The organism is Paenibacillus sp. FSL R7-0026, from assembly GCF_038004485.1.
Lineage (GTDB): Bacteria > Bacillota > Bacilli > Paenibacillales > Paenibacillaceae > Paenibacillus > Paenibacillus xylanexedens_A.
The window spans coordinates 115,344-173,014 of record NZ_JBBORG010000001.1; the positions used below are offsets into that span (position 1 = coordinate 115,344).

General features: G+C 47.2%; 47 protein-coding genes, 10 tRNA genes, 3 rRNA genes and 1 other RNA gene (2 of these 61 cut by a window edge). 57 read left to right on the forward strand and 4 right to left on the reverse strand.

The genetic code is table 11. The features are described 5' to 3' along the window. On the reverse strand, window positions 1–1,012 hold the start of the coding sequence (locus tag MKY44_RS00545) for a transglycosylase domain-containing protein (RefSeq protein WP_341005702.1). The gene continues 1,067 nt to the left of window position 1, outside the view; only the first 1,012 of its 2,079 coding nucleotides appear in the window; it begins with the start codon at window positions 1,010–1,012; its stop codon lies beyond the left edge, outside the window. A 402-nt stretch (window positions 1,013–1,414) separates the two neighbouring features. Between MKY44_RS00545 and speE the strand changes: the two genes are divergently transcribed. Beyond that, window positions 1,415–2,242 (forward strand): polyamine aminopropyltransferase, encoded by an 828-nt coding sequence (speE, locus tag MKY44_RS00550; protein WP_017691306.1) that lies wholly within the window; start codon window positions 1,415–1,417, stop codon window positions 2,240–2,242. Window positions 2,243–2,257: 15 nt separating this feature from the next. Then, on the forward strand, window positions 2,258–3,127 hold the full coding sequence (gene speB, locus MKY44_RS00555) for an agmatinase (RefSeq protein ID WP_341005703.1): 870 nt from the start codon (window positions 2,258–2,260) through the stop codon (window positions 3,125–3,127). A 308-nt stretch (window positions 3,128–3,435) separates the two neighbouring features. Here the strand turns inward: speB and MKY44_RS00560 are convergent, their stop codons facing one another. Then, window positions 3,436–3,567: a hypothetical protein gene (locus tag MKY44_RS00560; RefSeq protein WP_341005704.1), complete on the reverse strand. Its 132-nt coding sequence runs from the start codon at window positions 3,565–3,567 to the stop codon at window positions 3,436–3,438. 628 nt (window positions 3,568–4,195) lie between these two features. Between MKY44_RS00560 and MKY44_RS00565 the strand changes: the two genes are divergently transcribed. From MKY44_RS00565 to argS, 5 genes are all read left to right on the forward strand, one after another. Continuing rightward, the gene (locus MKY44_RS00565) at window positions 4,196–5,383 is read left to right on the forward strand and encodes a WD40/YVTN/BNR-like repeat-containing protein (RefSeq protein ID WP_341005705.1); all 1,188 of its coding nucleotides are present in this window, start codon (window positions 4,196–4,198) and stop codon (window positions 5,381–5,383) included. A 218-nt stretch (window positions 5,384–5,601) separates the two neighbouring features. Continuing rightward, on the forward strand, window positions 5,602–7,083 hold the full coding sequence (locus tag MKY44_RS00570; RefSeq protein ID WP_341005706.1) for an alpha-N-arabinofuranosidase: 1,482 nt from the start codon (window positions 5,602–5,604) through the stop codon (window positions 7,081–7,083). 3 nt (window positions 7,084–7,086) lie between these two features. After that, window positions 7,087–7,353 (forward strand): DUF6171 family protein, encoded by a 267-nt coding sequence (locus MKY44_RS00575; RefSeq protein ID WP_036667692.1) that lies wholly within the window; start codon window positions 7,087–7,089, stop codon window positions 7,351–7,353. A gap of 265 nt (window positions 7,354–7,618) precedes the next feature. Then, window positions 7,619–8,044, forward strand: a complete 426-nt coding sequence (locus MKY44_RS00580; RefSeq protein ID WP_017691299.1) for a DUF1934 domain-containing protein — start codon at window positions 7,619–7,621, stop codon at window positions 8,042–8,044. Next, window positions 8,041–9,720: an arginine--tRNA ligase gene (gene argS / locus MKY44_RS00585; RefSeq protein ID WP_341005707.1), complete on the forward strand. Its 1,680-nt coding sequence runs from the start codon at window positions 8,041–8,043 to the stop codon at window positions 9,718–9,720. Before MKY44_RS00580 ends, argS begins: the two co-directional genes overlap by 4 nt. A gap of 290 nt (window positions 9,721–10,010) precedes the next feature. On the opposite strand, the gene MKY44_RS00590 is transcribed toward argS, so the two are convergent. Further along, window positions 10,011–11,165, reverse strand: coding sequence for a S8 family peptidase (locus MKY44_RS00590; RefSeq protein ID WP_341005708.1), 1,155 nt, complete (start codon window positions 11,163–11,165; stop codon window positions 10,011–10,013). Between the two features lie 462 nt (window positions 11,166–11,627). Here MKY44_RS00590 and rpoE point away from each other — a divergent pair, with 462 nt between their 5' ends. The 49 genes from rpoE to MKY44_RS00835 all read left to right on the forward strand — a co-directional run bounded on the left by rpoE (window position 11,628) and on the right by MKY44_RS00835 (window position 56,377). After that, on the forward strand, window positions 11,628–12,197 hold the full coding sequence (gene rpoE, locus MKY44_RS00595) for a DNA-directed RNA polymerase subunit delta (protein WP_341005709.1): 570 nt from the start codon (window positions 11,628–11,630) through the stop codon (window positions 12,195–12,197). Window positions 12,198–12,648: 451 nt separating this feature from the next. Further along, window positions 12,649–14,253, forward strand: coding sequence for a CTP synthase (locus MKY44_RS00600; protein WP_076217010.1), 1,605 nt, complete (start codon window positions 12,649–12,651; stop codon window positions 14,251–14,253). 230 nt (window positions 14,254–14,483) lie between these two features. Continuing rightward, window positions 14,484–14,870, forward strand: a complete 387-nt coding sequence (locus MKY44_RS00605) for a response regulator (RefSeq protein WP_017691292.1) — start codon at window positions 14,484–14,486, stop codon at window positions 14,868–14,870. 261 nt (window positions 14,871–15,131) lie between these two features. Continuing rightward, complete coding sequence (gene fba, locus MKY44_RS00610) at window positions 15,132–15,986, forward strand: class II fructose-1,6-bisphosphate aldolase (RefSeq protein ID WP_036607263.1); 855 nt, start codon at window positions 15,132–15,134, stop codon at window positions 15,984–15,986. 147 nt (window positions 15,987–16,133) lie between these two features. Then, the gene (locus MKY44_RS00615) at window positions 16,134–17,387 is read left to right on the forward strand and encodes a UDP-N-acetylglucosamine 1-carboxyvinyltransferase (protein WP_036607261.1); all 1,254 of its coding nucleotides are present in this window, start codon (window positions 16,134–16,136) and stop codon (window positions 17,385–17,387) included. Window positions 17,388–17,852: 465 nt separating this feature from the next. Beyond that, entirely contained in the window at window positions 17,853–19,178 is a 1,326-nt protein-coding gene (rho, locus tag MKY44_RS00620; protein ID WP_036607258.1) for a transcription termination factor Rho, read from the forward strand. Window positions 19,179–19,274: 96 nt separating this feature from the next. Continuing rightward, complete coding sequence (locus MKY44_RS00625; protein WP_074092949.1) at window positions 19,275–20,549, forward strand: radical SAM protein; 1,275 nt, start codon at window positions 19,275–19,277, stop codon at window positions 20,547–20,549. A 102-nt stretch (window positions 20,550–20,651) separates the two neighbouring features. After that, complete coding sequence (gene rpmE, locus MKY44_RS00630) at window positions 20,652–20,849, forward strand: 50S ribosomal protein L31 (protein WP_036607255.1); 198 nt, start codon at window positions 20,652–20,654, stop codon at window positions 20,847–20,849. 146 nt (window positions 20,850–20,995) lie between these two features. Further along, window positions 20,996–21,263: signal recognition particle sRNA large type (ffs, locus tag MKY44_RS00635), an RNA gene on the forward strand. Window positions 21,264–21,437: 174 nt separating this feature from the next. Continuing rightward, window positions 21,438–23,183, forward strand: a complete 1,746-nt coding sequence (gene dnaX, locus MKY44_RS00640; RefSeq protein ID WP_341005710.1) for a DNA polymerase III subunit gamma/tau — start codon at window positions 21,438–21,440, stop codon at window positions 23,181–23,183. A 41-nt stretch (window positions 23,184–23,224) separates the two neighbouring features. Next, window positions 23,225–23,536, forward strand: a complete 312-nt coding sequence (locus MKY44_RS00645) for a YbaB/EbfC family nucleoid-associated protein (RefSeq protein WP_036607248.1) — start codon at window positions 23,225–23,227, stop codon at window positions 23,534–23,536. A 36-nt stretch (window positions 23,537–23,572) separates the two neighbouring features. After that, the gene (gene recR / locus MKY44_RS00650) at window positions 23,573–24,172 is read left to right on the forward strand and encodes a recombination mediator RecR (RefSeq protein WP_036607246.1); all 600 of its coding nucleotides are present in this window, start codon (window positions 23,573–23,575) and stop codon (window positions 24,170–24,172) included. 233 nt (window positions 24,173–24,405) lie between these two features. Continuing rightward, entirely contained in the window at window positions 24,406–24,633 is a 228-nt protein-coding gene (locus MKY44_RS00655; protein ID WP_051447031.1) for a DUF2508 family protein, read from the forward strand. Window positions 24,634–24,668: 35 nt separating this feature from the next. Then, the gene (locus MKY44_RS00660) at window positions 24,669–24,938 is read left to right on the forward strand and encodes a pro-sigmaK processing inhibitor BofA family protein (protein WP_036607241.1); all 270 of its coding nucleotides are present in this window, start codon (window positions 24,669–24,671) and stop codon (window positions 24,936–24,938) included. A 349-nt stretch (window positions 24,939–25,287) separates the two neighbouring features. After that, window positions 25,288–26,840: ribosomal RNA gene (locus MKY44_RS00665) — 16S ribosomal RNA — on the forward strand. A 106-nt stretch (window positions 26,841–26,946) separates the two neighbouring features. Then, window positions 26,947–27,063 (forward strand): 5S ribosomal RNA (gene rrf, locus MKY44_RS00670). A gap of 36 nt (window positions 27,064–27,099) precedes the next feature. After that, window positions 27,100–27,176 (forward strand) — tRNA-Ile (locus tag MKY44_RS00675). Between the two features lie 22 nt (window positions 27,177–27,198). Then, window positions 27,199–27,274, forward strand: a tRNA-Ala gene (locus MKY44_RS00680). Between the two features lie 211 nt (window positions 27,275–27,485). After that, a 23S ribosomal RNA gene (locus tag MKY44_RS00685) occupies window positions 27,486–30,411 on the forward strand. The 16S, 23S and 5S rRNA genes sit together here with 10 tRNA genes alongside, the layout of an rRNA operon. 81 nt (window positions 30,412–30,492) lie before the next feature. Continuing rightward, a tRNA-Ser gene (locus MKY44_RS00690) sits at window positions 30,493–30,584 on the forward strand. A 43-nt stretch (window positions 30,585–30,627) separates the two neighbouring features. Continuing rightward, window positions 30,628–30,704 (forward strand) — tRNA-Met (locus MKY44_RS00695). A gap of 9 nt (window positions 30,705–30,713) precedes the next feature. After that, a tRNA-Val gene (locus MKY44_RS00700) sits at window positions 30,714–30,789 on the forward strand. A gap of 5 nt (window positions 30,790–30,794) precedes the next feature. Further along, window positions 30,795–30,870 (forward strand) — tRNA-Thr (locus MKY44_RS00705). Between the two features lie 9 nt (window positions 30,871–30,879). After that, window positions 30,880–30,957 (forward strand) — tRNA-Asp (locus MKY44_RS00710). A gap of 21 nt (window positions 30,958–30,978) precedes the next feature. Beyond that, window positions 30,979–31,051, forward strand: a tRNA-Phe gene (locus tag MKY44_RS00715). A gap of 12 nt (window positions 31,052–31,063) precedes the next feature. Next, a tRNA-Tyr gene (locus tag MKY44_RS00720) sits at window positions 31,064–31,149 on the forward strand. 7 nt (window positions 31,150–31,156) lie between these two features. Next, window positions 31,157–31,229 (forward strand) — tRNA-Lys (locus MKY44_RS00725). A gap of 143 nt (window positions 31,230–31,372) precedes the next feature. Then, window positions 31,373–32,566 (forward strand): PucR family transcriptional regulator, encoded by a 1,194-nt coding sequence (locus MKY44_RS00730; RefSeq protein WP_341005711.1) that lies wholly within the window; start codon window positions 31,373–31,375, stop codon window positions 32,564–32,566. Between the two features lie 103 nt (window positions 32,567–32,669). After that, a complete protein-coding gene (locus tag MKY44_RS00735; RefSeq protein ID WP_124118337.1) occupies window positions 32,670–33,794 on the forward strand; it encodes an ABC transporter ATP-binding protein in 1,125 nt (374 codons plus the stop codon). A 420-nt stretch (window positions 33,795–34,214) separates the two neighbouring features. Next, window positions 34,215–35,153: an HPr(Ser) kinase/phosphatase gene (gene hprK, locus MKY44_RS00740; RefSeq protein WP_017691278.1), complete on the forward strand. Its 939-nt coding sequence runs from the start codon at window positions 34,215–34,217 to the stop codon at window positions 35,151–35,153. A 121-nt stretch (window positions 35,154–35,274) separates the two neighbouring features. Continuing rightward, entirely contained in the window at window positions 35,275–36,300 is a 1,026-nt protein-coding gene (gene lgt / locus MKY44_RS00745; RefSeq protein WP_339787408.1) for a prolipoprotein diacylglyceryl transferase, read from the forward strand. Window positions 36,301–36,306: 6 nt separating this feature from the next. Next, a complete protein-coding gene (gene ppaX, locus MKY44_RS00750) occupies window positions 36,307–36,969 on the forward strand; it encodes a pyrophosphatase PpaX (RefSeq protein WP_341005712.1) in 663 nt (220 codons plus the stop codon). Continuing rightward, the gene (locus tag MKY44_RS00755; protein ID WP_036616162.1) at window positions 36,966–37,508 is read left to right on the forward strand and encodes an acyltransferase; all 543 of its coding nucleotides are present in this window, start codon (window positions 36,966–36,968) and stop codon (window positions 37,506–37,508) included. The genes ppaX and MKY44_RS00755 overlap by 4 nt, the downstream gene beginning before the upstream one ends. A 389-nt stretch (window positions 37,509–37,897) precedes the next feature. After that, complete coding sequence (locus tag MKY44_RS00760; RefSeq protein ID WP_341005713.1) at window positions 37,898–39,097, forward strand: ATP phosphoribosyltransferase regulatory subunit; 1,200 nt, start codon at window positions 37,898–37,900, stop codon at window positions 39,095–39,097. Between the two features lies 1 nt (window position 39,098). Beyond that, complete coding sequence (gene hisG, locus MKY44_RS00765; protein ID WP_091012003.1) at window positions 39,099–39,758, forward strand: ATP phosphoribosyltransferase; 660 nt, start codon at window positions 39,099–39,101, stop codon at window positions 39,756–39,758. Window positions 39,759–39,885: 127 nt separating this feature from the next. Then, window positions 39,886–41,190, forward strand: a complete 1,305-nt coding sequence (gene hisD / locus MKY44_RS00770; protein WP_036674768.1) for a histidinol dehydrogenase — start codon at window positions 39,886–39,888, stop codon at window positions 41,188–41,190. Further along, window positions 41,183–41,812, forward strand: coding sequence for an imidazoleglycerol-phosphate dehydratase HisB (gene hisB / locus MKY44_RS00775; RefSeq protein ID WP_339298766.1), 630 nt, complete (start codon window positions 41,183–41,185; stop codon window positions 41,810–41,812). The genes hisD and hisB overlap by 8 nt, the downstream gene beginning before the upstream one ends. A 3-nt stretch (window positions 41,813–41,815) precedes the next feature. Then, the gene (gene hisH / locus MKY44_RS00780; protein ID WP_341005714.1) at window positions 41,816–42,442 is read left to right on the forward strand and encodes an imidazole glycerol phosphate synthase subunit HisH; all 627 of its coding nucleotides are present in this window, start codon (window positions 41,816–41,818) and stop codon (window positions 42,440–42,442) included. Window positions 42,443–42,504: 62 nt separating this feature from the next. Continuing rightward, the gene (hisA, locus tag MKY44_RS00785; protein ID WP_047841450.1) at window positions 42,505–43,239 is read left to right on the forward strand and encodes a 1-(5-phosphoribosyl)-5-[(5-phosphoribosylamino)methylideneamino]imidazole-4-carboxamide isomerase; all 735 of its coding nucleotides are present in this window, start codon (window positions 42,505–42,507) and stop codon (window positions 43,237–43,239) included. A 30-nt stretch (window positions 43,240–43,269) separates the two neighbouring features. Beyond that, window positions 43,270–44,031: an imidazole glycerol phosphate synthase subunit HisF gene (gene hisF, locus MKY44_RS00790; protein WP_017691268.1), complete on the forward strand. Its 762-nt coding sequence runs from the start codon at window positions 43,270–43,272 to the stop codon at window positions 44,029–44,031. Further along, on the forward strand, window positions 44,024–44,758 hold the full coding sequence (gene hisIE, locus MKY44_RS00795; protein ID WP_445670628.1) for a bifunctional phosphoribosyl-AMP cyclohydrolase/phosphoribosyl-ATP diphosphatase HisIE: 735 nt from the start codon (window positions 44,024–44,026) through the stop codon (window positions 44,756–44,758). Before hisF ends, hisIE begins: the two co-directional genes overlap by 8 nt. Before the next feature lie 12 nt (window positions 44,759–44,770). Continuing rightward, window positions 44,771–45,595, forward strand: coding sequence for a histidinol-phosphatase HisJ (hisJ, locus tag MKY44_RS00800; RefSeq protein ID WP_341005715.1), 825 nt, complete (start codon window positions 44,771–44,773; stop codon window positions 45,593–45,595). A gap of 302 nt (window positions 45,596–45,897) precedes the next feature. Next, window positions 45,898–46,845 (forward strand): ribose-phosphate diphosphokinase, encoded by a 948-nt coding sequence (locus tag MKY44_RS00805; RefSeq protein WP_036616184.1) that lies wholly within the window; start codon window positions 45,898–45,900, stop codon window positions 46,843–46,845. 254 nt (window positions 46,846–47,099) lie between these two features. Further along, window positions 47,100–49,361: a helix-turn-helix domain-containing protein gene (locus tag MKY44_RS00810; RefSeq protein ID WP_341005716.1), complete on the forward strand. Its 2,262-nt coding sequence runs from the start codon at window positions 47,100–47,102 to the stop codon at window positions 49,359–49,361. A gap of 447 nt (window positions 49,362–49,808) precedes the next feature. Then, window positions 49,809–51,410, forward strand: coding sequence for an extracellular solute-binding protein (locus MKY44_RS00815; RefSeq protein WP_307415423.1), 1,602 nt, complete (start codon window positions 49,809–49,811; stop codon window positions 51,408–51,410). 116 nt (window positions 51,411–51,526) lie between these two features. Beyond that, complete coding sequence (locus MKY44_RS00820; protein ID WP_036616191.1) at window positions 51,527–52,426, forward strand: ABC transporter permease; 900 nt, start codon at window positions 51,527–51,529, stop codon at window positions 52,424–52,426. 70 nt (window positions 52,427–52,496) lie between these two features. Then, on the forward strand, window positions 52,497–53,369 hold the full coding sequence (locus tag MKY44_RS00825) for a carbohydrate ABC transporter permease (protein ID WP_036616194.1): 873 nt from the start codon (window positions 52,497–52,499) through the stop codon (window positions 53,367–53,369). A 49-nt stretch (window positions 53,370–53,418) separates the two neighbouring features. Next, the gene (locus MKY44_RS00830; RefSeq protein WP_036674754.1) at window positions 53,419–54,369 is read left to right on the forward strand and encodes a sugar phosphate isomerase/epimerase family protein; all 951 of its coding nucleotides are present in this window, start codon (window positions 53,419–53,421) and stop codon (window positions 54,367–54,369) included. A 256-nt stretch (window positions 54,370–54,625) separates the two neighbouring features. Beyond that, the gene (locus MKY44_RS00835) at window positions 54,626–56,377 is read left to right on the forward strand and encodes a hypothetical protein (protein WP_341005717.1); all 1,752 of its coding nucleotides are present in this window, start codon (window positions 54,626–54,628) and stop codon (window positions 56,375–56,377) included. A gap of 146 nt (window positions 56,378–56,523) precedes the next feature. Here MKY44_RS00835 and MKY44_RS00840 read toward each other — a convergent pair whose 3' ends face one another. Then, entirely contained in the window at window positions 56,524–56,976 is a 453-nt protein-coding gene (locus MKY44_RS00840; protein WP_341005719.1) for a hypothetical protein, read from the reverse strand. A 448-nt stretch (window positions 56,977–57,424) separates the two neighbouring features. Between MKY44_RS00840 and MKY44_RS00845 the strand changes: the two genes are divergently transcribed. Beyond that, on the forward strand, window positions 57,425–57,671 hold the 5' portion of the coding sequence (locus MKY44_RS00845) for a tetratricopeptide repeat protein (RefSeq protein WP_341005720.1). 1,487 nt of this gene lie beyond the right edge of the window; the window shows 247 of its 1,734 coding nt (coding positions 1–247); it begins with the start codon at window positions 57,425–57,427; its stop codon lies off the right edge, out of view.

Below are 57,671 nucleotides of genomic sequence, written 5' to 3' on the forward strand. Positions count from 1 at the left end.
AGCCCGTACGAGGGTCGATGGACACGAGGGCCGTCTCCAGCTCACTTTTGGCATCCATACCCTTCGCTATGGCATCTTCAGCTGCTTTTTGTACACGCAGATCCAGGGTGGTGTAGATATTCAATCCCCCATGATCCAGCATCGCTTCACTGATTCCCAGCTCTTTGATGGCCAGATTCCGGATATAGTCACGGAAATACGGAGCGCTTTCCACCGTTTTACGCTCACTTTCCGGTTTGAACGAAAGCATTTTCTCATACGCCTTATCCGCTTCGGCCTGGGTGATCTTGCCGATATCAGCCATGGCATTCAGCACAATCTTCTGTCGGTCTTTGGCATTCTTCATATGGTTATAGGGTGAATAGTAGGTAGGTCCTTTCGGGATTCCTGCCAGCATGGCACTCTCTGCAAGATCCAGCTGTTTGGCTGATTTGCCAAAATACATTCGTGAAGCCGCTTCGATTCCGTAAGCACCATGCCCATAATAGATTTCGTTCAGATACATCTGCAAAATTTCATCCTTGCTGTATTTCATCTCCAATTGTGCCGTGTACATGGCTTCCTTGGCTTTGCGAGTCCATGTTTTCTCATGAGATAGATACAGGTTACGCGCCAGCTGTTGAGTCAATGTACTCGCACCTTGCGACATCTGCATATGTTCGAGGTTAACGAGCACAGCCCGTCCCATCCCTTGCACGTCGAACCCGTAATGATTATAGAATTTGCGATCCTCTACAGCCAGAGTGGCATTGACCAGATCTGGCGCGATATCCTCCAGTTGAACGGGTACAGAGTCTTTGCCACCTGCGGAGAAGGTAGCGATGACTTCACCCTGACTGTCCAGTAATCTGGAATTCCGATCAGAGTCTGCGAGAGGCAGGCTGGTTGCGTATAGATAGACCAATCCTGCAGCGGTAGCAAGTATGGCGAGCACGGCGAGCAGAGACAGGTTTTTAATGAATTTTCGTACAGGGAACCCGCGTTTGCGGGTCTTTTGATTTGGCTTGGTCATGGAACGGGCTCCTCTCTTTTCTTCCAGTATGGGACTTGATTGGCAGGGATATTCAATTGGGTGCATAAGCAAACAAAATGTAGCATTTTCGCCTTAAAAACCGTTTTGCAGTATAAACGTCAATCGCGTATAATGCAAAAGGGTAATGAAAAGGTAAGATTCGGCACAAGATACTAAAGCGCGTAAGGACGAATAGACGAATGGTCATTAATTCATTGATTAGTCAGACGCTCTGCTCAATTTAATCTATATAATGAAGTGAACCGCGGACTTTCCCGCAGGCCAGCAATGATAACGCGATATGGCGCCGAACGCTGGACGTGCTTGGGCGAACCGATTATAGTGCACAGCACTTGGTCGGGTATGGCTGATCATTAACTTTACGGAAAGAAGGTAGAGATTATGGAATTGTGGTTTACGGAGAAACAGACCCCGGTATTCGGGATCACCGCGAAGATTAAGCAGACCTATGTTACAGAGAAAACGGATTTTCAAGATTTGGCCATGGTAGAAACCGAAGAATTCGGTAACATGTTGCTTCTTGATGGCATGGTGATGACGACTGTAAAAGACGAATTCGTATATCACGAAATGGCGGCACACCCTGCGTTGAACACTCACCCGAATCCGAAAAAAGTTCTGGTTGTCGGTGGCGGCGATGGCGGAGTCATTCGTGAAGTCATTAAACATGCTGCTGTAGAAAAAGCAGTTCTCGTCGAAATTGACGGTAAAGTTATTGAATACTCCAAAAAATATTTGCCTGAAATCGCCGGCAAGTTGGACGAGCCTAATGTTGAAGTGCTCGTGAACGACGGCTACATGCATATTATTGAACATAAAAATGAATACGATGTGATCATCGTAGACTCCACGGAGCCTGTAGGCCCGGCTGCGCCATTGTTTGAGCGTGGGTTCTACCAAGGCATCTACGAAGCATTGAAAGAAGACGGAATCTTTGTTGCCCAAACGGACAACCCTTGGTTCAAGGCGGATCTGATCCAGAAGGTGAACAAAGACGTCAAAGAAATCTTCCCGATCGTACATGTGTACGGCTGTAATATTCCAACCTATCCAAGTGGTTTGTGGACATTCACCATGGGTAGCAAGAAACATGACCCACTTGAAGTGGATGAGACTCAAATCCCGGAGATGGATACCAAGTATTACTCTCCGCGTCTGCACAAAGCAGCATTTGTACTTCCTAAATTCGTGGAAGATTTAACGAAATAAAAGGGGAAATCATTAATGAAACTGGATCAAGCTTATTCAGGAAACGTATTTATTTGCAGCTCTGAGGATTATGAGAACTCCAAAGCGGTTATCTATGGCATGCCGATGGATTACACCGTCAGCTTCCGTCCGGGTTCCCGTTTCGGCCCATCTCATATCCGTCAGGCATCGGTTGGACTTGAAGAGTACAGCCCATATCTCGACAAAAGCATTGTAGACATGACATACTTTGACGCTGGAGACCTGCTTTTGCCTTTCGGTAACGCGGGACGCAGCCTTGAGGTAATTCATGAATACATCGGAAGTCTGCTCGCTGACGACAAATTCCCAGTTGGTCTCGGTGGCGAGCATCTGGTTACTTGGCCAGTCATCCAACAGATGTACAAGAAATACCCGGATCTTATCCTGATTCATATTGATGCACACGCTGACCTTCGTGAAAACTATGAAGGCGAGCCATTGTCCCACTCCACACCAGTGCGTAAAGCAGCTGAGTTGATGGGTGGCAAAAATATCTATCAGTTCGGTATCCGTTCCGGTTCCCGTGAGGAGTTCCAGTATGGTCGCGAGAACATCAACTTCTATCCATTTGAAGTGGCAGCTCCGATGAAGGAAGCTCTTCCGAAGATGGGCAACCGTCCGGTGTATGTGACCATCGACATCGATGTGCTTGATCCGTCAGCAGCACCAGGAACAGGTACAGCAGAAGCGGGCGGCATTACGTCTAAGGAACTGCTGGAAGCCATTTATATGATCGCAGGATCTGATGTAAATGTAGTTGGTTGTGACTTGGTTGAAGTTGCACCAATCTATGATCCAACACAACAGACACAGATTGTAGCTGCGAAGCTGATCCGTGAAATGCTGCTTGGATTCGTGAAATAATCACAGAATAATCGATAAGTATAACGCTCTCTGTCTGCGCGGGTTCAACTTTGCGTAGAGGAGGGCGTTTTGTATTGTTAACTTTTGTACAGAGCTGTGCTATACTGACTACATAAGTATTCAGTAGTATATTAATTGATATATTACATTCGTGAAGTATATGGTGATCGGGTTAGGTCATATACTAAAAAGAGCCTTTACCGCTGCCAACGGTAAAGACTCTTAGGACCCGAAAGGCTGTGGATTGCCACGGCGTGCATGAACTAAATAATGCTATTCAAGCGAAACCCACCGTCAGGCTTCCGACCTTATGAGGTGGGTTTTCGCTTGCTACGAAACTTTTTGCGCAACCAACGGTAAAGCTTTCGCCCACTCAGTACAATACTGAGGATCGCAGCAATCAATCGGATTACATCAAGTAACGCCACAAGTTTGACCATCGACGTCACCCCCTTTCGGGAAGCTGCGCCGTGGTCTGGAAAACATCCACCGATATTCAAAAGTCCATAACATTAATTATAGCACGTATGTTCCCTTGCCTCTACCATTTATTTCATGTGTTAGTATAGACTCTCCTCTAACGCAGATATCGTGCCTTGGTATGACTCTATCTTAATATTTGTGTATAATATGGAAATAGAGGAAGGGAAAGGTGGATGTGAATGCGTGTGATTCGGACTCAATTGAGTATGTATCCCAAGTGGCTGACTGCAGTTTTTATAGTGTTTGTCATCAATTTTGTATTAGCAGTGACGATATTTCTCAACTTTACGTTGATGGTGGCTGATCTGGCCATGCTTTTTGCTGCATATAGTATTCGGGAATATAAATACAACAAAATATATTTTAGTTTATGCCTTTTATTAAGTATCAGTTTTGTTATCCTTGCTGTGGTGACGTATCCCATTTAATTTAGTGTACACAATGTTTGGTGATGAACCACCCTTGCCTACATGATCCATTCATGGGTAAAGGTGGTTTTTTTCTTGCAAAATTGTCATCAGGGTTAATCAGATTGTTACGTTAGAACCATCATATTTGGGTAAAACCATAGAAGGAGGTGTTACGATGACAACCAAGAGTACAATGACATGGAAACGGATTGGTGCACTCGCATTATCGTTAACGCTGGCTTGGGGGATGGGTCCGGTACATACGCTATCAGGTGCTAACGCTGCATCTTCACAGGCATGTGGAAAGGGAGATCATGGACTATCTGCTACATTGAAAAAGGGCAGCGGTGTGGAAGAGCAACACCTGCAATTTACGGACATTGATTTTCTTAATGATACGACTGGACGAGCTGGGGGTGAAGGTTTCCTGATCGGTACCTCGAATGCAGGATGTACGTGGCAGTCCATATATACCGGGCAGTGGCAATTCACTCAGCTTGATTTTCCGAATAATGTGAACGGATATGCGCTGGCGCGAGTGAAGGATTCACCTGCAACCTATCTAATCCGTACCCATGATGGGGGATCGCACTGGACGCGGCTCGATACGCCGGGCATTCAATTCAAACGAATCGATTTTCGCAATAAAGATGTAGGTTATGGTTACACCTATAATGGTGCATATCAGACGAAGGATGGCGGGGTAACCTGGAGTAAAATGAATACACCTGCCAACACGCGTGCAGCTGCCTTTGCAACAGAGAAACAAGGGTATGCCGTCGTGGTTGTACCTGGATCGGGATATCATCTGAAGCAAACGAGTGATGGCGGCAAGAACTGGACAACCTCTCTTCGAGTTGTCTCAGACACATGGAGCGGAGGGGATCTGTATGCACATGGCCAGCAAGTATGGGCCCTTCTGTATGGTGATGCAGGCATGTCCCAACAATCGTACTCCCTCTATGCGAGCGGTAATCAAGGCAAGAACTGGACCCAAGTATTTGCGCAATCCACAGCAGGGGGAGGTCCTGCACCGGGTACAAACAGTACGGGCAAAGGAAACGGACCAGCCAACCCGGGTGGTCATCCCGGCAACATGGCGTTGATTGGTAATCAGACGGCGTATCTGTCTGCAGGTTCACCCGCAGCTGGCAAAGTGGGTATTGGACGTTCTTATGATAAAGGTTCCACGTGGAAAAATATTGACCTGAAAGATCCGGGATACAGTTCCCGTATCTCGTTCCCATCGGCCAAGACGGGTTGGCTCGTAGTCACAAGTGATAACTCTCCTGCGATCTATCAGACTACGGATGGTGGAACGACGTGGACACAAAAAATGTTGTTGCCTTCAGAGCAGGATTAAGTAGCCTGTTATTCTGAAATAACAATGGAGCAAATCCAAATTAGAAATGAATAAAAATCAATTTGGTATGCCTCTGCATGAATATCTATAACAAACAGGCCTTTTCCTAATCAATTACACAGGAAGAGGCTTGTTTGTGTAGAAATAAAAACGGTTGAAACCTACTCGAAAACGAGTTATTGTAAGCGATAACAATACAATTTATGGGGGTTGAAATCATGGTTGATGTTATTCTAAAGGCGGATTCAGATCAAGGATTAATAAATCGCAATATATATGGTCACTTTTCCGAACACTTGGGACGTTGTATTTATGAGGGGCTGTGGGTAGGAGAAGATTCACCCATTCCGAATACAGATGGGATTCGAAATGATGTATTGACAGCCTTGCAGAAGCTTAATATTCCAGTACTTCGCTGGCCAGGCGGTTGTTTTGCCGATGAATATCACTGGAAAGATGGTGTAGGTCCGAAGAGTGAGCGTGCTCGTATGATCAATACACACTGGGGCGGTGTGGAAGAGAACAACCACTTTGGTACACATGAATTCTTGAGATTATGTGAACTGCTCGGCACGGAGCCATATATTAGTGGCAATCTGGGTAGTGGTACAGTTCAGGAGATGCAGGAATGGGTGGAGTACATCACGTTTGACGGCGAATCCCCGATGGCGAACTGGCGTAAGAGTAACGGTAGGGAAGAACCGTGGAAAATGAAGTATTTTGGCGTGGGAAATGAGAACTGGGGATGCGGCGGAAATATGCGTCCTGAATATTATGCGGATGAATATCGCCGGTATGCTACATATGTACGTAACTATTCCGGGAACGAGATTTATAAAATCGCTTGTGGACCGAACGAAGGTAACTATGAATGGATGGAAGTCCTGATGCGGGAAGCTGCTCGCTTTATGGATGGAATCAGTCTTCATTATTACACCATCCCTACAGGAGAGTGGAATGATAAAGGCGCAGCTACAGGATTTGGCGAGGCTGAATGGTTCACTACCTTGAAAAAGACGCTCCATATGGATGAATTACTGGTGAAGCACTCCGAGATTATGGACAAATATGATCCAGAGGGCAGAGTCGGCATTATTGTGGATGAATGGGGCACGTGGTATAACGTTGAGCCGGGAACCAATCCAGGGTTTCTGTATCAACAGAATACGATGCGGGACGCTGTGCTTGCAGGTGTTAACCTGAATATTTTCAACCAACATAATAAACGGGTACACATGGCAAATCTTGCGCAGATCGTCAATGTGCTTCAATCGCTTGTGCTCACGGAAGGGGACAAAATGCTCCTGACCCCTACGTATCATGTATTTGATATGTATCAGGTTCATATGGATGCACAACGACTGGAATTGAATTATGATAGCCCAGGATACACATTCGGAGAAGGGACCATTCCGCAGCTCAGCTTATCAGCTTCCCGCAACAAGGATGGGGTCATTCATGTGACAGCTTGTAATCTGAGTCACACGGATGAGTTGGAAGTTTTGTGTCAGCTGGACGCAGCTCAAGTGGCTAAAGTAACCGGGCAGATTCTGCACCATACTGATTTTGGTGCATTTAATACCTTTGAACAGCCGAATCATGTTCAGCCTGTGGCGTGGGATGGAATCACACTGGAGAATAACACACTGCGCTTTGTCCTTCCACCAGCATCGGTTGGGGTGCTCGCTGTAGAGGGTTAATGAATGAAAAGGCAGGAACCTTGCAAGGGCTGTAATGATCAGTACGATGTGAAGATTAGCGATGCCAAAATGGCCAGACTTGTGGAGATTGCCTCGCGTTCGCGTCCGACGGTACAGGATGAGGAATATGAACGTCGGCTATCCATCTGCTCTGCTTGTCCGGGATTGCAATATGGCACAACTTGTCGGCATTGTGGTTGTCTCGTACAGGTGCGAGCGAAGCTGAGTGAGTCGACATGTCCTTTTCCTTATGAATCGCAATGGGCCTGATCGGATGAACGAATCTTATTATAATGAAGCAAAAGGGAGTTGCACTTTACAGGTGCGGCTCTTCTTTTTTGGCTTGATGAGGAAAAAACTCTGAATTTGGATTTGAATTGAGCGAGGGAACTGGATATAGTTATACAGTAGAGTGTAGGATAGCGAGCTATCCGGGAATATGAGCGCGTATAGCGACACAACAATACGGGAAGGGCTGTTCTCACCAGCCGTGCCTGATTTTGCGTCGCCTCGAATATAATGGAGGTTAACATTCATGTCGAACATGCGACCGGTACACATCCGGCTGCACAGCCGTTATGAAGGTGAAGATGTGCTGCAGGAAATGCAGGGTGAAGCCGTGTTAAAAGGGTCTGTTCTTTATGTTCGTTATGAAGAACCGCAGGTTGGACCTGAGGGAGGTACAACCCGTACAACATTGAAGCTGGGCGGACAATCCATCAAGATTATACGTCATGGTGAGGTGGAATCGGAGCAGACTTTTGAATTGAATCGGAAGCTTCCTGGTTTCTACCGATCACCATACATGTCGTTTGCCCTGTCCACGCATACACAGAAGCTGGAGCTTTCCATTCAGGGATTGAGCGCACGCGCAGCGTGGAGCTACGACTTTTACCGCTTTGATGAAGAATCCGGACATTTCGCGATTAGTTTGCATATACAGGAGGAACCAATTTCATGACACGTAATCCACTAGATACGATTAACGAACGGGTAAGCACGGCCATCGGTAACGCCATTGTGGCTGCCGGAATTGTTACGCAGGAAGAATTGCCAGCTATCACATTGGAAGTGCCGCGTGAGAAGACACACGGAGACTTGGCGACCAATGCTGCCATGCAGCTGACCAAGATTGCCAAGCGCAATCCGCGTCAGATTGCTGAAGAGATCATTGCCAATCTGAATCTGGCTGAAGCCGGAATCGAGAAGGCTGAGATTGCGGGCCCAGGGTTCATTAACTTCAAATTGGACAAGAGTTACCTTTATCCAGTACTTGCGCTTGTGCAGGAGCAGGGTAAAGATTACGGAAGAATTAACATCGGAGAAGGACGTAAAGTCGAGATGGAGTTTGTTAGTGCCAACCCGACAGGCAGCCTGCATCTGGGCCATGCCCGTGGAGCAGCTGTAGGTGATGCACTATGTAACATCCTTGACTACGCAGGATATGATGTAACCCGTGAATACTACATTAATGATGCAGGTAATCAGGTGTTTAATCTGGCTCGTTCCATTGAAGCTCGTTATCTGCAAGAGCTGGGTCAGGATGCAGAGATGCCTGAAGACGGTTATCACGGTGAAGATATTAAAGGATTCGCCAAGCAGCTTGTTGCTGAAAAGGGTGACGAATTGCTGTCCATGCATCCGGGTGACCGTGCGGCTTATTTCCGTGACTTTGGTCTGGAGAAGGAACTGGACAAGATCAAACGTGACTTGAATCGCTTCCGTGTTAACTTTGACATCTGGTTCAGCGAAACTTCCCTGTACGACAACGGAGAAGTGCTACGAGTGCTTGATGAATTGCGTGACCGCAATGAGATCTATGAGCAAGACGGAGCAACTTGGTTGAAAACGATGCAGTACGGTGACGACAAAGAACGTGTATTGATCAAGAACGATGGCACGTATACTTACCTGACGCCAGATATTGCTTATCACCGCGACAAATATGCTCGTGGATACGACACGATGATCAACATCTGGGGTGCCGATCACCATGGATATATTCCACGGATGAAAGCGGCGATGCAAGCACTGGGTAATGACCCTGAGAAACTGGTGGTCTTGATTGCACAGATGGTGAGCTTATTCCAGAACGGTGAAAAAGTGAAGATGTCCAAGCGTACAGGTAAAGCTGTAACGATGGAAGACCTGATGGATGAAGTCGGCATTGATGCGATCCGTTACTTCTTCACAATGCGCAGCATGGACTCCCATCTGGACTTTGACATGGACCTTGCGATTTCGACATCCAATGAGAATCCGGTATTCTACGTACAATACGCGCATGCACGTGTATGCAGCGTATACCGTCAGGCTGAAGAACAAGGTATTGAACTGCTGCCACTGGCACAGATTGACCTGTCCAAGCTGACAACAGAGCACGAGTATGACCTTCTCCGCAAAATGGGAGAGCTGCCTGAGGAAATCTCGGCAGCAGCAACAGGATATGCGCCTCATCGTATCATCCGTTATGTATACGAGCTGGCATCCCTGTTCCACAGCTACTACCGTGCAGAACGTGTCATTACGGAAGACGCGCAGCAAACTCAAGCACGTCTGGCACTGATCGGTGCTGTACGTACCGTTATCGCAACAGCGCTTCGTCTGGTAGGCGTAACCGCTCCTGACAAAATGTAAATTCCAGGCTCGCGGCCTATCCGCCGCTCTGCCTAAGGCAAAAAGTCTCCATGTCCACGTTGAGTGCCTTCAACGTGGTACATGGAGACTTTTTTTTGTTGTGTACCCTGAGTTGAAGAAAACGAAATGCCTGACCCATCCAAGGCACACTAGCCTGCTCTGACATCACAGTGGACGTAACCTAGGGTCTCAGTCGCTACGTAATACTCCCTCGTGCGTACTGCCTGGGCCGAGCTACTGCGTTTCGCCACGAGCCTCAATCAAGTTCTGCTGACGGCTGACCGACTGGTTCACTCCCCGCCCTCCTGCATTAGCTTCAGGGCATCAATCTCACCACCACGCACCTTGCTCTTTGATGTGGTAGTCTTGCGAGCGCGTAGCGGGATCGTAGCACGTTTGACGAGTGTCTTGATTTCACTAGGGGATAACCCCGGATGTTTGGAGAGCAGCAAGGCGATAGCGCCACTCACATGGGACGTCGCCATGGATGTACCGCTCATCTCGTGATGTTTGCCTTGTACCCAGGAGGAGACAATTTTATCACCGGGTGCATAGACATCCACATATGCGCCACGATTGCTGAAGGATGCAATACGTCTGTTTTTGTCGGTTGCTCCAACAGATATGGTCTGGGGATACCGTGCAGGGTAATCAATACTGCGGCGTTTGCCGTCATTTCCTGACGAAGCAACAATGACGATTCCGGCATGATACGCACGGTTGACAACGTCAAGAAGCGCCTTGCTACGTGTTTTCATGCCAAAGCTCATATTGATGATATCGACCTTGTTGCGCACACACCAGTCGATGCCAAGTACAATATCGGATACATAAGCCGATCCGTTGTGGTCAAATGCTTTCACCGGATAGATCAGGGAGCGTGGAGCTACACCAATCATGCCTGCGGTACTGTTGGCAGCAGCGATAGTCCCTGCAATGTGGGTGCCGTGTCCGTTATCATCATGAGGAAGCAGGCTGCGGTTTAACAGGTTGATTCCACGTGCCAGTGAATAGCGAAGATCAGGATGGTGATAATCAGCACCCGTATCAATCACACCGATTTTAATCTGGTGTCCGGTAGACACAGACCATACTTTGGGCGCCCGAATCTGCTTCACTCCCCAGGGTATGCCTTGAGCATTGCTTGGTTTGCTGTGGAGTGCGGTGGCATGAAGGGAGATGGGAACGTCTGCTTCAATCGTAATTTCATCCCCATAGCGGTATAGTTCCTCCGGGCGTTGGACTGGAGCAATAATGGAACGAGCCAGTCGCGAGGAACGGACAGCCCCAAGGTCGGTGAATTCATTCCGCATTCGAGACAATTCTACGAGACAGGCCTCGTACTGCTGCGGTTTGGCAAATCGGATCAAATATCGCCCTCCCTGTTCTGGTTCAGGGCGTCGCATTCCGTCAATCAATTGATGCAATAAACCAGTATAGTCCATAATGGGCAGCCCCCTTCGGGATGAACATGCTGAGGTATTCTATGAATGCGCTCATCCCGCCGCATGGGGAACTTGCCCTTTTTTTACAAAAACACATTCTCTTCGTGTCAAAACGGGCGCAGGGACATATGATGGATGGAGAGCTAGAGGGCTCTTGCGGGGAACCTGGTGAGGAGTAATCCTCCAAGGGTATACAGTCAGAAGGCGGAGGGGACTCCGTCTTTTTTATTATGGAGTTGTCTCTTTGGCAAAAGAGGATATTCCTGTGGGTTTGATGTCACTTCACGTTTAATATGTGGACATATTGTTGCTGCTCTCCGCATTTGCGTCACATCCGTACATAAAAACTTGCTTTTTAACGCTAAATAGGTTTTACTTAGGTTTGTTAATGGATATGTTATACGTAACAGTCCAGTTCGTAGGGGTTAAAAAGTGAATTTTGTGTGAGAGGAAGTGTCTGCAGTGAGTACCTCGCTCAATTTGAAAATTGATAAAGAAAAGGTAAGAGAGATCCCTTTGGTGGACCTTGCCTTTATGGTGCTGAAGGCGGCTAATACGCCGTATTACTATCGTGACTTAATGAATGAGGTAGCGAAGCAGCGCGGAATGACTGATGAAGAAATCAACGAGTTTATCGCCCAGCTATATACCGAGATTAATATCGATGGCCGTTTTGCTTGCGTCGGTACAAGTCTGTGGGGCTTGAAGCGCTGGTATCCGGTAGCTGGAACAGAAGATTCCATGACGGGTGCGAAGCGTCCGCGTATCATCAACGATGAAGACGATGATCTGGAAGATGAAGACTTCGGTGAAGAAGAAGACAGCTATAGCAGCGATGAAGACTTCGACAGCACGGATAAAGACGAAGAAGAAGACGAAGAAGAGGAAGAAGAAGACGACATCTTTGACGAAGAAGACAGCGAAGAAGAAGTGCTGGTTGAAGATGACGATCTGGAAGATGAAGACCTCGAAGAAGACGAAGAAGAGTCCGAAAACGAGGATGAATTTGACGACGATTCTGATAATCGGTAGTCATTTTTGACGTCTATAATTTACCCGTTTCCCCGGAATAGTCAGCCTTGACAGCAGACGGGGTAACGGGTAAACTATTGCATGGGCTTATGAATGAGCGACAATATATTTATGTTTTTTATAGAAGGTGCCCCGTCCTGCGGGAGTACTTTTTTTTGTATTTTTAGAGGCATAATTTTGCAAAATGATTTTTTCCGTATGCTCCCGGCCAACATTTCGTGGCCCGTTTTTGTATATCAAAAACACTAAATGGAATGAAGGCCATCGGAATATTTGCACCATTTTTTGCTGTAGAACAACGTGTATTTAAACCGTCTTCGCAGAAAGAGCAGTTCGCAGATGCAGGGAATTTCTGCCATTGCTCTTTTTAACGATGATTACCTGGGAAACAGGTTACGATAACACCATATATCGCCTGAATTTCTGTACTTATATTAGGAGGGTAATAACAGTGACAAAGTATATTTTCGTGACGGGCGGAGTTGTGTCCTCCCTGGGCAAAGGGATTACGGCTGCTTCTCTGGGCAGATTGCTGAAAAACAGAGGGCTTAAGGTAACGATCCAGAAATTTGATCCATATATTAACATCGACCCGGGAACAATGAGTCCTTATCAGCACGGCGAGGTTTTTGTAACGGATGATGGCGCGGAAACGGATCTGGACCTTGGCCACTATGAACGTTTTATTGACATCAATCTCTCCAAAAACAGCAACGTCACGACTGGTAAAGTATACTCTTCCGTCATCAGCAAAGAGCGGCGCGGGGAATATCTGGGCGGAACGGTACAAGTTATCCCACACATTACGAACGAGATCAAAGAGCGCGTATTCCGCGCTGGACGTGAAGCGGGTTCGGATGTGGTTATTACGGAAATTGGTGGAACAGTGGGCGACATTGAGAGTTTGCCTTTCCTGGAAGCTATCCGTCAGATCAAGAGTGATGTAGGTCGCGACAATGTGATGTACATCCACGTAACACTTATTCCTTATATCAAAGCAGCTGGTGAAGTGAAAACAAAACCAACGCAACATAGTGTTAAGGAATTACGCAGCATCGGTATTCAACCGAATGTGATTGTATGCCGTACGGAGTATGAATTGTCTAAAGACATGAAAGCCAAGATCGCTCTCTTCTGCGACATTGATGAGAATGCTGTGGTTGAATGTCGTGATGCAGACACGTTGTATCAAGTACCTCTAAACCTGCGTGAAGAAGGCTTGGATGAGATCGTGGTAAATCACCTGAAACTGACTACTCCTGCACCGGATATGAGCGAGTGGGAAGGGCTGGTTGACCGGATCAACAAGTTGGAGCATACAGTTGAGATCGCTATTGTTGGTAAATATGTAGCGTTGCACGATGCATATCTGAGTGTTGTTGAGTCGTTGTCTCATGCAGGATTTGCATCCAATGCTGATGTAAAAATCCGCTGGGTTCCTTCTGAAGATATTACGGATGAGAATGTAGGCGACCTGTTACATGGTATTGGGGGTATCCTCGTCCCTGGTGGATTCGGAGATCGTGGTATTGAAGGTAAAGTATCGGCAATCCGTTATGCTCGTGAGAAACAAATTCCGTTCTTCGGTATTTGCTTGGGTATGCAGGTTTCCGTTATTGAGTATGCACGTTCCATCGTTGGTTTGAATGGTGCGAACAGTTCCGAGATTAATCCGGCTACGGAATTCCCGGTGATCGATCTGTTGCCTGAGCAAAAAGATATCGAAAATCTGGGTGGCACGATGCGTCTGGGTCTGTATCCTTGTAAGCTTCAAGAAGGTTCTTTGGCGATGGCTTGTTATGATGACGAGCTGGTGTATGAGAGACACCGTCACCGGTATGAGTTCAACAATGAATACCGTGAAACGATCGAAAAAGCAGGACTGGTTATCTCGGGTACATCCCCGGATGGACGTCTGGTTGAGATTGTGGAACTTCCAGGACACCCATGGTTCCTGGCGGTACAATTCCATCCGGAATTCACTTCCCGTCCGAACCGTCCGCAACCATTGTTCCGTGAGTTTGTAAAAGCTTCTCTGGAGAATGCGCAGAAGTAATACATGGTTTTATTGTTTTAACGTAATAGATATTGGGGATGTTCCTGGCAACCATAGCGGATGCCGGAACATCCTTTTTTTGCGTAAAGAGCAGGTGGGAATGCTTTTTTGTCATTTTGTGAAGGTAGCAGGATTTTAATGGAAGAGGTAGAATACTTATCATGACGACTATGGGATAGTTATCCAGATTCGAAGATGTGCATGCTTTCCTAATTCTAGGAGGTTACAGAGTGGAAGATAAAAAAGTTTTGATTGTTGATGACCAGAATGGTATTCGAATCCTGTTAATGGAAGTGTTCAGCAGTGAGGGGTATAACACGTTTCAAGCACCCAACGGCAAGGTTGCTCTGGAGATTGTGAATAATGACAAGCCTGACCTGGTATTGCTCGATATGAAGATTCCTGGGATGGACGGTCTGGAAATCTTGAAGCATATTAAAGAAATTGATCCGGGTATCAAGGTGATCATGATGACTGCTTATGGTGAACTGGACATGATTAAGGAAGCCACGGATCTCGGAGCGCTCATGCACTTTACGAAACCGTTTGATATCGACGAGATGCGAGTGGCTGTGAATATGCAACTTCGCAACGGTACCGCCAATAAATGCAGCTGAATCCTGTTGATACAGGATTTTTTTTGCGTGTGGAGAACATAGAAGGTACTTGGTGGGAAAATGAGGTATTTCACTCCTTCATCCGGGGAATATTGGAAATGGGGAAGTTAGAAAGCGGTGTCTATGAAAACTGTGCTGCAAAGCACAGCATTTTTGCAAATGCTTGTTTAGTATTTGACATGGGATGTGGTATAATAAGCCCGTATGTGATTTCGGCTAAAAACCATAGACACAACCCAAACCCCTAGGAGGATTGAAACCATGCCATTAGTATCTATGACAGACATGTTGAACAAAGCACTTGAAGGAAAATATGCAGTTGGTCAATACAACATCAATAACCTTGAGTGGACTCAAGCGATTCTTGGTGCTGCTGAAGAAGAGAAATCCCCAGTAATCTTGGGTGTATCCGAAGGCGCAGCACGTCACATTGGTGGCTTCTACACTGTAGTTAAAATGGTAGAAGGACTCATTCACGACATGAAAATCACTGTTCCAGTTGCAATTCACCTGGACCACGGTTCAAGCTTCGACAAGTGTAAAGAAGCGATCGACGCTGGATTCACATCCGTAATGATCGACGGTTCCCACCACTCTATCGATGAGAACATCGAAATGACTAAAAAAGTTGTTGAATATGCACACGCTAAAGGCGTTTCTGTAGAAGCTGAAGTAGGTACTGTAGGCGGACAAGAAGACGACGTTATCGGCGGTATCATGTACGCTGACCTGAACGAGTGTATCCGTATCGTTAAAGAAACAGGTATCGATACATTGGCACCAGCTCTTGGTTCCGTACACGGTCCTTACCATGGCGAGCCTAACTTGGGCTTCAAAGAAATGGAAGAAGTTCGTGACGCGGTACAAGTTCCACTCGTATTGCACGGTGGTACAGGTATTCCTAAACACGACATCGACAAAGCCATTTCCCTGGGTACGTCCAAAATCAACGTAAACACAGAGAACCAAATTGCTTTTGCAAGAGTGGTTCGTGAAGTGCTTGCAGCTAAACCAGACGCTTACGATCCACGTACATTCATCGTACCAGGCCGTGAAGCAATTAAAGAAACCGTTAAAGGTAAAATCCGCGAGTTTGGTTCTAACAACAAAGCGTAATTTATCCTTACCAGTTCCATACTGTGAAATGGAAAAACACCGCCTAGCCGGTGTCTTTCCATTTTCACACCTTATTTCTACATCGGAAGCCAACAGCACGTATTGCCGTTCATCGGCTGCAAAACACGTAGGGGGACATTAAGCTTTATGGAAAAATTGATGATTAGTGGCGGACGTCCGTTACAGGGAACTGTAACTATAAGCGGCGCCAAGAACAGCGCCATTGCGCTTATTCCTGCAGCATTGCTTGCCGAGTCAGAAGTCGTGTTGGACAACCTGCCGCTTTTGAGTGACGTGGCGGTTTATGCAGAAATTTTGGAGGAACTCGGAGCACATGTGACTTGGGAAGGCAGTCAGATGAAGATTGACCCTTCTGACATCAAATCCATTCCTATGCCGAATGGTCCCGTGAAGAAGCTTCGTGCTTCGTATTATATGATGGGTGCATTGCTAGGGCGTTTCAAAGAAGCGACCATAGGTTTACCAGGGGGCTGTAATTTTGAGCCTCGTCCAATTGATCAACATATCAAAGGGTTTGAAGCGCTTGGCGCAACCGTAACAAACGAACATGGCTCCATCCATTTGCATGCCAAAGAGCTGCGGGGAGCAAAAATCTATCTTGATGTAAGCAGTGTCGGCGCAACCATTAATATCATGCTGGCGGCTACTCGTGCCAAAGGCTCTACAATTATCGAAAACGCGGCTAAAGAGCCTGAGATTATAGATGTAGCAACACTTCTGAATTCCATGGGTGCCAGCATCAAGGGTGCAGGTACCGAAACGATCCGTATTGAAGGGGTCTCGGAGCTTAAAGGCTGCCGTCATTCTATCATTCCGGACCGTATCCAAGCAGGTACGTATATGATCGCTGCAGCGGCAACGCGCGGAGATGTTCTGATTGACAATGTGATTCCCAAACATCTGGAAGCTTTAACGGCAAAGCTGCTGGAAATGGGTGTTGGCATTGAGGAATTGGATGAAAGTATACGTGTCATTGGTAAACCAAGCTATAACCATGTGGACGTGAAAGCACTTGTATATCCTGGTTTCCCAACGGATCTACAGTCACCCATGACCAGTGTTTTGACACAGGCAACCGGTGTGAGCGTCCTGAGCGACTTTGTATACAGTAATCGATTCAAGCATGTGCCTGAGTTAGTGCGGATGGGTGCAAAGATTCGAGTAGAAGGACGGTCAGCGATTATTGAAGGCAGTGCATTAAACGCGGCCAAAGTAAAAGCATCCGATCTTCGCGCTGGAGCAGCGCTGGTGATTGCAGGTCTCACCGTCAGTGAAGGTGTGACTGAAGTAACGGGGGTCGAGTATATCGACCGCGGTTATGATCATCTGGTGACTAATCTGCGCCTGCTCGGTGCAGATGTATGGCGGGAAACTGATTAATAGGAAGCATTATGCATGATTCAGTCCTACACATGTTTATTTTAACTGAACTGCATATCTTTTTGATGATTAGGTAAACCTGTTTTAATAGAGTTCTCAGTCTCTCCGGCATAAGACGAAATGTTTCTGTTTCCTTTACCGGAGGGTCTTTTTTTGAAATAAACTTCATATGGCTGTAAGAACATCATTTCTCATCCCCAAACCCCGGTTTTGTTTGAACTGCGCTCCATAGCCGGTCTATCCGGATTGATCGCCTCAATGCATCGTTCACTCAATAGCGGATCTTGCCGAATGTTGGCCATCCCACCCGGAAACTTACACTCAAAGACAAGTATTTGCATTATAACGGTTACATTCCGTACAATGGACAGAAGAGATTGTGGCAGATGCTGCGCTCTATAGCCGGAACGTCTAGCGAAACTATCCATTTCACACGGACTTATTAATTGAATAGGTGGTTATTATATGGATCTACAAATTTCCGATTTGGAAGAAATGAAACTAACGGACCTCTACAAACTGGCCAAAAAATATCAGATACCTTACTATGGTACGTTAAAAAAGAAAGAATTAATCTTTGCTATACTACGTGCACAAGCTGAACAGAGCGGCCTGATGTTCATGCAAGGCGTACTCGAGATTTTACCTGAAGGTTACGGATTCTTAAGACCTATCAACTACTTGCCAAGTACGGAAGACATCTACATCTCAGCTTCTCAGATTCGCAAGTTTGACCTAAGAACAGGTGACCTCGTATCAGGTAAGTGTAGAACGCCTAAGGAAAACGAGAGATACTTCGGTTTGTTGCAAGTCAACGCTGTAAATGGTGAGAATCCATCGGCGGCTGCAGAGCGACTTCACTTCCCGGCATTAACCCCACTGTATCCGCAGAAAAAACTGGTTCTCGAAACATCCCCCAACCATTTGTCCACACGAATTATGGATGTGCTCGCCCCGGTAGGATTGGGACAGCGCGGATTGATCGTAGCACCTCCCAAAGCGGGTAAAACGCTTCTCCTCAAAGAAATTGCCAACAGCATCTCAACTAACAATCCTGAAATTGAACTGTTTGTCCTGTTGATTGATGAACGTCCAGAGGAAGTAACGGATATGTCGCGTTCGGTAAAAGGGGAAGTTGTGGCTTCGACATTTGATGAACTGCCTGAGAATCATATCAAGGTGGCGGAATTGGTGCTTGAGCGTGCGCTTCGTCTGGTTGAGGCCAAAAAAGATGTTGTTATCCTGCTGGATAGCATTACGCGTCTTGCCCGTGCATATAACCTGGTTATTCCACCATCCGGTCGTACACTTAGTGGTGGTATTGATCCAGCTGCGTTCCATCGTCCGAAGCGTTTCTTCGGTTCTGCCCGGAATGTGGAAGAAGGCGGAAGCTTGACCATCCTAGCAACGGCATTAATTGATACCGGATCACGTATGGATGACGTCATTTATGAAGAGTTTAAGGGTACAGGTAATATGGAGCTGCATCTGGACCGTCGTCTGGCAGAGCGCCGCATATTCCCGGCGATCGACATTCGTCGTTCGGGTACACGTCGTGAAGAAGTGTTGCTCAGCAAGGAAGAGTTGGATACAATCTGGGCGATTCGTAAAAACATGAATGATTCCCATGACTTTGTTGAAGGATTCCTGAAAAAACTTCGTAACAGTAAGACAAATGCAGAGTTTTTAGCGGCATTTGATTCGGCTGGTAATAGCCCGACAAGCAATTCGGGTACAACAACAACCCGTCGCTCACCTAGACAGACAGCAACGTCAGGTACATCGACGTAAGCGTCGTTTGACTAATCACTTTCTTTTGCAGCATTGCTGTAAATGTTACAATACACTCGTCGTTAGGTTTAACCCATTAGATGTGAGGAGAACATCATGTATTTAGTATACGCAGATGAAAAAGGTAATGTATTTGATCATCCTTCCCTGTACGGGCTTGCCCGCAGTGGAGATATGATCGTTGAGATTATGGAAGATGAACTCATCCCTTTGCCAGAGGGTGCAACGTTGGTTGGACTCCCAAGCACCCGGCCCATTGGTATGGACCCGGACACAGGTGAGATGCTGCCAATGCCAACGGACACACAGGCTGTAGGTGCTTTGCTTCCACAGGGATTCACTCGTTTGTGTCTCCCTGGATATGTGAAGACGGATAAAGAGTATAAATTGCCGTTATTCGGCTATTCCGCAGTAGTCTGGAAAGATGGCGGTTTCTATGTCACCGCTTCGAAGTCGGATAGTCCTGAAAAATGGAATCCACTCAACTGTGATCGTGACGATGTGCGTTCCGGGGTCAAACGATTGACGGAGCAATACCCCGAGAACCGTCTCTACACCCATCTATCCAACTGTGCGCTTGGATATGAATGTCTAACTTCATCAAACACGTTCCTGAATCGTTGGGAAGGTGGAGTGCCGGTATCTTATTCTTGCAATGCGGGCTGTTTCGGGTGTATCTCCGAGCAACCGGATGATAGCGGCTTTGTTTCCCCGCAGACACGTATGAACTTCCGACCACGTGTGGATGAGATTGTGGAGGTTATGCTGGAACACCTGAAGACGCCGGAGTCCATCATTAGTTTTGGACAAGGTTGTGAAGGGGAGCCTTCCACGCAGGCTAAGCTGATTATTGAAGCGATTCGCGAAGTGCGTTCCGTAACGGACATGGGGTATATCAACATTAATACCAATGCCGGTCTGAATGATCACATTAGAGGTATTGTAGATGCTGGATTGGATCTGATGCGCGTAAGTACAATTAGTGCACTGGATGACCACTATAACGCCTACTATAAACCACGTGGTTATACCTTAGCCAATGTTGAGAAATCGATGAAATACGCAGCGCAGCAGGGTGTATACACGTCCATTAACTATCTGATCTTCCCAGGCGTAACAGATCGTGAAGAAGAGATTGAGGCGATGATTGAGTTTGCGAGAAGAACCGATCTACGCTTGATTCAGATGCGTAATCTCAATATTGATCCAGAGAGCTATCTGGAATTAATTCCTCCAGCTCAAGGTGATATCTTGGGCATGAAGCAGATGATTGAGATTTTTGAAGACGAGTTGCCTGATGTTGTGATCGGATCGTATACCCATGTTCCGCCAGCTGGAATGGCACGTCCAAAACGGTTGATTACCTCTTAACAATAATGGATTGCAACAGGCACAAGGTCGTGTTATAATCTCAGGGTTGTGCCATTTACTCTGGGTCCGCTTGAGGCTCAGGGCGGAAAGAGGTGAAAGGTAATGAAAGAAGCAATTCATCCTAATTACACGATTGGTCAAGTATCTTGCGCTTGCGGGAATACTTTTGAGACAGGTTCGGTTAAAGACGGACTTCGTGTAGAGATTTGCTCCGCGTGCCACCCGTTCTTCACAGGTAAACAGAAGTTTATCGATGCTGGCGGCCGTGTTGATCGTTTCAAAAAGAAATACGGAATCTAATTGGACAATTCTTGGAGTTGTCTGCTAATTGCATCCAACACACCCCTGCTGATCTGGCAGGGGTTTTTATATGTTATATGTAAGCATAGTCGCATTCACGTTCCTCTGGTTGCAATTTGGATAACCTTACGTTATACTATTTCTTACCGTGCTAGATGGGGAGGTAGCGGTGCCCTGTAACTCGCAATCCGCTATAGCGAGGTTGAATTCCTGCTAGAGGTTTTGCCGATGTGAGGTTTGGTCCCTAAACGTGGTGTTGACGGTTGGGTCCTCCGCAATGAGTACTCATGAACCTGGTCAGGTCCGGAAGGAAGCAGCCATAAGTGAGATCACTCTTGTGCCGGAGGGTTGCCTAGCCCGAGCTATTGTTCAGGGGTGCCACTTGGATCGCAAATATCGATAGCAGGTGCACGGCTTACCTTTTAAATGTAGAGACCTTTGCAGTTGTATGTATGCAGAGGTCTTTTTGATATGTCTTAATAAACCACGCATGAATGAGTCAGATAAAGTTTGGATTCACCCTAGAATATAGTATAATAGGGGAACGACAAAGGACTCGAATGCGAAGTGGAAGGAAGGTAACGCATCATGGAGCATATCGCGTTATACCGGGCTTGGCGTCCCCAGTCGTTTCAAGATATGGTGGGGCAACAGCATATTATTCAGACCTTGCAGAACGCGATTCGTGAACAGCGGACTTCCCATGCCTACTTATTTAGCGGGCCCAGAGGAACGGGAAAGACAAGTGCCGCCAAGATTTTGGCCAAAGCTGTGAACTGCGAACGTGGGCCTGCGCCTGAACCTTGTAACGAGTGTGAAGCTTGCCGCAGAATTACGACTGGCGCTGTGATGGATGTGCAAGAGATTGATGCTGCATCCAATCGGGGCGTTGAAGAAATCCGTGATCTTCGGGAAAAGGTTAAATATGCGCCAACCGAAGTCCGGCAGAAAGTCTATATTATTGATGAAGTGCACATGCTGACAACGGAGGCATTCAATGCTTTGCTCAAAACATTGGAAGAGCCACCACCACATGTGATGTTTATTTTGGCAACAACGGAACCGCACCGCCTTCCGGCTACTATTATATCGCGCTGTCAGCGATTTGATTTTCGCCGGGTATCCCTGGAAGAACAGACAGCAAGACTTACACTGATCTGTGAACAGGAAGGTATGGAAGCTGACCAGGATGCGCTCCAATACATTGCCCGTTTATCGGACGGTGGAATGAGGGATGCGCTTAGTGTGCTGGATCAGATCTCTTCATTTACGGATGGACGAGTAACGTACCAGCAGGTTATGGACATGACGGGTGGAATTGCTTCAGAGCAATTTGCCAAATTGGCTGCTTCGCTGCTCAAAGGTGATGTTGGTCATATTTTGCAGATGATTGAAGGTTTCATGCATGAAGGAAAGAGTGCAGACAAGTGCATGGAGAATTTACTGTATTATTTCCGTGATTTGCTTATGATTAAGATGGTACCTGATGCAGACAAATTGACGGACCGGGTACTTAATCCGGAGTCTTTCCGTGATATGGCGGAGTCATTCACCAAGGAACAACTATTCCACATGATCGACACCCTTAATCGGTACCAGAGTGAAATGAAATATGCAGTACAACCACAGACATTATTTGAAGTTGCATTGCTTAAACTGTGTAGTATTCCAGCTCAAGGTGAGGCTTCTGTTCAGGTGGGAGCTTCAGCTCATGCAGCACCTGCTGATGGGGGAGAGATCAACCGCTTGAAGCAGCAGCTTGCTGAGTTGGAGAAGAAGTTGGATCGTGCACTAAAAAGTGGGTTGTCTGGTGGAGAAGGTGCATCGAGCGCTCCATCGCGTCCGGCAACAAGAGCTCCTGTATCGAGAGGCAACCCGCCTGCGAAGCTTCCTGCACAGTTGGATCAGTATGTTGCGCGCAAGGGAGCCCCTGAGTTCGCAGATATCAGCAAAAAATGGAGTCAGATCCTGCAACGAGTGAAGGAAGAAAGGGTTACCGTTCACGCCTGGTTTGTGGATGGTGAGCCGGTATCATTGCTTGAAGACAATGTTTTGGTTGCTTTTAAAAACAACATTCACCGTGAAACAACGGAGAAGCAGACTAACCGTGAAGTCATTGAGCGGGTGTTGTCCGAACAGCTTGGTCGTCCTGCACGATTGGTGACGATGATGCTCAAAGATTGGACCGGAGCAATGGAGGGAGCTTCTGAAGCGCCAAAGGAGGACTTTAAGCTTGAACCTGAGCATGAAGACGGCGGTTCAGGCAACAAACAGCCTTGGATTGATGAAGCCATCCAGCTCTTTGGTGAGGACCTTGTAGTGATCAAAGAATAATGCGCATAGCGCGATAACCATAACAAAGGAGATGAACAATTATGAATAACATGAACCAAATGATGAAACAAGTGAAGAAAATGCAGGAGCAAATGCTGAAAGCACAAGAGGAACTGGCGGACAAAACAGTCCAAGGTACTTCTGGTGGCGGTGTAGTGACGGCTGAAGTTAACGGACACAAGAAATTGCTTGCTATCACGATCAAACCTGAAGCGGTAGATCCGGAAGATGTTGAAATGTTGCAGGATCTCGTTATGACAGCTGTTAACGATGCAATGGCCAAAGCCGATGAGATTGCCAACAAGGATATGGGCAAGTTCACAGGCGGCATGAATATTCCGGGATTATTTTAATTAAAAAATTGATCCTGTCAAAGGAGACAAAATCGATTGTATTATCCCGAACCAATAGCCAAGCTGATTGATGCCTTCACCCGGTTGCCGGGTGTGGGTCCCAAGACGGCAGCGCGTTTAGCTTTTCATGTGCTTAACATGAAGGAAGATGACGTTATCGATTTTGCCAAAGCGCTCGTAAGTGTGAAGCGTAATCTTCATTATTGTTCTGTATGTTGTAATATCACAGATACGGACCCGTGTCGCATCTGTCAGGATAAGTCCAGGGATGTCTCTGTAATCTGTGTAGTTCAGGATTCGAAAGATCTGGTGGCCATGGAGCGCACCAAGGAATTCGATGGGTACTATCATGTGTTACAGGGCGCGATTTCACCTATGGAGGGAATTGGCCCAGACGATATTCGTTTGAAGGAACTCCTGGTTCGATTAAGTGATGAACGTATAAAAGAGATCATCTTGGCAACGAACCCCAACATTGAGGGTGAGGCTACAGCGATGTACATCTCCCGCTTGGTGCGTCCGTTTGAGATCAGTGTGACTCGTATTGCGCATGGATTGCCTGTAGGTGGCGATCTTGAGTATGCGGATGAAGTGACCCTTTCCAAAGCGTTGGAAGGGCGCAGGGAGATGCGTTAGTGTGATCAATTTGTATTACGCAGCGGATTTCCTTGGAAACTTCGGATGCTAAATAAGTTTCGATATGCAAAGAGAGCCTTAGGGCTCTCTTTTTTTTATGGAGAAAATGAATGCCCGAGTTCTAAGTTTGTCCTTTCCCTGATAAGTATGAGAATATGCTGTGCTGATCAGGAGGGGGAGAGATTATGTTTTTGTGGCGAAATACACGGAACTCGGTAGAGAAACACAACAGAATGTTGAAGGAACTTGAGGCGGATCAGATCTATGCAGATATTCAGATGGCTAAGCAGGAATGGGAACGGGCTATGAGACAGTTTGAAGATGCACAGGGGCAGGATGAAATTGATTATGCTATTTATGTATTGGAGGCGGCTGAGCGGAAGTACCAGATCCACTTAAGAAGAGCAAAGCGAGCCAGAGCTAATGATGATGTTACATCACAGCGAGGGGTTAGTATGTAGAGTCACGTTTACATTAAACACGGAGGTGTAACACTATGAAGAGTATCATACTGGGAAGTGTATTGGTTATATCGTTACTGGGGCTTATCGTTATTTTATTCAGAAAGCGGATAGGGTTATCGTTTTTCACGTCATTTGGAATTCATCTGGTGCTCGCTGCAGTAGGGATATATATCGTGAATTATTCCGGCTGGATTACAGGAACCTACATCCCGCTGAACCCTGCAACGATAGGGACTGTAACTGTTTTGGGATTGCCAGGTGTGGGGCTATTATTAGGGCTGAAAATTTCTTTGTTCGGATAGTTGACTCGCAGGATATTTATATGGTACATTATATCTCGTTGCTTTGCTTGCTTGGTTAGATGCTTTAGATGAAATGAAGGAGTTCATTACGAACTTCGAAAAAGAATTTCAAAAAAACACTTGACCAAAACAAACGAAGTATGATATATTATAAAAGTCGCCGCTGAGAGAAAATGGTGACGAAAAAAACGAGTTTGATCTTTGAAAACTGAACAACGAGTGAGTAAACATTCTGCTTGCAGAATGAACGCGAAAGTTTGAAACAAGCCTTGGCTTGAATCGACTGGAGCACAAATGAGATTTTTAATCTCGTCAGATTCAAAATGAGCTTATCGCTCTTTTCAATACTTTATTGGAGAGTTTGATCCTGGCTCAGGACGAACGCTGGCGGCATGCCTAATACATGCAAGTCGAGCGGAGTTGATAGGAAGCTTGCTTCCTTGATACTTAGCGGCGGACGGGTGAGTAACACGTAGGCAACCTGCCCTCAAGTTTGGGACAACTACCGGAAACGGTAGCTAATACCGAATAATTGTTTTCTTCGCCTGAAGGAAACTGGAAAGACGGAGCAATCTGTCACTTGGGGATGGGCCTGCGGCGCATTAGCTAGTTGGTGAGGTAACGGCTCACCAAGGCGACGATGCGTAGCCGACCTGAGAGGGTGATCGGCCACACTGGGACTGAGACACGGCCCAGACTCCTACGGGAGGCAGCAGTAGGGAATCTTCCGCAATGGGCGAAAGCCTGACGGAGCAATGCCGCGTGAGTGATGAAGGTTTTCGGATCGTAAAGCTCTGTTGCCAGGGAAGAACGCTTGGGAGAGTAACTGCTCTCAAGGTGACGGTACCTGAGAAGAAAGCCCCGGCTAACTACGTGCCAGCAGCCGCGGTAATACGTAGGGGGCAAGCGTTGTCCGGAATTATTGGGCGTAAAGCGCGCGCAGGCGGTCATTTAAGTCTGGTGTTTAATCCCGGGGCTCAACCCCGGATCGCACTGGAAACTGGGTGACTTGAGTGCAGAAGAGGAGAGTGGAATTCCACGTGTAGCGGTGAAATGCGTAGATATGTGGAGGAACACCAGTGGCGAAGGCGACTCTCTGGGCTGTAACTGACGCTGAGGCGCGAAAGCGTGGGGAGCAAACAGGATTAGATACCCTGGTAGTCCACGCCGTAAACGATGAGTGCTAGGTGTTAGGGGTTTCGATACCCTTGGTGCCGAAGTTAACACATTAAGCACTCCGCCTGGGGAGTACGGTCGCAAGACTGAAACTCAAAGGAATTGACGGGGACCCGCACAAGCAGTGGAGTATGTGGTTTAATTCGAAGCAACGCGAAGAACCTTACCAGGTCTTGACATCTGAATGACCGGTGCAGAGATGTACCTTTTCTTCGGAACATTCAAGACAGGTGGTGCATGGTTGTCGTCAGCTCGTGTCGTGAGATGTTGGGTTAAGTCCCGCAACGAGCGCAACCCTTATATTTAGTTGCCAGCATTTCGGATGGGCACTCTAGATAGACTGCCGGTGACAAACCGGAGGAAGGTGGGGATGACGTCAAATCATCATGCCCCTTATGACCTGGGCTACACACGTACTACAATGGCCGGTACAACGGGCTGCGAAATCGCGAGATGGAGCCAATCCCAACAAAGCCGGTCTCAGTTCGGATTGCAGGCTGCAACTCGCCTGCATGAAGTCGGAATTGCTAGTAATCGCGGATCAGCATGCCGCGGTGAATACGTTCCCGGGTCTTGTACACACCGCCCGTCACACCACGAGAGTTTATAACACCCGAAGTCGGTGGGGTAACCGCAAGGAGCCAGCCGCCGAAGGTGGGATAGATGATTGGGGTGAAGTCGTAACAAGGTAGCCGTATCGGAAGGTGCGGCTGGATCACCTCCTTTCTATGGAGAATCGTTTCCTGCAACGGAAACATTCAAATACAAAATCTAGCCAGGTCGGCTAGTTACTCACTCGTTGCTCAGTTTTGAGAGCTCAAACTCTCAAACGTTTGGTGGCGATAGCGAAGGGGTTCCACACGTTCCCATCCCGAACACGACCGTTAAGCCCTTCAGCGTCAATGGTACTTGGACCGCAGGGTCCTGGGAGAGTAGAACGCCGCCAAGCGTAACCCATTTTGGGTTCAAATAGTATATATATTGTGGGCCCTTAGCTCAGTTGGTTAGAGCGCACCTCTGATAAGGGTGAGGCCGGTGGTTCGAGTCCACCAGGGCCCACCATCTATACCTTTAAACTTTATATGGGGCCATAGCTCAGCTGGGAGAGCGCCTGCCTTGCAAGCAGGAGGTCAGCGGTTCGATCCCGCTTGGCTCCACCAAAAATGTTTTACAAGTTTGTTCTTTGAAAACTAGATATCGAAACGAAACAAACGCGAATTAGAACATTCCTTTTTAGCTGAACTTGTGTTAAACAAGTTTCAATAAAAACGGTAGTCAAATTGCTTTTGTGATGGTATCGGGTGAGAGCGACTTTTGGATTTGGACGTAGTCCAAACCAAGGGAAGCGAGCGACCGAAACCGGAACAAAATGGTTAAGCTACTAAGAGCACACGGAGGATGCCTAGGCGCTAGGAGCCGATGAAGGACGTGGCGAACAACGAAACTGCCTCGGGGAGCTGTAAGCAAGCTTTGATCCGGGGGTGTCCGAATGGGGAAACCCAGCTGGGGTAATTTCCAGTTACTCATAACTGAATACATAGGTTATGCAGAGGCATACCAGGGGAACTGAAACATCTAAGTACCCTGAGGAAGAGAAAACAATAGTGATTCCGTCAGTAGCGGCGAGCGAACGCGGAGAAGCCCAAACCAGAGAGCTTGCTCTTTGGGGTTGTGGGACGTCTCACATGGAGTTACAAAGGAACCGGTTAAGCGAAGAGGTCTGGAAAGGCCCGCCAAAGAAGGTAAAAGCCCTGTAGTTGAAAGTCTGTTCCCTCCGAGACGGATCCCGAGTAGTGCGGGGCACGTGAAACCCCGTATGAATCCGGCAGGACCATCTGCCAAGGCTAAATACTTCCTAGCGACCGATAGTGAAGCAGTACCGTGAGGGAAAGGTGAAAAGCACCCCGGAAGGGGAGTGAAATAGAACCTGAAACCGTGTGCTTACAAAAAGTCAGAGCCCGTTTTAGGGGTGATGGCGTGCCTTTTGTAGAATGAACCGGCGAGTTACGTTCCCGTGCAAGGTTAAGGTGAAGAGCCGGAGCCGCAGCGAAAGCGAGTCTGAATAGGGCGACATAGTACGTGGACGTAGACCCGAAACCGGGTGATCTACCCCTGTCCAGGGTGAAGGTGCGGTAACACGCACTGGAGGCCCGAACCCACGCATGTTGAAAAATGCGGGGATGAGGTGGGGGTAGCGGAGAAATTCCAATCGAACTCGGAGATAGCTGGTTCTCCCCGAAATAGCTTTAGGGCTAGCCTCGGAAAACAGAGTCGTGGAGGTAGAGCACTGATTGGGTGCGGGGCCCGCAAGGGTTACCAAGCTCAGTCAAACTCCGAATGCCATAGACTTACTTCCGGGAGTCAGACAGTGAGTGCTAAGATCCATTGTCAAAAGGGAAACAGCCCAGACCATCAGCTAAGGTCCCCAAGTGTGTGTTAAGTGGGAAAGGATGTGGAGTTGCACAGACAACCAGGATGTTGGCTTAGAAGCAGCCACCATTGAAAGAGTGCGTAATAGCTCACTGGTCGAGTGACTCTGCGCCGAAAATGTAACGGGGCTAAACACACCACCGAAGCTATGGCTTGATGCTTTGCATCAGGGGTAGGGGAGCGTTGTATAAGGGTTGAAGGTGTACCGTAAGGAGCGCTGGACATTATACAAGTGAGAATGCCGGTATGAGTAACGAAAAGATCAGTGAGAATCTGATCCGCCGAAAGCCTAAGGGTTCCTGAGGAAGGCTCGTCCGCTCAGGGTAAGTCGGGACCTAAGGCGAGGCCGAAAGGCGTAGTCGAAGGACAACAGGTCGAAATTCCTGTACCACCGTAAGCCGTTATGAGCAATGGGGGGACGCAGTAGGGTAGTGACGCGGACTGATGGATGTCCGTCTAAGCAGTGAGGCTGATGTGTAGGCAAATCCGCACATTGTAAGGCTGAGCTGTGATGGGGAGCGAAAATTGTAGTAGCGAAGGTCATGATCTCACACTGCCAAGAAAAGCCTCTAGCCAGGTGAAGGTGCCCGTACCGCAAACCGACACAGGTAGGCGAGAAGAGTATTCTAAGGCGCGCGGAAGAACTCTCGTTAAGGAACTCGGCAAAATGACCCCGTAACTTCGGGAGAAGGGGTGCCCCGGTAGTGTGAATAGCACGAGGGGGCCGCAGTGAAAAGGCCCAAGCGACTGTTTAGCAAAAACACAGGTCTGTGCGAAGCCGTAAGGCGAAGTATACGGGCTGACGCCTGCCCGGTGCTGGAAGGTTAAGGGGAGTGGTTAGGAGCAATCCGAAGCTGTGAACCGAAGCCCCAGTAAACGGCGGCCGTAACTATAACGGTCCTAAGGTAGCGAAATTCCTTGTCAGGTAAATTCTGACCCGCACGAATGGCGTAACGACTTGGGCGCTGTCTCAACGAGAGATCCGGTGAAATTTTAATACCTGTGAAGATGCAGGTTACCCGCGACAAGACGGAAAGACCCCATGGAGCTTTACTGCAGCTTGATATTGAATTTGGGTACGATCTGTACAGGATAGGTGGGAGCCTTTGAAGCATGAGCGCCAGCTTGTGTGGAGGCAACGTTGGGATACCACCCTGATCGTATCTAGGTTCTAACCTGGTACCGTAATCCGGTGCGGGGACAGTGTCAGGTGGGCAGTTTGACTGGGGCGGTCGCCTCCTAAAGAGTAACGGAGGCGCCCAAAGGTTCCCTCAGAATGGTTGGAAATCATTCGAAGAGTGCAAAGGCATAAGGGAGCTTGACTGCGAGACCTACAAGTCGAGCAGGGACGAAAGTCGGGCTTAGTGATCCGGTGGTACCGCATGGAAGGGCCATCGCTCAACGGATAAAAGCTACCCTGGGGATAACAGGCTTATCTCCCCCAAGAGTCCACATCGACGGGGAGGTTTGGCACCTCGATGTCGGCTCATCGCATCCTGGGGCTGAAGTAGGTCCCAAGGGTTGGGCTGTTCGCCCATTAAAGCGGTACGCGAGCTGGGTTCAGAACGTCGTGAGACAGTTCGGTCCCTATCTGTCGTGGGCGTAGGAAATTTGAGAGGAGCTGTCCTTAGTACGAGAGGACCGGGATGGACGTACCGCTGGTGTACCAGTTGTTCCGCCAGGAGCACCGCTGGGTAGCTATGTACGGACGGGATAAACGCTGAAAGCATCTAAGCGTGAAGCCCCCCTCAAGATGAGATTTCCCAGTATGTAAGACCCCTTGAAGACGACGAGGTAGATAGGCTGGGGGTGGAAGTGCAGCAATGCATGGAGCTGACCAGTACTAATCGGTCGAGGGCTTATCCAATAGCAAGTTGTAATTCGCATGTTTCGTTTCGAATCTAGTTTTCAGGGAGCAATCCTTGAATGATGTTGATGATTGTTATTTGGAGAGATACCCAAGTGGCTATAAGGGGACCCTCTGCTAAGGGGTTAGACTGCGTAAGCGGTGCGAGGGTTCGAATCCCTCTCTCTCCGCCATCTTTACCTAAAGATGGACAAGCAATCAAGACACAATTAATATGGCGGTGTAGCTCAGCTGGCTAGAGCGTACGGTTCATACCCGTAAGGTCGGGGGTTCGATCCCCTCCGCCGCTACCATATTACCCAGGAGGCTTAGCTCAGCTGGGAGAGCATCTGCCTTACAAGCAGAGGGTCGGGGGTTCGATCCCCTCAGCCTCCACCATATACGCCGGTGTAGCTCAACTGGTAGAGCAACTGACTTGTAATCAGTAGGTTGGGGGTTCAAGTCCTCTCGCCGGCACCATTAATGCCTGGAACCGTGGTGTAGTTGGCCTAACATGCCTGCCTGTCACGCAGGAGATCGCGGGTTCGAATCCCGTCGGTTCCGCCATTAATCCTAAAAATTAAATATGGCTCGGTAGCTCAGTCGGTAGAGCAGAGGACTGAAAATCCTCGTGTCGGCGGTTCGATTCCGTCCCGAGCCACCTTTAATCCCTGGAGGATTAGCGAAGTGGCCAAACGCATCAGACTGTAAATCTGCTCCCGTACGGGTTCGGTGGTTCGAATCCATCATCCTCCACCAGTTTTATGAGTCATTAGCTCAGTTGGTAGAGCACCTGACTTTTAATCAGGGTGTCGAAGGTTCGAGCCCTTCATGACTCATCTTTAAGAAAAGAGTGATTAATCATTAATTTGATTAGTCGCTCTTTTTTGTTATGTGATTTTAGCTCAATATGGATATTTATTAATGCTGGGCAAGATATGATAAACTAATAGAAAACATGCAGAGTGGTGACGTTCATTATATGAAGCTCATACCTGATCTAAAACAGCAAATTGAAGTCATTATAGGCACAACTTTGGACGAATATGAAATTACAATAGAAGAATGGATGCAATCCGTTGTGAATCTGGTTGGTCGACATGAAAATTCAGAGACCTTTGTTGATGAGGGTGAGCGTCAGGAGTTATCTGATCAATCTGCATCTCCAATTTCATCCGATGTGATCAGTTTGAATACGGGAAAGCGTATATTTTTTAAGGTTCGAATGAATGAGCAAGAAGAGACCGTCGTGTGTTGGGGATGCCCTGCAAAATCTATTACCGTGGAAACACGACAATTGATTGAGCTTTTAATCCGTACTAACACGACTCTACCCGATGAGGTACAACCTGTTGTATATGAGAATGATAGGGAGCAGTATTTGACTGAATTGGGTCTCTGGCTTAAAGAGCAGATCGAAGAACCAACCAAGCAGGAATCTGAAGCGGTTCCTGATCGCTTTGTGGTACCCGCAGGATTAAATGCTGAGAAGATTCTGTTCTTGCTGCAAGGGGATACACCGGATGCACATCGTTTACGATCCAAGGAACTCAACAAGTTGCTTGAGAGTTACTTTGGCGAGGAAATTGTCTTGATTCCTCTGGGGGAGCAAGAGTGGATTTTCATGGGTGATAAAGAAATTGTTACAGAAGAAGCCGAGGAAGATACAACGGAGGCCAAAAAGGATTCACTGAACGCTTTTTGTCTGGGGTTGCATGAATTGGTTGCCAGTGAGTGGGCTGGGGTGTTCCATCTGTCTGCATCTCTGCCATGCATTCCTGCGCAACAACTTGTATCGGTCACAACTCTTCTTAGAGAAAGTGTACACTTAGGGAGAGCATTCCATGTTACGCAGCATATTCATCTCCCATGGGATCTTCACCTGGAGCGGTTGGTTGCGAGCATTCCAGATGATCAACGTATACGTTTTATAAAGGAAACTGGCAAAGACACGGTTATCTTCAATGACAGTGAGACACTTGCTACGCTGGAGACCTTTTTTAGCCTGGACTGTAATGTCAGCGAGACAGCGAAACGACTTTTCATTCATCGTAATACGTTGGTATACCGTCTGGATAAGATCAAACAGGAGATTGGTTACGATGTGAGGCACTTCGAAAGTGCTGTTCTAGTGCAATTTTTACTACTAATGTACAAAGTGACGAAAAAGCATTGATATTTTTGTGCAGTTTGCGAATAGTCAAACCTCACGTGTATAGGGTATTATAAAAATACAAATTGTATTCGATTACAAAATGATCTCTGAGGAGGCAACAATCATGGCTGGAGTACGTTTAGAGCATATTTTCAAAAAATACCCGGGTTCTGATAAAGCAACTGTAGTTGACATTAACCTGGACATTAAAGATAAAGAATTTCTGGTACTGGTAGGTCCGTCCGGTTGTGGTAAATCAACAACACTGCGTATGATCGCAGGCCTTGAGGAAATTTCTGAAGGTAAACTCTATATCGGTGACCGTGTCGTTAATGATGTTGCACCTAAAGACCGCGATATCGCGATGGTATTCCAATCCTATGCCTTGTATCCGCATATGAGCGTATATCAAAACATGGCGTTTGGTTTGAAATTGCGTAAGGTTAAAAAAGATGAGATCGACAAACGTGTACGTGAAGCAGCTAAAATCCTGGATATCGAGCATTTGCTTGAGCGTAAACCTAAGGCATTGTCCGGTGGTCAACGTCAGCGTGTCGCTTTGGGACGTGCGATTGTCCGTGATCCACAAGTGTTCTTGATGGATGAGCCTCTCTCCAACTTGGATGCCAAACTGCGTGGTCAAATGCGTGCAGAGATCACTAAACTTGCGAAACGTTTGGAAACAACTGTTATCTACGTAACGCATGACCAGATCGAAGCTATGACGATGGGTGATCGGATCGTTGTTATGAAGGATGGTATCATCCAACAAGCAGCTTCTCCGGAAGAGTTGTACAACCTGCCGGCTAACCTGTTCGTAGCTGGTTTCATCGGTTCCCCGACAATGAACTTTATCTCGGGTAAACTGGCTGAGCAAGGTGCTAACCTTCACTTTATTGCTCCAGGCGTGGACGTTGAAATCCCGCAAGGTAAAGCACAAGTGTTGAAATCTAGAGGATACATTGGCAAAGAAGTGATTCTGGGTGTTCGTCCAGAAGACATTCACGAAGAGCCAGTATTCCTGGAAGCATCCCCGAACTCCGTATTCTCTACACACGTAGATGTTACAGAGAACCTGGGTCACGAAATGCTCCTCTACTTGAGCGGTGTTGGTAACGATACAACGATCGCACGTGTAGACGGACGTTCTAACACTCGTGATGGTTCCACAGTTAAAATGGCCATCGACATGAACAAGGTTCATATCTTTGACAAAGAGACTGAAGTGAACGTACTTCTTCAAGACTAATATTACTAGGATTCCTCGGTGACGATGGAACCTGACAGTTAATGCAATTATACATTGTAATGAGAGCCCCTTCCGTTATTGCTGGAAGGGGCTCTTTTAAGATTATTGGAACTGTAAGTTTCGGCTGAGTTGAAGAATTAATAACGCAAGAAAAACAGCTGCTGAACTACGAATGTAATATCTTAGAAGGTGCTTCGATCAGAAGACTTTTCTTACCAATGGTTGTCGGAGGCTGCGATTGCATTCATCCCGGAATTCATTTAAGATTATTTGAAGGTCTGTCTTCATATATTTGAGAGAATCGACTGTTGGAAGGGTATGCAGTCTGTACCCCATGTTGTGAATGCGCTAATAATGGAAATAACTGATACACGATCTGATGTACATAGAGGGACAGCTAATGCTGAAAGGAAGAGACAAATGGCGAAAAAAGTGAAAGTATCTGAACTGGTGCAGCAATTTCAGTTGGAGGTTGTTTCTGGATCTCACGGACTGAAAAGAGTCATTACGGTAGATGACCTGAACCGTCCTGGTCTGGAAATGGCCGGTTATTTTGAATACCATCCACAAGAACGGGTACAGCTGCTTGGAAGAACGGAGTTAGCTTTCTTTGCAATGTTACCTGAGCAAGAGCGGCGCGATCGTATGCAACGTCTTTGTACGGAAGAGACGCCTTGTATCGTTGTCACGCGTGGACTGGAAGTTCCGCAAGAGCTGATTGATATTAGTGAAGAGCAGAATCTGGCTGTACTTCGCAGCAATATGGCTACAACGATTCTATCCAGCCGGATCACGGGATTCCTGGAAAAGAAATTGGCACCAACAGCAACCATTCACGGTGTACTTTGTGATGTCTATGGCGTTGGTATGCTGATCACAGGTAGTAGCGGTATTGGTAAGAGTGAAACAGCACTTGAACTGGTGAAACGTGGACACCGATTGATTGCCGATGATGCGGTAGAGATCCGCCAAACGTCAGATTTTCAGCTGCACGGTACAGCACCTGAATTGATCCGCCACTTGCTCGAAATTCGAGGTGTCGGTATTATCAACGTCATGACATTGTTCGGAGCCGGTGCGGTTCGGAATAACAAACGGATTACCTTGGTTGTACGTCTGGAAGCATGGCAGCAGGATAAACAATATGATCGGTTGGGTCTGGATGAAGAGACTACACGTATCATTGATACGGATGTACCTCTTGTTACGATTCCTGTTCGTCCGGGACGGAACTTGGCGGTTATTATTGAAGTGGCAGGTATGAACTATCGCCTGAAACAGATGGGTCTGAATGCTGCGCTGCAATTCACGAACAAGCTGACAGCAACCATCTCGGAAGATATGGAAGACATGGATTAAGAAACATTTTATACAAGGAAATGAAGATAAATGGTTGACATGTACTGCTTCTCTTAAGGCGCAGTGTATGCCAACCATTCGTCATGCGTGCGATTGATTGAATAAATAGGAGTGTGAATGAATGGATACATTATTACTGTTGAACCCGATCGCGTTCTCTATTGGAGCGTTAAAGGTTCACTGGTACGGGCTTATTCTTGGTGCCGCGGCACTTATAGGACTCCTGCTCGTGATCCGGGAGGGCAAACGCTACAATATTCCGCAGGAAGTGTTCATGGACATGGTCTTGTTGGGCGTGCCTTCTGCCATCATTGGTGCCCGCATCTACTACGTAGCATTTAAATGGGAAGATTATAAGGATAATTTCTGGGATGTCTTTAAAATATGGAATGGCGGTATAGCCATCTATGGTGCACTTATTGGTGCTATTATCTGTGCAGTTATTTTCTTCCGTCGTAAAGGGTATAACTTCTGGCGTATGGCCGATATCTGTGCGCCTGGACTGCTCGTTGGACAGTTGATCGGACGCTGGGGGAACTTTGTGAATCAGGAAGCCTACGGCGGTCCTGTGGAAGAATCGTTTTTGAGAGACAAGCTTCATCTGCCGGACTTTATTGTGAATCAAATGAACGTAGAAGGCGTATTCCACCATCCTGCGTTTTTGTATGAATCGATGTGGAGTCTCGTTGGTCTGGTCTTGCTGTTGGTTCTGCGTCGTCAGAAGTTCCTGCGTTCAGGTGAACTGTTCATGTCTTATTTCATCTGGTACTCAATCGGTCGTTTCTTCATTGAAGCTTTACGTACAGACAGTCTTGGCTTCCAGGCTCCGCAATGGGTTGCTTCATTAGTGAACGGGCTGTGGTCTCCAATGACTGCAATGGGCTTTGAACAAGGATATCTTGATCCTGCTTATGGTAATGTAAGAATCTCGCAACTGCTCGCGATTGGCATTATTATTGTTGCTGTTGTATTCATTGTGGTGAGAAGAGTGACAGGTAAAGCAGTTGTTCGTTATAGTGATCCGATTGTATCGTCCAAAGTTACCTCAGATGATATGGAGCATACAGGAACAGTTGCTGGCAAAGAGAGTAAGGTAACACCTCCAGCCAAAGATGATCCGAAGCAAGTTGATGATAAAAAGGAGTAATGCAACATGATTGACACGGTATTGTTTGACCTGGACGGAACGATTATTGATACCAATGAGTTGATTATCAGCTCATTCCAGCATGTTATGGGGGGATGGGAGCATTCAGCTCCATGGACTCGGGAACAGATCATTCCACATATGGGTGGCACACTGGAGCAGCAAATGCGTACCTTCTCTGGCCAGGAGGAAGTCTCCGAGTACGTGAAAGGTTACCGTGCTTATAATGATATCCATCATGAAGCGATGGTTAGACCTTTTCCACATGTCATTGAGGTAGTAGAGGCGCTTCATCAGGCTGGCATTGTGATGGGTGTGGTCACAACCAAAATTCGTCCATCTACATTAAAGGTACTTGAACGTTTTGACCTACTAAAGTATATGAAGACGATTGTAACAGTGACCGATGTGACGAATCCGAAGCCACATGCTGAACCGGTACTGAAAGCCATGACGGAACTAGGTGCAGATCCTGCCAAAACGTTAATGGTGGGTGACAGTCCGGTGGATATCCAATCGGCACAAAATGCGGGCGCTCTTTCGGCGGGGGTTGCATGGTCTCTTAAAGGGGAAACAATCCTGAACGGATATGGACCCGACCATATGTTGCATGACATGAGAGACTTGTTGAAACTCATCCGTATTGAAACTGAAACGGGACGTTCATGAGAAAAGTAACCCGCTATCCGGTAGAGGACCAGAATGCACTTTGGCATATCTACAAGACAGTGAGTCCGTGGAAGGGCGTTCGTAATTTTATCTGGATCCAGTTGTCACGTTACTGTCCCATCCTATCGGTGAAGAATTGGATTTACCGCCGAATGCTCGGTATGAAGGTTGGAAAACACACAGCCTTTGGCCTCATGGTGATGGTCGATGTGTTTTTTCCAGAGAAAATAACGGTCGGCGAAAACTCGGTCATCGGTTACAACACAACGATTCTCGCTCATGAGTATCTCATTAAGGAGTACAGGCTCGGTGAGGTGATTATCGGGGAAAATGTACTGATTGGTGCTAACACAACGATTCTGCCCGGGGTAACTATAGGGGATGGAGCCGTTGTGGCAGCGGGAGCAGTCGTACATAAGGATGTTGCACCAGGAGCTTTTGTTGGAGGTAATCCACTGCGTGATTTGTCCCGTGCGGCAGCTTCTACGGAAGAAACTGTCTTTAACACGGATGATTCTTCTCAGGGTAGTGTGCATTGAGTCAATAAAGTAATGAATGAAGATCGATTGAAGTAAAAAGCTGCTTATGGCAGCTTTTTTCGTATATAAATACCGATTGGTGAGGGGAACGGCGTCTGTATAAAACGATATGTCGATCCAAGGGCAATCAAGCTTTGGTATTGTTGACGGTAGTGCGGATTTCATGTTATCATATCCCATATCCTTTAGTTTGTTAGCACTTTACCATGTGAAAGTATTCTTGGAGAAATGAAGCATGATAAGGATTGAACTAAACCAATAGTTGAAGGCTTATGCGATAATACTGTGATTCAGGTTTATAAGATAGAATGGGGATTTACACTATATAAATCCTGTTGAAATAGAACGAGTGCAACTCTTAAATTACTGACTCGGGGTGAATATTACCAATGTCCAAACCAAAAGGTTTTGAAAAACCGACCGGATTCCGCGACTATACACCACATGTAGTATCCAAACTGCGGACGATTGAACGCAATGTACTGGAATGTATGGAACGCTGGGGTTACCGTCAGATCATCACACCAACGATTGAATATTACGATACGGTAGGTGTGGCAAGCTCTACATCAGATCGTAAATTATTTAAATTGCTAAACAGTCGGGGAACCACACTGGTACTCAGATCGGATCTAACGGCTCCAATTGCACGCGTCGTTTCATCCATGCTCAAAGATGAGCTGTTGCCACTGCGTCTGTCCTATCATGCGAACGTATTCCGTTCTATTGAAGAGGAAGCTGGGCGTGAGGCTGAATTTTTCCAGACGGGCGTGGAGTTGGTTGGAGACGACTCACCTGAGGCGGATGCAGAAGTTGTTGCGCTTGCGATTGCCTCTTTGCAGGCAGCGGGAGTGTCTTCTTTTAAAATAGCGATGGGCCATATGGGATTCCTGAACGGATTACTGGAGGAAGTGATTCCAGGCCAGACCGCTGAGCAGGAGCAATTGAAGGAAGGGCTGCTCGGACGTGATTATGTCGGCTATCGTCAGTCGATTGAAGCATTAAATTTGGAGCCTAAGTTGAAAGAACAGCTTGAAGCGATCCTTCGTCTGCGTGGTGGCAAGGAAGTATGCACACATGCGGTAGAGCTAAGTTCAAGTGCTGAAGCAGCACAGTCGATTGCACATTTGTGTGCTGTATTCGAAGTGTTGGAAGCGTACGGTGTATCCGAACATGTGCTGATTGATCTGACGATGATCGGTGATTTCTCCTATTATACGGGCATGACCTTTGAAGGGTATGCAGCCGAACTAGGATCTCCGGTATGTAGCGGTGGACGGTATGATAATCTGTTACAACAGTTTGGTCGTTCATTGCCAGCTACAGGATTTGCACTGAAAACGAACCGTATTATTGATGGAGTTCATGGCATTACCATTGAAGAGAAAAAACCGGTACTTATCCAATATACCCCGAAACGTCGGGCCGAGGCATTAACAGAAGCGGCAAGATTACGCAGTATGGGACAAAATGTAGTGACACTCCTTCTTCCTGAAGACGGGGCTGGGGCAAGTGCCGTATCGGTTGAAGCAAGAACCGCTCAGGCTGAGCAGGTTATTACTTACGGATCTGAAGAAGGAGGACGCTGAGATGTCGGATATTCTGAAGGTGGCCATGCCGAAGGGCCGAATCTATAAAAAAGCCTCCAAATTGTTTCGTGAAGCGGGGCTGGATATTCCAGAAGACGTAGACGATACACGCAGATTGGTCATTGAAGTGCCGGAAGCTGGAATGGAATTCATTATGGCGAAGCCAGTAGATGTTCCAACATATGTGGAGTACGGTGTTGCCGATATCGGAATTGTTGGTAAAGACGTGCTGCTGGAGGAAGATCGGGATGTGTACGAACTGTTGAATCTGGGAATCGCTCAGTGCCGTATGTCTGTGATCGGACTTCCAGACTGGAAGCCAGGCATCCAGCAACGTGTTGCAACGAAGTATCCAAGGATTGCTTCACAGTATTTCCGGGAGCAGGGGCAGCAGGTCGAGGTGATCAAGCTGAATGGTTCCATTGAGCTTGCGCCTTTGATTGGTCTGGCAGACCGGATTGTCGATCTGGTGGAGACAGGTCAGACACTGCGCGAGAACGGATTAGTGGAGATGACAGGCATACTGGACATCACCAGCCGTCTTATCGCCAATCGGGTAAGTTATCGGATGAAGAATGCACGAATTCAAGCCTTGTGTGATGCACTTCAACAGGTCATTCCGGCATCGAATGAGATTTCTGCGGGAAGCCTTCGGGGATAAATTAATGTGTTGGAAACATAGATGAGAAACATACAAAGCAGAAGCAAAAGTAAGAGTAAGAGACAAAATAAAGAAGCAAATCGGCCACAAGAAGGCAGGTATTACAGAGGATGAGGAGGTTGTACGTATGAAAATTGTACCTGCACGAGAGTTTGATCTGAAGCGGGAAGTGGAGTATGGCACGCCGGAGCAAAATGAAACGGTACGGCGTATTGTCAGCGACATTCGCCGTGAGGGTGATGCGGCACTGCTGCGTTACACGGAGCAGCTGGACCGCACGAAGCTGACGGCCGCGGAGTTGCGCGTGCCGCAGGAAGAGCTGCAGGCGGCTTATGCAGCCGTGGAGCCATCCTTTGTGACGGCGATTCGGCAAGCCGCCGCCAACATTCGTGCGTTTCACGAGAAACAGAAACGCAACTCGTGGATGGATTGGCAGCCGGACGGCAGCCTGCTGGGCCAGGTCATCCGACCGCTGAAGCGGGTCGGCGTTTATGTACCTGGCGGCAAAGCAGCTTATCCATCGTCTGTGCTGATGAATGTGATTCCGGCACAAGTGGCAGGCGTGCCGGAGATTGTTCTTGTGACGCCGCCGTCAACGAACGGTGGCGAAGGTATTAACCCGTACATTCTCGTTGCTGCTGCGGAAGCAGGCGTGAGCGAGATGTACCGGGTTGGCGGCGCTCAAGCTATCGCCGCCCTTGCTTACGGCACGGAGAGTATTGCACCGGTCGACAAGATCTGTGGACCGGGCAATATTTACGTGGCGCTCGCGAAGCGCGAGGTGTACGGTGCGGTCGATATCGACAGTATCGCCGGGCCGAGTGAGATTGTGGTGCTCGCCGATGATACGGCGAATCCGGTGTACGTCGCCGCCGACCTGTTGTCGCAGGCGGAACATGACGAGATGGCATCGGCCATTCTCGTCACGAATTCGGCCACGCTGGCGGAAGCCGTGCAGGGCGAAGTGCAGCGGCAGCTTGAAGTGCTGCCGCGGCGTGATATCGCTGCTGCTTCCGTGGAGCAGTATGGCGCTATTATTGTGGTTGATTCCATCGATGAGGGAATCGACGTGGTGAACCGGCTTGCGCCGGAGCATCTGGAGATCATGGTGCAGGAGCCGATGGCTTACGCTGGCCGGATCGAAAATGCCGGCGCGATTTTCCTCGGCCCGTACAGCTCGGAGCCGGTGGGGGATTATTTTGCAGGACCCAACCACATTATACCGACCAATGGAACTGCGCGATTCAGTTCACCAGTGGACGTGGATGATTTTATCAAGAAATCGAGTCTGATCTATTATAGTAAAGAAGCGCTGCTGAAGAACGGAGCGGCTATTATAGAGTTGGCCCGCCATGAGGGTCTTGAAGGGCATGCCCGTGCAATTGCTGTACGGTTAGAACAGGAAGGAAAGGCGGAATCGGACAATGGATAAGCAAAATAATGGTGTGGAACTTGAAAACAAAGGTGCAGTGCGCCAAGCAGAGGTTGACCGCAAAACAAACGAGACCAATATCCAATTGGCCTTTAATGTAGATGGAACAGGACAATCCACGATTGAAACGGATGTGCCTTTCCTGAACCATATGCTGGATCTGTTCACAAAGCACGGACAATTTGACCTTAATGTACATGCCCGTGGAGATATTGATATTGACGATCATCACACGGTTGAAGACATCGGAATCTGTCTGGGACAGACGTTGAGAGAAGCGTTGGGTGACAAACGCGGTATTAAGCGTTACGCCAGTGTTTTTGTACCAATGGACGAGGCACTCGCTCAGGTCATTATTGACGTGAGTAACCGACCTCACTTTGAATACCGTGCTGAATACCCTTCCCAACAGGTAGGCAGTTTCTCCACGGAGCTGGTACATGAATTCCTGTGGAAATTGGCGTTGGAAGCTCGGATTACGTTGCATGTCATTGTGCACTATGGTCAGAACACACACCACATGATTGAAGCGATCTTTAAGGCATTGGGACGTGCTCTGGATGAAGCAACGATGATTGATCCACGTGTAACGGGTGTGCCTTCCACGAAGGGAGTGCTGTAGACGATGGCGATTGCAATTGTCGATTACGGTATGGGTAACCTGCACAGCGTCGGCAAAGCGGTCGAACGTCTTGGCTACGAAGCGCTGGTCACGGGTGACCGGGAAGAGATTCTTGGCGCAGATGGTGTCATTTTGCCAGGCGTAGGTGCTTTTGGTGATGCGATGGTTCATCTGCGGGAGAGTGGACTGGATACGGTGGTGAAGGAAGCCGCTGCCGGGTCCAAGCCACTGATCGGTATCTGTCTGGGCATGCAATTGTTGTTCAGCTCAAGTGAAGAGCATGGCGAACATGAGGGACTGGATATTTTGCCAGGTAAAGTGGTGCGTTTCGCCCCAGGAGAACTGAAGGTTCCTCATATGGGATGGAACCGTTTGGAATTCCTGCACGCGGAAAACCCTCTATTTACGGGGCTTGAGGCAGGTCACGTCTATTTTGTCCATTCCTATCATGCGCTTACTGAAAACAGGGACGATCTGCTGGCGGTAACGGATTACGGACATCCGGTGACAGCCATTGTAGGAAGAGGATCGAACTTCGGTATGCAATTCCACCCGGAGAAAAGTGGCGAACTTGGCATGAAGCTGCTCGGCAACTTTCTGGCTCTGACAGGAGCACCTGTACAAAGGTAAAACATCATCTCTTCTTAACTATAGAAAGCGTACAAATCTAATTCATATTCAGGAGGCCTTGTATGTCATCTTTTATCCTATATCCGGCGATTGATATCCGGGACGGCAAATGTGTAAGACTGGTGCAGGGAGATTATAATCAGGAGACCGTGTATAACGATGACCCGGTTCAAGTGGCTTTATCCTGGGAGAAACAAGGCGGTACATATGTCCATCTGGTGGATCTGGATGGTGCGAAAGCGGGTCATCCTGTTAACGATGAGCTGATCGGGCGGATTGCCTCGGCTGTGAACGTACCTGTTCAGGTGGGCGGCGGACTTCGTACGGTAGCGGATGTAGAGCGTTTGCTGGGTCTAGGTGTTAGCCGGCTGATCATCGGGACAGCAGCGATTGAGGATCGTGCTTTTACAGAGGAAGTATTGGGACGTTACGGGGATAAGGTGGCAATTGGTATCGATGCACGTAACGGTTACGTGGCAACTCGCGGTTGGCTTGAAACATCGGAAGTACAGGCAGAGGTGCTTGCTAAGGAACTGGCGGCATATGGGGCAGAAACGTTTATCTTTACGGATATTTCCCGTGATGGCATGATGCAGGGTCCTAATGTGGAAGCGATTGTGTCTCTTGCCAAGGCAAGCGGACGGACGGTTATTGCTTCCGGCGGTGTGAGTGTGATGGATGATCTGCTTCGTCTGAGTCGTCATGCGGATGATGGTGTTGGTGGAGCGATCGTGGGTAAAGCACTGTATACTGGTAGTATCGATCTGTCTGAAGCAGTACGTGCGGTAAACAAGTAAAGGATATTCGGATAGAGAGGAAGAGGTAGCATGCTGGCAAAAAGAATCATCCCCTGTCTGGACGTGAAGGACGGCCGGGTCGTCAAAGGCGTCAACTTCGTTAATCTCCGCGATGCGGGTGATCCGGTAGAGCTGGCGGCACTATATGACCGCGAGGGCGCGGACGAATTGGTGTTTCTCGATATCTCCGCTTCGGTAGAAGGTCGCGAAACGATGGAAGAAGTCGTGCGGCAGACGGCGGGCGAGATTGCTATTCCCTTTACGGTAGGTGGTGGCATCTCCAAGGTAGAGGACATGAAGCGGATTCTTCGTGCAGGAGCGGATAAAATTGCAGTGAATACAGCCGCGGTACTTAATCCGCAGTTGATTGCAGATGGTGCACGTCGCTTTGGCTCGCAGTGTATCGTGGTAGCGATTGATGCCAAGTATAACGAAGCTTGGGGTGAGTGGGAAGTCTATACCCATGGTGGAAGGAAACCCTCCGGGATCAAGGCGCTGGAATGGGTTAAACAGGCTGAGAGCTTGGGCGCCGGGGAGATTCTTCTCACAAGTATGGACGCGGACGGAACAAAAGACGGCTTTGATCTGAAGCTGACGGCAGCGGTATCCGAATCTGTGCGTATTCCAGTCATCGCATCGGGCGGTGCGGGCAAGGAATCTCATTTCTATGATGTATTCACCACAGGCAAAGCGGATGCGGGTCTGGCCGCAACGATTTTCCATTACAAAGAAATCGCCGTACCGGCGTTAAAACAACATTTGAGAGAACAAGGGGTGGAGATCCGTGACTAAAGTGAGCGATGAAATCAAGGAACAGTTGTCCTTGGAACAGGTTGTGGAACACATTCGTTGGAGTGACGGATTGGTTCCTGCCATTGTGCAGGATGTGGATACTCGGGAAGTCTTAATGATGGCTTATATGAATCGCGAATCTCTGAAGTTGTCGCTTGAATCCGGTGAGACCTGGTTCTGGTCACGCTCGCGTCAGGAGTTGTGGCATAAAGGGGCAACATCTGGCAACGTGCAGACGATTACTTCCCTAAAATATGATTGTGACGGCGATACCTTGTTGGTTGAGGTGAAACCGAACGGTCCAGCTTGCCATACAGGGGCGGTAACTTGTTTCCATAATGAAATCATTGGTTTGCCAGAGAAATCGGCAGACAAGGCTTCGGATGAAGCGGGTGCAGCATCTGCTTCTGCAAGTTCCGGTTCCGAAAGTCGCTTTGAGGTATTGGCTGAACTGGAATCCGTTATTGCAGAGCGTGAACGTGAGCGCCCTGAGGGTGCATATACAACGTATCTGTTTGATAAAGGTGTAGACAAAATACTGAAAAAAATCGGTGAAGAAGCGTCCGAGACAATCATCGCCGCCAAAAATAAAGATAATGACGAGCTTCGTCTGGAAGTCAGTGACCTGATGTATCACCTGCTCGTCCTGTTACAAGAACGCAAGCTGCCGCTGGACGACATTATGTTAGAGCTGAGCCGCCGTCATGAACGGCCTCGCCGCGATTAGGAGGCGAGCTACGTGCGTATAGACTATCATACACACCATGAGCGGTGTGGACATGCCGTGGGCAAACTGGAAGAGTACGTGCAGCGTGGTGTGGAGATCGGACTATCCCAGATTGGATTGTCCGATCACATGCCATTGTTGCATGTCGATCCGGCTCAATATTATCCGGAAATGGCGATGCCTATGGATGAACTGCCGCGTTATGTAGAGGAGTGTTTCTCCCTGAAAGAACGTTACCGTGGTCAGATTGACGTACGTGTTGGTCTGGAAGGTGACTATATTGAAGGATGGGAAACAGAGATCCGTGCAATCATTGAGCGTTATCCATGGGATTATGTGATTGGCTCTGTGCATTTTCTCGGGGAATGGGACATTACGGATTTTCGCCAGACCCATCACTGGGAGGGCAAAGACATCCTTGAAGTATATCGTCAGTACTACGATGCCGTAAGCAAGGCAGCCGCCACGGGCATGTACGATATTATGGGCCATACGGATGTCATTAAACGGTTTGGCTATGTTCCTTCAACGGAGCAGACAGAAGAACGTATCTCACTGGAGAACGCAGCGTTGCAGGCTATTGCCAAAAGTGGCTGCGCCATGGAACTGAATGCTTCCGGGTTATCGAAGCCTTGTGCCGAGATGTTCCCTAGTCGCAGAATGCTGACAGAAGCCATTCGCTTGGGTATTCCATTAACCATGGGCTCTGATGCACATGACCCACTGAAGCTTGGGGATTATTTGCCTGAAGCTGAAGCACTTTTGCATGAGTTGGGCTGTACGGAAGTCGCTGTTTTTGAAGGCCGTCATCGCTCGTTCATTCCTTTAAATGTATAAGCCATTAGAGTATAATGAGGGTAGGAAATAACCTTTTAGAGGTAGTTCAAAAAGCCCGCCTTTGATTACGAAGGATGCCTAATGGCATCTTCAGCATCGAAGCTGGAATTCAGCCGAAATAGGTGGATGCTTACGAAGTATGTTTCCTCTGGAAACATTGTGGTTGCTCACGTAGTTTTGCCTACGCTCCGCTACTCCATTTCTAGCTTTATCCCATCTTCTCGCTACTGAAAACCGGTCTTTTTGAACACTCGCTTTTAGATAAGGGATTATATAGGGACTTCAACCCTCGGGAGGGCATTATGCAGCATTCGTTACGTATTTTTTCCGGTTCATCGAACCCTAAGCTGGCAGAACAGGTATGTGACAAGCTGGGTGTACAACTGGGCAAGATCAAGCTGTCCAGGTTCAAGAGCGGAGAAATATACGTTCATTATGAAGAAACGATCCGTAATTGTGATGTGTTTCTGGTACAGTCGTTGTCTCATCCGATCAATGAGCTGTTTGTTGAGCTGCTTGTGATGATTGATGCCGCCAAGAGGGCTTCAGCACGCACTGTGAACATCATTGTTCCGTATTACGGCTATGCTCGTCAAGAGCGTAAATCCGCTCCTCGGGAACCGATCTCAGCCAAGATGGTAGCAGATGTATTAACTACGGCTGGCGCCAATCGAGTGGTAACGATCGACCTGCACGCAGCGGCCATTCAGGGATTCTTCAACATTCCGGTTGACCATATGACATCACTGGATCTGATTAGTGATTATTTGTTAAGCAAAGGAATCGAGAACCCTGTTGTCGTCTCCCCGGATGCGGGACGAGCATCGATGGCAGAGAAGCTGGCGAACCGTCTGGATTCTCCATTTGCCATTATGATCAAGAAACGTCCAAGCCATAATGAATCGGTGATTACCCATGTCATTGGTGATGTAGAAGGACGGACACCTATTATTATTGAGGATCTGATCGACACTGGAACAACCATTCTGAATGTTGTGGAAGGGTTGAAGGAACGTGGCTCCAAAAATGTATATGTATGTGCAACACACGGATTGTTCTCGGATGGGGCAGTAAGTAAATTGAATCACCCGTCAATTGAAGAGGTGGTAGTTACGGACTCGATCGCACTGCCAGATGACCACCCTGAATGCTTCAAAGTGTTACCTGTTGCACCAATGCTGGCCCGCGCCGTACGCATTATTGTGGATGGTGGCTCCATGGCCACATTGTTTAAGGATTCTGGCATTTAGAGCATCGAAGATATAACGGTGTGCTGCCAGATGAACTGTTCCGTGTCTGAGTTGTTGTCTGCTCAGCACGGTTTTTTTGTTTTGGCTCTTTGAATTCAATTCTTGCTTTGCTGCTCAGAGGCTTGTGCTATAATAACATAAAATCAGTTATGATAGCGTTATCATATAGTATTCAGCCCCTAAGGTGAGATGGATGCTGAACAGTAGAACCACGGCTGAGAACATTGGCATCGTGGAGTGAGGAGTGGGGTCTATTGTCTCGTAATTGGTACTACCGGTTATTGTTCTCGTACTTCCCAATTTTTTTTCTTACGGTGACCATACTCATTTTCATTGCGTTTGTTTTCATCAATGACATCTCTAAAGAGGAAACAAAAAAAGCAGACCGGATTTCCTCCAGTTATATGATAGACACGGTGGATCGTACAATCAGGGATATTGAACTATCCATCCTGGAAACGGTACAGAGTCAGCAGGCATACAAACTCTATTTTAATAACACAAACCTGACCAGCTCGGACACGGTGTATGCAATTGCGCAGAATTTACGTGAGCTATCCAATTCGTCCTCATGGATTCAATCCATCTATCTATATGACAAGCGAAATAAACATGTTCTGACCGTAAGTGGTTCCAGAGAAGTGGAAGGTTTCTCGGATAAGGCATGGATTGATCAGATGGGTACCGGGTCTATCGGTTCAGGCTGGCAACCGGTCCGGGAATTCGATGCGGACTCTGTTCAACGTACCCCTATTCGCGTATTAACGGTGAACAAGGACATGCCTTTGCCTTTTGGCTCTCAGGGCACATTGGTCATTAATATTAAGATGAGCAGCATTGAACAGAGTGTAGATAGTATGGTTAATGGTCAGCTCTCATTCCTGACGATTACGGATCGGGACGGTAAGGTTGTGTATAATGCACATTCGGACCAAGAGGGCTCGATAGATGGTCAGGAACTGAATAGGCTAGCGCTAGAAAGACTGGGCTGGACAATATCCAGTGGAATTAAGGTCGGCAACTTGTTTGGCTGGGTATCTGTCATATCTTATGTATGGGTAATCATTGCTATTGTGACTGTCATCTGTGCGATTGTATATATCGTGTACATTACTCGCCGTAACTATAAACCCATTCAGATCATCATGAACCGGATTGAGTCTCATCAGATTCGGGTGTTCGAACACTCAGGTGCTCGCACGGATGAGATGAAGATGATTGATGGTGTGCTTGAGAATCTGATTAATCATATGATGGATTATGACAAGAAAAGCAGGGAAAATGTACTCATGCAGCGCAGCAAGTTGTTCAATGCCCTGTTGCATGGTGAACACATGGAAAATGCAGCAGAGCAATTAAAAGAGCTTTCTCCACTGAATGACGTGCATGACTCGTCGCGTTTTGTCGTTGTTGTTGGAGAGATTAACCGTTATGAGAAGGGATTTCAGGAGAGGTACACGAGAGGTGAACAAAATACGCTGAAGTTTGCCTTGATGAACGTTTTGCAAGAGCTGTCACGTAATACGGGAGTCCAATGCTGGACGGAATGGATTAGTGTAGATCGAATTGCAATCCTTTTTGTGTTCAAAGAACAGAATGATAACAACTTGGATATGTCTGGGCAAATTCGTGTAGTAGCTGAGGAATGCAAATCTTGGGTAGAACAAAATCTACGCATTTCCTTAAGCTTTGGCATTGGACCTATTGCTCAGGGAATCGGTGCAATACGAGATTCCTATGCGGCCGCAGAAGCGGTAATGCAACGTAAACTGTTGATGAATGGAGATGTCGGCCAAGCCGACTGTGGTGAAACACAGCATCCTTTGCTGGATACCTATACCTATCTGCAGATGATTGCGGACTTTGTTAAGCGGTTCCGGATGTCGAGTGGGCAGTGGCGGGAACAGTTGGAGGAGATCTTTACAGCATTTGAACAGAACAAACTGCCGGATGATGAGATTCGTTCTCTGATTCAGGCCATGTTACAGATGCTCAGCCGAGAGGTAGCCATGATGTCGGAAGGACTTCAGGAAGAGCTGTCCGAAGAAAACATCAACAGATGGTTGAGTGCTGTGGAAGAGGCAGAGACGCTTACGGATGTGAAAAGTCTTTTGTTTGATGGACTGACGGACTTGTTCAGAACGTATGTAGCGGTAACGGAAACCAAGAGTTACAAAGCCATGGTTAATGAAATGAAAAATTATATCGAAGAACAGTTTGCGAATCCTGATCTTTCATTGAAACATCTGAGCGATCGATTCCAGATTACGGGCAAACATGCGAGTTATTTGTTCAAGACAGAATTTAACATGAAGTTTGTTGATTTTGTTACAGAACTTCGCATGAAGGAGACGGAGCAGCTTCTGCTCAATACCGATTACTCTTTGCAGGATATTGCTCTGAAGGTTGGGTATGCAAATGGAATTACGTTGGGACGTGTATTTAAGCGGGTAACGGGTATTACACCAGGAGATTATCGTCGTTTGAAACGTGAACATCGAGAACCCGAAGAGTAACGCAAAAGTGATCATATTCTGAGATCTGTACATCAGGATAACACAGGGTGAATTTCATGCAGTCACTTTCCACTTAGGAGAGAGGCTTGCAGAGGTTCGCCCTGTTTTCGTTGAACAATACTCTTATACTGAGATCGGATGCAACTGTTTTCGCAGGATAGCAAGCTAATATTCCTGTTTTTTTCCCGTTTACGAATATAGGCAGTGTGTGAAAATGGTTTATCCGACTTGGGATAGGCAGTTCTGATCCTTGAGGCGAAGAGTGCCGTCAAAGCCTAGAGCAGCGCAGCTTTGGGAAAAGAATCAGTCTGCGAAAATAGGCTTAGCATATAAACCATAATCCGTTTGTAAGCGCTTCCGAAAGAGGTTTATTGCAGGATGACGGAAAAATGTGAAATACTCTGGGCAAGCTTTAAACATTCACGCAAAGCCAAAGGGGATGACAAAATGAGAAGCAAAGCAACCAAAGGGAGTCTAAAGAAATGGATGGGTTTGGCGCTTACGATGGTAATGGGCGTTTCTTTACTTGCGGGATGCTCATCAGCATCAGAAGAATCAGCTGAAGGCGGAACATCAGGCAATGGCGAGCGCGTTACTTTAAAGGTGGAGATTTTCGACCGTGGTAACAGTCCTTCACCGTACACAATTACGAACAACTATCTATCTAAAATGATTCAGGAGAAGTTCGGCGATCCCAACAATATTGATGTACAGTTTGTACCCGTTCAGCGTTCTGAGGAAGTTACCAAGCTGAACGTCCTGATGGCTAGCAATACGGATGTCCCTGATATTGTGTTTGTTTATGACTCAAGCGTGTTTTATCGGTATGCCCAGCAGGGTGGTTTGACTGATGTTGGAGAGTTGATTGATCAGCACGGTCCGAACCTGAAGAAGTTCCTGGGTGAAGATACTTTGAAGTTTGGGCAAGTGGAAGGACAACAGTTTGCAGTTCCGGGTAAACGTGCTATCACAGGCCGATACAGTTCTTACATTCGTCAGGATTGGCTCGATAAGCTGGGATTGCCAGCGCCGAAGACCACGGATGAATTATATACAACTTTGAAAGCGTTCAAGGATAAAGATCCTGGTGGTCTCGGAAGCAAAAACATCCCAATGGGTATGGCCCTTGCACCAGCTCAATTCGAAACGCTCATCTACTCATTCATCAAGCCAGTAAGTGGCGACCTGACTTATGGTCAACGGTATGAATTGCCGCTGCATGAAGGATTCAAAGAATCGATGCAGTTCCTGAACAAACTGTACAACGAAGGTTTGATCAGCAAAGACTTCAGTTTGGATGAAGACAAAACGCAGTTAGGGAAAGACATTCAAAACGGTAACGTAGGTTACTGGTCTGAAGATGTGGATGCCATGTTCTACGGAGATGGCACACTGGATAATTTGCATAAAAATGTGAGTGGCAGTGAAGTGTTGCCGGTTGATGTATACACCAATCCAAATGCAGACAACAAACACATCAAGTCACGCTACGGAACAAATGGTATGTACATTATGATTCCGAAGAGCAGCAAACGTTCTGTGGAAGCGATCAAATATCTCGACTGGATGGCATCTGACAACAATCTGATTGATATCTACAGTGGTGTGGAAGGCGAGAACTATGATCTGGTAGACGGCATTCCAGTAGTGAAAGAGGATGCATCCCAGGAAGCGCAGGATCGTCTGTTTAACGCAGGGGATACAGCCATTATCTCGAACGGTAAAAACATTGGTGATCAAGCGACGAATGAAAAGGCATGGATTATGGGCTTCCCGCAAAATAATCAGGAGATGCTGAAACAATCCATTGATATTGCTAACACCGATACGGTAGGACCAATCATTTTCGACAAACCGATTGAAGCAGAGATGAAGTACAGCACAGCTCTCAAAGACAAATTAAATGTCATTATCGTAAAAACAGCGATGGCTAAGCCAGCAGAATTCGATGCGGTATATGAAAAAGAAATGGCTGATTTCATGTCTCTGGGTGGTACTGAACTGAAAAAAGAACTTGAAGAAGCGGTTCAGGCACTCCCTGCAAAATAAGTAACTCCACACTTCAATATCCAAGACAGATACCCATACTACGGCTTAACTAGAAAGGAACGTGTGCCGCCGGACTGGCGGCACAGCCGTTTCCTTGTTGATAGGAGGAAACCGACTTGACCACCACATACTTGAAGAGGTATTGGCAATTATACGCTCTGATTTCACTGCCCATTATCTACTTTTTAATCTTTCGTTATGGACCGATGTACGGTGTACAGATCGCCTTTAAGGACTTTAACCTGTTTCAGGGAATCAGCGGCAGTGAGTGGATCGGTTTTGATGCTTTTCGCGAAGTATTTGGAATGCGGGACTTCTACACGACATTGCGCAACACCTTTATGCTGAATTTTCTTGATCTGGTCGTTTCATTTCCAGCTCCTATTATTCTGGCGATCATGCTCTATGAAGTTCGATTCAAATGGTTCAAAAAAATCTCACAAACGATATTGTACATTCCTCACTTTATCTCATGGGTAATCATCGGGGGAATTGTGTACCAATTGTTCGGTAATCAATCCGGTATGGTTAACGGTGTACTGGAAAGCATGGGCTTAAATTCAATACCATTTTTGACAGAAAAAAATCCATGGCTTGTGACGTATCTCTTCACAGGTGTCTGGCAAAGTGCAGGATGGGGAACCATTCTATATCTGGCCGCATTAACCGGCGTCAACAAGGAATTGTTTGAAGCAGCTGAGATCGATGGAGCATCGCGGCTGAAGAGAATCTGGCATATCACATTGCCAAGTATTAAACCAACCATCGTGACCTTGCTTATTCTCAATCTTGGACATATGGTCAGCATCGGTTTTGATCGGCCTTATATCATTGGTAATACGGCCGTGCGTGAATATTCCGATGTACTCAGTACCTTTGTATACAGAGTTGGTCTTGAATCAGGACAATACACGCTGGCAACTGTCGTCGGACTGTTCCAGGCAGTGGTGGGACTCATATTCGTGCTAGGATCTAACTATATTTCGAAGAAAGCAACCGGTGAAGGTATTTTGTAGGTTGTGGATGAACGGAAGAGACGCCAATTGGCTTGTTTGTATAGACCATCAGTAAAGGAGCTGTGCGCATATGAGTGAACGCACCTCAAACCGGATTTTTGATATCGTTAATATCTCCTTTATCACCTTGTTTGTTATATTCTGCCTGGCTCCATTTCTGCACACGATCGCGATCTCATTCAGTTCTAACCGTGCGATTACGTCAGGCGAAGTGACTATATTCCCGAAAGAATTCAATTGGGATGCGTATATCCAGGTGTTCTCTGATCAGTCGATGATCTATTCACTGGGTTACACGACAGTTCTGACCATTGCTACTACTGTGCTGTGCATGGTGTTCACACTGGCAGCTGCATACCCGTTAACCAAGAAAAAATTGAAAGGGCGCAAGCTCTTCATGTATGTCATCATCATTACGATGTTCTTCAGTGGCGGGATCATTCCTGAGTACTTGCTCATTCGTGACTTGAACTTGCTTAATTCCGTGTGGGCACTGATTCTGCCGGGACTGGTCAGTCCGTTTAACCTGATTATCCTGATTTCCTTCTTCAGAGGCATTCCAGAAAGTCTGGAAGAGTCCGCTGAGATTGATGGCAGTTCCCATGTACACACGCTCTTCAAAATTATATTGCCACTATCCATGCCAGTACTGGCTACACTAGCGCTATTCTATGCGGTTGGACGCTGGAATGGGTTCCAGGATTCCCTGATGTATATTAATGATCCGAAGCTGTACCCGCTTCAACTGAAGTTATTCCAAATGGTACAGAATAATATGGTCAGCGAGCTTACCCAAATGGAGGGTGCTAACCGTACGCCATTGACTCCCGAGAGTCTCAAGGCCGCAACCGTTATTTTTGCAACCGTTCCGATTCTACTCGTTTATCCGTGGCTGCAAAAGTATTTTGTAAGCGGTGCGATGCTTGGCGCGGTAAAAGGTTGAGTTAAGGCTGATGTAAAAAGTTTAGCCAGAGGGAGGAGAAGGAAAACAGATGCAGCACATAGACAAGGGCGAATACTCATTCTCGACATGTTGGAATATCAGGAAACATCCCATAGGGGAAGATATGATTCGGGAGATTGCGGATCTCGGCTTTCGTCGGGTGGAGCTCAATTATAATGTGACGAAGGAGATGCTTACGACGATTGAGCCCATGATTGAGCGTGGAGAGATCGGAATTTCTAGTGTCCACAACACCTTTCCACATGACCCTGATCCAGACTACGGTACGGATTCCATCTTGCTCGGCTTCGAAGATGAAGTGAAACGTAAGCGGGCGATCGAATTGCTGGTGGAGTCGGCTGAATATGCCCAACGTTATGGGGGAGAAGCTGTTGTTGTACACCCGGGAGAGGTACCTTTTCCTGAGGATATCAGCAAAGACCTTGGAAAGATCTATAACGAGGAAGGCCCGGATTCACCGAAGTATCGGAGCAAATGGGCTGAATTGATGGAGCGGCGGGAAGCCCTCAGTTCAGGGTATGTGGAGAAAATTATCGCCAGTCTGGATGAGGTATGCAATCGGGCGGCAGCTAAAGGTCTGGATGTTCGTTTTGGCATCGAGACGAGATCCCGACCACAACAGATTCCTACCCTTGCCGAAGCCAAGACCATTATCACGGCCCTCAAAGGGGCTCCGGTTGGTATCTGGTACGATACCGGTCATGCCATCATGATGGACCGAATGGGCCTTTATGACAGTGTGGGAGAAATGCAAGGCCTGATGGATGATATCGTAGGGGTCCATATCCATGAGACACTTGGTCTCTCTGATCACTGGTGCCCGTATGTACACAGTAAAGATATGAACTTCTATGATGCCTATCTGCCGATGATTCGCCGGGCACAGGTGAAGGTGTATGAGTTGAAGTCTGCCTGTAAGGCAGAAGAGATCCATGAGAGTCATGACTTGCTTATGAAGAAGCTTGGAGTGACAGAGTAGGCGCGGTGAAGTGGGGAACAGTTGGCATGTCCACAGCATGTGTTTAATGACTGTTTCTTCATTGACGGAGAACCATAAATAATGTAGTACAACAAGCACAGATTTTCTAGCGACTTATGTAGAAATATGATATATACTGACGAGAAAAATGAACTCACCTACGGGCGGTATGAGTAAGCTTCCGGTCTGAATTGAAGGCACTGAAGCAACATACTCCGCACATCGGGAGAATGCATTGGTATGGAGGGGACTGCACATGTACAAACAACTGGTGGACAGTAATGACAGAGCGGTAGAAAGAGGCATATCCCGGCAGATGCTTGACCCGGAAAGCCGTTACTATGGAGGGACAATTGATCCCTTCACAGGTGTTGCCTGGGTCAACCATACGACTGGAACACCCACGGATATGTGTTACTGGGGAGCTGCGCTCTCCAATCCGGACTCTATCTATTACCGGGATGAGTCGTTGTTAAATCGACTGCTGTTAGCTACGGAATTTGTACTCCGCTTCCAGCATGAAGACGGTTCAATATCGCCTGGCTGGACCAATTACCATTCCCCTCCGGATACCGCATTTGTCGTTGTAGGGTATTCACAGTTGTATCAGCTTCTTCAGCAGCAAGAATGGGAGCCGCTTCAACCTGTATTGAACAATATGAGGCTGTTTCTGGAACGGACAATCCCAACCATGCTTACAGGAGGTTGTCATACGCCCAATCATCGCTGGGTGCTATGCGCGGCGCTTGGTTTCCTGCATGAAATATTTGATCTGGAGGAAGCTGTGCAGCGTGCAGAGCAGTGGATGGATGAAGGAATGGATATTACACCTGATGGGGAGTGGACAGAACGGAGCAATGGGATATACAGTGCAGTTAGCGACATCATGTTAATCCATGCTGCGCGCCTGCTCAATCGTCCTGAACTGCTGGAACCGGTGAGGCTTAATCTCCGCATGATGGTGTATCTGGTCCATCCAACGGGTGAAATTGTTACAGATTATTCAGGGCGACAGGATCTGGGCAGTGTTCATGATCTGTCACCTTATTATCTGCCTTATGCCATTTTGGCTCGGCTGGACGGTGATCCACTCTTAGCCGGTATGGCAGCCTGGGCTGGAGATACATTGACCGATCCGGGAGTATGTTCGGTGAATACGCTCATTCGATTAATGCTTGAGCCGGAGCTTCAGCAGACGAATGGCACACATGATGCATTACCGGAACAGTATGAGGTCATGTTGAATGAACATTTTGTACGGGGCGAATATTTGGAGCAGATGGACTCAGTAGGGCATCACGGACGGATCACTCACAGTCGGATGCATACGGATTTTGGTGCTCCGGTAGCCCGAATTCGGGATGGTGCTACAAGTGTGACTGTGATGACAGAAGTTCCTTCTTTCTTTGCGCTTCGTCATGGCAAGGTGCGCCTGCTGGCTGTGCAACTGGCCTCTTACTTTAATCCAGGGTATGTACCTATGCAGCAAATGACGAGGCTGCCCGAAGGGTATCGACTAACTGGTGAGCAGAAAAAAGGTTACTACGGCCCAATCCCTGCGAACCTGCTGCCAGAATCGGCTGCATCAGCCATCAGTCCATGGTACTTGTTACCTCATCAGAGTCGTCAGCTTACTCATGAGCAGACCTTCCGTGTAGGAGCAGAATTACAGCCAACGGAAAACGGATGGAGCATGCATCTATCTGGACAGGAACCGGAGGACATTATGATGCAGTTGTCCTTTGTATTCGGAAGCGAAGGTGAGCTGACCTGTGAGGACGCGATTGAAACGAGTGAGGGTCACTACTTGTGGAAAGGCGGTACATTACGCTATACCTGCGGAGAAGACTGGCTGGAGATCACCGGGGGCGAGCTGGGGCATCTGGCTGCAACGGTACGTGAGGCAAAACTGCCGGACAAGTGTAAGGTTGTGCTGGTCAATTTCATGACGCCGTTTGATAAAACCATTCAAATTTCACTTTCTCCTTCGATGGCGTCGAAGATCTAGATTTATTAGATATTTAAGCCATAATAGTTAGAAGACCGAGCCCAAATGCTCGGTCTTCTTTTTTTTACGAATGACGAATGCTGCAATTAACGTTCTAAACTGATATTCCCACTGTCGAGCTCAGTCCAGTAATGTATGAACTAGTATCATTTCAGTTGCTCTAAAGCAGTTTCGATTGGTTTAGTGAATAGAGGATCATCTTTGGTTTTGCTCCAGTAAACGACAAGAACATTTCCTTTCTCATATAGAAAAGGGAATGTTGTGAATTGGGCGCTCTCCATGTGTTTATTGAATTCTTTTGTCCCGTTGATGCGATCCTTTTCAGAATTGAAAATATAAAAATGTATAAATTCAGGGCTATAGGGTTCTTCTTCCACGGGCACTTCAACGGAATACACCTCAGGTACAACATCATTTAATTTTAAAGGATACCCGGTTATACCAAAGGACACTAAATCCAATTCTTGAGACTCGAGCTCTCTCATTACATCATCTAATGTGAACTGATTTTCTATGTTTTCTATATCTTTTGAACATCCATTCAAAGCAAACAAGCAGATTAAGATGAATATAAGTGGTTTTATCTTTGAGATCCTCAATGTAACATCCCCTTAAAATAATAATGATGTGTCTTTATTTTTTATTACATACGCGAAAAAGAGGCTGACGGACAGAGCTAATATACGTTGTATTATTTTTAATGGAGATAAACTACTAAAAAGGACAATAAGGATAATAATACCATAAAAGTATACTTGTCTTTATAATAACCGGGCCGAATCCAGTTAGACGCCGCGTAACCGACAAGAATGGACTAATGCAATACTATAAAGAGAGTCTATGGCAAGTGAGTGTAGGAGTATTAGGTAAACATGGTTTTCCTTTGAATAAACAACGCTCCAAGGTGATAGGTTTCCGCAAAATGGAATATCATCTTCTTTTGCATTTTTTTCATAAACGACATGAAACTACATATTGAGAAGTGGGCCTTAAGATGTGGTATACTGAAGAGTATGAATGAAATGCAAAGAGGAGGTGCCTTGGAAGATGAAGGGCAAGCTAGTGCGGGCTGAGGGACACCTTGCCAATATTATACCGATTCACTTGGATGCTTCTTTCTTTTTTGAAAGAGCTGTCCGCTCGCTGGACCGTAATCATGTTGACAAGGCATTAAAATATTTTCGCAAAGCTGTTGAATACGAACCGGAAAATCCGGTAAATCATTGTAATATGGCGGGTATATTATCGGAGAAGGGGGATTACGAAGCCTCCAATGCCATTCTGGCTAACGTGC

Bases quoted from the DNA above. Each gene is read 5' to 3' on its own strand.
- speE (WP_017691306.1), top strand. From the start codon at position 1,415: ATGGAATTGTGGTTTACGGAGAAACAGACCCCGGTATTCGGGATCACC.
- speB (WP_341005703.1), top strand. From the start codon at position 2,258: ATGAAACTGGATCAAGCTTATTCAGGAAACGTATTTATTTGCAGCTCT.
- MKY44_RS00560 (WP_341005704.1), bottom strand. From the start codon at position 3,567: ATGGTCAAACTTGTGGCGTTACTTGATGTAATCCGATTGATTGCTGCG.
- MKY44_RS00565 (WP_341005705.1), top strand. From the start codon at position 4,196: ATGACAACCAAGAGTACAATGACATGGAAACGGATTGGTGCACTCGCA.
- MKY44_RS00570 (WP_341005706.1), top strand. From the start codon at position 5,602: ATGGTTGATGTTATTCTAAAGGCGGATTCAGATCAAGGATTAATAAAT.
- MKY44_RS00575 (WP_036667692.1), top strand. From the start codon at position 7,087: ATGAAAAGGCAGGAACCTTGCAAGGGCTGTAATGATCAGTACGATGTG.
- MKY44_RS00580 (WP_017691299.1), top strand. From the start codon at position 7,619: ATGTCGAACATGCGACCGGTACACATCCGGCTGCACAGCCGTTATGAA.
- argS (WP_341005707.1), top strand. From the start codon at position 8,041: ATGACACGTAATCCACTAGATACGATTAACGAACGGGTAAGCACGGCC.
- MKY44_RS00590 (WP_341005708.1), bottom strand. From the start codon at position 11,165: ATGGACTATACTGGTTTATTGCATCAATTGATTGACGGAATGCGACGC.
- fba (WP_036607263.1), top strand. From the start codon at position 15,132: ATGCCATTAGTATCTATGACAGACATGTTGAACAAAGCACTTGAAGGA.
- MKY44_RS00615 (WP_036607261.1), top strand. From the start codon at position 16,134: ATGGAAAAATTGATGATTAGTGGCGGACGTCCGTTACAGGGAACTGTA.
- rho (WP_036607258.1), top strand. From the start codon at position 17,853: ATGGATCTACAAATTTCCGATTTGGAAGAAATGAAACTAACGGACCTC.
- MKY44_RS00625 (WP_074092949.1), top strand. From the start codon at position 19,275: ATGTATTTAGTATACGCAGATGAAAAAGGTAATGTATTTGATCATCCT.
- rpmE (WP_036607255.1), top strand. From the start codon at position 20,652: ATGAAAGAAGCAATTCATCCTAATTACACGATTGGTCAAGTATCTTGC.
- dnaX (WP_341005710.1), top strand. From the start codon at position 21,438: ATGGAGCATATCGCGTTATACCGGGCTTGGCGTCCCCAGTCGTTTCAA.
- MKY44_RS00645 (WP_036607248.1), top strand. From the start codon at position 23,225: ATGAATAACATGAACCAAATGATGAAACAAGTGAAGAAAATGCAGGAG.
- MKY44_RS00655 (WP_051447031.1), top strand. From the start codon at position 24,406: ATGTTGAAGGAACTTGAGGCGGATCAGATCTATGCAGATATTCAGATG.
- MKY44_RS00660 (WP_036607241.1), top strand. From the start codon at position 24,669: ATGAAGAGTATCATACTGGGAAGTGTATTGGTTATATCGTTACTGGGG.
- MKY44_RS00730 (WP_341005711.1), top strand. From the start codon at position 31,373: ATGAAGCTCATACCTGATCTAAAACAGCAAATTGAAGTCATTATAGGC.
- MKY44_RS00735 (WP_124118337.1), top strand. From the start codon at position 32,670: ATGGCTGGAGTACGTTTAGAGCATATTTTCAAAAAATACCCGGGTTCT.
- hprK (WP_017691278.1), top strand. From the start codon at position 34,215: ATGGCGAAAAAAGTGAAAGTATCTGAACTGGTGCAGCAATTTCAGTTG.
- lgt (WP_339787408.1), top strand. From the start codon at position 35,275: ATGGATACATTATTACTGTTGAACCCGATCGCGTTCTCTATTGGAGCG.
- ppaX (WP_341005712.1), top strand. From the start codon at position 36,307: ATGATTGACACGGTATTGTTTGACCTGGACGGAACGATTATTGATACC.
- MKY44_RS00755 (WP_036616162.1), top strand. From the start codon at position 36,966: ATGAGAAAAGTAACCCGCTATCCGGTAGAGGACCAGAATGCACTTTGG.
- MKY44_RS00760 (WP_341005713.1), top strand. From the start codon at position 37,898: ATGTCCAAACCAAAAGGTTTTGAAAAACCGACCGGATTCCGCGACTAT.
- hisG (WP_091012003.1), top strand. From the start codon at position 39,099: ATGTCGGATATTCTGAAGGTGGCCATGCCGAAGGGCCGAATCTATAAA.
- hisD (WP_036674768.1), top strand. From the start codon at position 39,886: ATGAAAATTGTACCTGCACGAGAGTTTGATCTGAAGCGGGAAGTGGAG.
- hisB (WP_339298766.1), top strand. From the start codon at position 41,183: ATGGATAAGCAAAATAATGGTGTGGAACTTGAAAACAAAGGTGCAGTG.
- hisH (WP_341005714.1), top strand. From the start codon at position 41,816: ATGGCGATTGCAATTGTCGATTACGGTATGGGTAACCTGCACAGCGTC.
- hisA (WP_047841450.1), top strand. From the start codon at position 42,505: ATGTCATCTTTTATCCTATATCCGGCGATTGATATCCGGGACGGCAAA.
- hisF (WP_017691268.1), top strand. From the start codon at position 43,270: ATGCTGGCAAAAAGAATCATCCCCTGTCTGGACGTGAAGGACGGCCGG.
- MKY44_RS00805 (WP_036616184.1), top strand. From the start codon at position 45,898: ATGCAGCATTCGTTACGTATTTTTTCCGGTTCATCGAACCCTAAGCTG.
- MKY44_RS00815 (WP_307415423.1), top strand. From the start codon at position 49,809: ATGAGAAGCAAAGCAACCAAAGGGAGTCTAAAGAAATGGATGGGTTTG.
- MKY44_RS00825 (WP_036616194.1), top strand. From the start codon at position 52,497: ATGAGTGAACGCACCTCAAACCGGATTTTTGATATCGTTAATATCTCC.
- MKY44_RS00830 (WP_036674754.1), top strand. From the start codon at position 53,419: ATGCAGCACATAGACAAGGGCGAATACTCATTCTCGACATGTTGGAAT.
- MKY44_RS00835 (WP_341005717.1), top strand. From the start codon at position 54,626: ATGTACAAACAACTGGTGGACAGTAATGACAGAGCGGTAGAAAGAGGC.